The organism is Casimicrobium huifangae (assembly GCF_009746125.1).
In the GTDB taxonomy this organism is placed as follows: Bacteria; Pseudomonadota; Gammaproteobacteria; order Burkholderiales; family Casimicrobiaceae; genus Casimicrobium; species Casimicrobium huifangae.
Genome location: NZ_CP041352.1, coordinates 973,056 through 1,029,041, shown reverse-complemented (window position 1 = coordinate 1,029,041; position 55,986 = coordinate 973,056). Strand labels below are relative to the sequence as shown.

The 55,986-nt window shown below is 60.6% G+C and carries 60 protein-coding genes and 5 tRNA genes (2 of these 65 running past the window's edge); 9 read left to right on the top strand and 56 right to left on the bottom strand.

Going from position 1 to position 55,986, the window contains the following annotated elements:
- The 40 genes from secY to FKL89_RS04575 all read right to left on the bottom strand — a co-directional run.
- On the bottom strand, positions 1 to 1,182 hold the 5' portion of the coding sequence (gene secY, locus FKL89_RS04770; protein WP_156861686.1) for a preprotein translocase subunit SecY. Its footprint begins 135 nt before the window's first position; only the first 1,182 of its 1,317 coding nucleotides appear in the window; the start codon lies at positions 1,180 to 1,182; its stop codon lies beyond the left edge, outside the window.
- 33 nt (positions 1,183 to 1,215) lie between these two features.
- Positions 1,216 to 1,704, bottom strand: coding sequence for a 50S ribosomal protein L15 (gene rplO, locus FKL89_RS04765; RefSeq protein WP_156861685.1), 489 nt, complete (start codon positions 1,702 to 1,704; stop codon positions 1,216 to 1,218).
- 16 nt (positions 1,705 to 1,720) lie between these two features.
- Positions 1,721 to 1,903, bottom strand: coding sequence for a 50S ribosomal protein L30 (rpmD, locus tag FKL89_RS04760; RefSeq protein ID WP_156861684.1), 183 nt, complete (start codon positions 1,901 to 1,903; stop codon positions 1,721 to 1,723).
- A 2-nt stretch (positions 1,904 to 1,905) separates the two neighbouring features.
- Positions 1,906 to 2,424, bottom strand: coding sequence for a 30S ribosomal protein S5 (rpsE, locus tag FKL89_RS04755; RefSeq protein WP_156861683.1), 519 nt, complete (start codon positions 2,422 to 2,424; stop codon positions 1,906 to 1,908).
- Between the two features lie 12 nt (positions 2,425 to 2,436).
- Positions 2,437 to 2,796, bottom strand: a complete 360-nt coding sequence (gene rplR, locus FKL89_RS04750) for a 50S ribosomal protein L18 (protein WP_156861682.1) — start codon at positions 2,794 to 2,796, stop codon at positions 2,437 to 2,439.
- Between the two features lie 14 nt (positions 2,797 to 2,810).
- On the bottom strand, positions 2,811 to 3,344 hold the full coding sequence (gene rplF, locus FKL89_RS04745; RefSeq protein WP_156861681.1) for a 50S ribosomal protein L6: 534 nt from the start codon (positions 3,342 to 3,344) through the stop codon (positions 2,811 to 2,813).
- 11 nt (positions 3,345 to 3,355) lie between these two features.
- Positions 3,356 to 3,754 carry a 30S ribosomal protein S8 gene (gene rpsH / locus FKL89_RS04740; protein ID WP_156861680.1) on the bottom strand — a complete coding sequence of 133 codons (399 nt, stop codon included), beginning with the start codon at positions 3,752 to 3,754 and terminating at the stop codon, positions 3,356 to 3,358.
- A gap of 12 nt (positions 3,755 to 3,766) precedes the next feature.
- Positions 3,767 to 4,072, bottom strand: a complete 306-nt coding sequence (gene rpsN / locus FKL89_RS04735; protein WP_156861679.1) for a 30S ribosomal protein S14 — start codon at positions 4,070 to 4,072, stop codon at positions 3,767 to 3,769.
- Between the two features lie 20 nt (positions 4,073 to 4,092).
- Positions 4,093 to 4,632 (bottom strand): 50S ribosomal protein L5, encoded by a 540-nt coding sequence (gene rplE / locus FKL89_RS04730; RefSeq protein ID WP_156861678.1) that lies wholly within the window; start codon positions 4,630 to 4,632, stop codon positions 4,093 to 4,095.
- Positions 4,633 to 4,646: 14 nt separating this feature from the next.
- Positions 4,647 to 4,952: a 50S ribosomal protein L24 gene (gene rplX / locus FKL89_RS04725; protein WP_156861677.1), complete on the bottom strand. Its 306-nt coding sequence runs from the start codon at positions 4,950 to 4,952 to the stop codon at positions 4,647 to 4,649.
- Between the two features lie 17 nt (positions 4,953 to 4,969).
- Complete coding sequence (rplN, locus tag FKL89_RS04720; protein WP_156861676.1) at positions 4,970 to 5,338, bottom strand: 50S ribosomal protein L14; 369 nt, start codon at positions 5,336 to 5,338, stop codon at positions 4,970 to 4,972.
- A 522-nt stretch (positions 5,339 to 5,860) separates the two neighbouring features.
- Positions 5,861 to 6,136: a 30S ribosomal protein S17 gene (gene rpsQ / locus FKL89_RS04715; protein ID WP_156861675.1), complete on the bottom strand. Its 276-nt coding sequence runs from the start codon at positions 6,134 to 6,136 to the stop codon at positions 5,861 to 5,863.
- A complete protein-coding gene (gene rpmC, locus FKL89_RS04710) occupies positions 6,133 to 6,327 on the bottom strand; it encodes a 50S ribosomal protein L29 (protein WP_156861674.1) in 195 nt (64 codons plus the stop codon). Before rpmC ends, rpsQ begins: the two co-directional genes overlap by 4 nt.
- A 2-nt stretch (positions 6,328 to 6,329) precedes the next feature.
- The gene (rplP, locus tag FKL89_RS04705) at positions 6,330 to 6,743 is read right to left on the bottom strand and encodes a 50S ribosomal protein L16 (protein ID WP_156861673.1); all 414 of its coding nucleotides are present in this window, start codon (positions 6,741 to 6,743) and stop codon (positions 6,330 to 6,332) included.
- A complete protein-coding gene (rpsC, locus tag FKL89_RS04700) occupies positions 6,727 to 7,455 on the bottom strand; it encodes a 30S ribosomal protein S3 (protein ID WP_156861672.1) in 729 nt (242 codons plus the stop codon). The genes rplP and rpsC overlap by 17 nt, the downstream gene beginning before the upstream one ends.
- A gap of 8 nt (positions 7,456 to 7,463) precedes the next feature.
- Positions 7,464 to 7,793 carry a 50S ribosomal protein L22 gene (gene rplV, locus FKL89_RS04695; protein WP_156861671.1) on the bottom strand — a complete coding sequence of 110 codons (330 nt, stop codon included), beginning with the start codon at positions 7,791 to 7,793 and terminating at the stop codon, positions 7,464 to 7,466.
- A 9-nt stretch (positions 7,794 to 7,802) separates the two neighbouring features.
- Positions 7,803 to 8,081, bottom strand: a complete 279-nt coding sequence (rpsS, locus tag FKL89_RS04690) for a 30S ribosomal protein S19 (protein ID WP_156861670.1) — start codon at positions 8,079 to 8,081, stop codon at positions 7,803 to 7,805.
- A gap of 5 nt (positions 8,082 to 8,086) precedes the next feature.
- Positions 8,087 to 8,923, bottom strand: a complete 837-nt coding sequence (gene rplB / locus FKL89_RS04685) for a 50S ribosomal protein L2 (protein ID WP_156861669.1) — start codon at positions 8,921 to 8,923, stop codon at positions 8,087 to 8,089.
- Positions 8,924 to 8,929: 6 nt separating this feature from the next.
- Positions 8,930 to 9,226: a 50S ribosomal protein L23 gene (gene rplW / locus FKL89_RS04680; RefSeq protein WP_156861668.1), complete on the bottom strand. Its 297-nt coding sequence runs from the start codon at positions 9,224 to 9,226 to the stop codon at positions 8,930 to 8,932.
- Complete coding sequence (gene rplD, locus FKL89_RS04675; protein WP_156861667.1) at positions 9,223 to 9,843, bottom strand: 50S ribosomal protein L4; 621 nt, start codon at positions 9,841 to 9,843, stop codon at positions 9,223 to 9,225. Before rplD ends, rplW begins: the two co-directional genes overlap by 4 nt.
- 2 nt (positions 9,844 to 9,845) lie before the next feature.
- Positions 9,846 to 10,475, bottom strand: coding sequence for a 50S ribosomal protein L3 (gene rplC, locus FKL89_RS04670; RefSeq protein WP_156861666.1), 630 nt, complete (start codon positions 10,473 to 10,475; stop codon positions 9,846 to 9,848).
- 99 nt (positions 10,476 to 10,574) lie between these two features.
- Positions 10,575 to 10,886 carry a 30S ribosomal protein S10 gene (gene rpsJ / locus FKL89_RS04665; protein WP_156861665.1) on the bottom strand — a complete coding sequence of 104 codons (312 nt, stop codon included), beginning with the start codon at positions 10,884 to 10,886 and terminating at the stop codon, positions 10,575 to 10,577.
- Between the two features lie 18 nt (positions 10,887 to 10,904).
- Complete coding sequence (tuf, locus tag FKL89_RS04660; protein WP_156861654.1) at positions 10,905 to 12,095, bottom strand: elongation factor Tu; 1,191 nt, start codon at positions 12,093 to 12,095, stop codon at positions 10,905 to 10,907.
- Between the two features lie 65 nt (positions 12,096 to 12,160).
- Positions 12,161 to 14,257 (bottom strand): elongation factor G, encoded by a 2,097-nt coding sequence (gene fusA, locus FKL89_RS04655; protein ID WP_156861664.1) that lies wholly within the window; start codon positions 14,255 to 14,257, stop codon positions 12,161 to 12,163.
- Positions 14,258 to 14,308: 51 nt separating this feature from the next.
- Positions 14,309 to 14,779, bottom strand: a complete 471-nt coding sequence (rpsG, locus tag FKL89_RS04650) for a 30S ribosomal protein S7 (protein WP_156861663.1) — start codon at positions 14,777 to 14,779, stop codon at positions 14,309 to 14,311.
- Between the two features lie 70 nt (positions 14,780 to 14,849).
- Positions 14,850 to 15,227 (bottom strand): 30S ribosomal protein S12, encoded by a 378-nt coding sequence (gene rpsL, locus FKL89_RS04645; protein WP_156864546.1) that lies wholly within the window; start codon positions 15,225 to 15,227, stop codon positions 14,850 to 14,852.
- A gap of 168 nt (positions 15,228 to 15,395) precedes the next feature.
- A complete protein-coding gene (gene rpoC, locus FKL89_RS04640; RefSeq protein WP_156861662.1) occupies positions 15,396 to 19,592 on the bottom strand; it encodes a DNA-directed RNA polymerase subunit beta' in 4,197 nt (1,398 codons plus the stop codon).
- Positions 19,593 to 19,614: 22 nt separating this feature from the next.
- Entirely contained in the window at positions 19,615 to 23,688 is a 4,074-nt protein-coding gene (gene rpoB, locus FKL89_RS04635) for a DNA-directed RNA polymerase subunit beta (RefSeq protein WP_156861661.1), read from the bottom strand.
- Positions 23,689 to 23,885: 197 nt separating this feature from the next.
- Complete coding sequence (gene rplL, locus FKL89_RS04630) at positions 23,886 to 24,263, bottom strand: 50S ribosomal protein L7/L12 (protein WP_156861660.1); 378 nt, start codon at positions 24,261 to 24,263, stop codon at positions 23,886 to 23,888.
- A 36-nt stretch (positions 24,264 to 24,299) separates the two neighbouring features.
- The gene (gene rplJ, locus FKL89_RS04625) at positions 24,300 to 24,812 is read right to left on the bottom strand and encodes a 50S ribosomal protein L10 (RefSeq protein ID WP_156861659.1); all 513 of its coding nucleotides are present in this window, start codon (positions 24,810 to 24,812) and stop codon (positions 24,300 to 24,302) included.
- 271 nt (positions 24,813 to 25,083) lie between these two features.
- A complete protein-coding gene (gene rplA, locus FKL89_RS04620; RefSeq protein WP_156861658.1) occupies positions 25,084 to 25,797 on the bottom strand; it encodes a 50S ribosomal protein L1 in 714 nt (237 codons plus the stop codon).
- A 2-nt stretch (positions 25,798 to 25,799) separates the two neighbouring features.
- On the bottom strand, positions 25,800 to 26,234 hold the full coding sequence (gene rplK / locus FKL89_RS04615) for a 50S ribosomal protein L11 (protein WP_156861657.1): 435 nt from the start codon (positions 26,232 to 26,234) through the stop codon (positions 25,800 to 25,802).
- A gap of 96 nt (positions 26,235 to 26,330) precedes the next feature.
- Positions 26,331 to 26,900: a transcription termination/antitermination protein NusG gene (gene nusG, locus FKL89_RS04610; protein WP_156861656.1), complete on the bottom strand. Its 570-nt coding sequence runs from the start codon at positions 26,898 to 26,900 to the stop codon at positions 26,331 to 26,333.
- Positions 26,901 to 26,940: 40 nt separating this feature from the next.
- Positions 26,941 to 27,297 (bottom strand): preprotein translocase subunit SecE, encoded by a 357-nt coding sequence (gene secE, locus FKL89_RS04605; RefSeq protein ID WP_156861655.1) that lies wholly within the window; start codon positions 27,295 to 27,297, stop codon positions 26,941 to 26,943.
- A 43-nt stretch (positions 27,298 to 27,340) separates the two neighbouring features.
- Positions 27,341 to 27,414, bottom strand: a tRNA-Trp gene (locus FKL89_RS04600).
- 36 nt (positions 27,415 to 27,450) lie between these two features.
- The gene (gene tuf, locus FKL89_RS04595; protein ID WP_156861654.1) at positions 27,451 to 28,641 is read right to left on the bottom strand and encodes an elongation factor Tu; all 1,191 of its coding nucleotides are present in this window, start codon (positions 28,639 to 28,641) and stop codon (positions 27,451 to 27,453) included.
- A 34-nt stretch (positions 28,642 to 28,675) separates the two neighbouring features.
- Positions 28,676 to 28,750, bottom strand: a tRNA-Thr gene (locus FKL89_RS04590).
- A 56-nt stretch (positions 28,751 to 28,806) separates the two neighbouring features.
- A tRNA-Gly gene (locus FKL89_RS04585) sits at positions 28,807 to 28,880 on the bottom strand.
- A 116-nt stretch (positions 28,881 to 28,996) separates the two neighbouring features.
- Positions 28,997 to 29,081: transfer RNA gene (locus FKL89_RS04580), tRNA-Tyr, on the bottom strand.
- A gap of 215 nt (positions 29,082 to 29,296) precedes the next feature.
- Positions 29,297 to 29,386, bottom strand: a tRNA-Ser gene (locus FKL89_RS04575).
- A gap of 76 nt (positions 29,387 to 29,462) precedes the next feature.
- Here FKL89_RS04575 and edd point away from each other — a divergent pair.
- Both edd and FKL89_RS04565 read left to right on the top strand, forming a co-directional pair.
- A complete protein-coding gene (edd, locus tag FKL89_RS04570; protein WP_156861653.1) occupies positions 29,463 to 31,340 on the top strand; it encodes a phosphogluconate dehydratase in 1,878 nt (625 codons plus the stop codon).
- A 35-nt stretch (positions 31,341 to 31,375) separates the two neighbouring features.
- The gene (locus FKL89_RS04565) at positions 31,376 to 32,014 is read left to right on the top strand and encodes a bifunctional 4-hydroxy-2-oxoglutarate aldolase/2-dehydro-3-deoxy-phosphogluconate aldolase (RefSeq protein ID WP_156861652.1); all 639 of its coding nucleotides are present in this window, start codon (positions 31,376 to 31,378) and stop codon (positions 32,012 to 32,014) included.
- A gap of 57 nt (positions 32,015 to 32,071) precedes the next feature.
- Here FKL89_RS04565 and FKL89_RS04560 read toward each other — a convergent pair whose 3' ends face one another.
- From FKL89_RS04560 to ffh, 4 genes are all read right to left on the bottom strand, one after another.
- Entirely contained in the window at positions 32,072 to 32,440 is a 369-nt protein-coding gene (locus FKL89_RS04560) for a sirohydrochlorin chelatase (RefSeq protein WP_238363485.1), read from the bottom strand.
- 118 nt (positions 32,441 to 32,558) lie between these two features.
- Positions 32,559 to 33,359 carry a uroporphyrinogen-III C-methyltransferase gene (cobA, locus tag FKL89_RS04555; protein ID WP_156861650.1) on the bottom strand — a complete coding sequence of 267 codons (801 nt, stop codon included), beginning with the start codon at positions 33,357 to 33,359 and terminating at the stop codon, positions 32,559 to 32,561.
- Entirely contained in the window at positions 33,334 to 34,260 is a 927-nt protein-coding gene (gene ybiB, locus FKL89_RS04550; RefSeq protein WP_156861649.1) for a DNA-binding protein YbiB, read from the bottom strand. The genes cobA and ybiB overlap by 26 nt, the downstream gene beginning before the upstream one ends.
- Before the next feature lie 197 nt (positions 34,261 to 34,457).
- Positions 34,458 to 35,843 (bottom strand): signal recognition particle protein, encoded by a 1,386-nt coding sequence (gene ffh / locus FKL89_RS04545; protein WP_156861648.1) that lies wholly within the window; start codon positions 35,841 to 35,843, stop codon positions 34,458 to 34,460.
- A gap of 164 nt (positions 35,844 to 36,007) precedes the next feature.
- On the opposite strand from ffh, the gene pilB reads away from it, so the two are divergent.
- The 6 genes from pilB to FKL89_RS04515 are packed head-to-tail and all read left to right on the top strand — an operon-like array spanning position 36,008 to position 41,539.
- Positions 36,008 to 37,723 carry a type IV-A pilus assembly ATPase PilB gene (pilB, locus tag FKL89_RS04540; RefSeq protein WP_156861647.1) on the top strand — a complete coding sequence of 572 codons (1,716 nt, stop codon included), beginning with the start codon at positions 36,008 to 36,010 and terminating at the stop codon, positions 37,721 to 37,723.
- Positions 37,724 to 37,765: 42 nt separating this feature from the next.
- Positions 37,766 to 39,013 carry a type II secretion system F family protein gene (locus FKL89_RS04535; RefSeq protein ID WP_156861646.1) on the top strand — a complete coding sequence of 416 codons (1,248 nt, stop codon included), beginning with the start codon at positions 37,766 to 37,768 and terminating at the stop codon, positions 39,011 to 39,013.
- A gap of 8 nt (positions 39,014 to 39,021) precedes the next feature.
- Positions 39,022 to 39,864 (top strand): prepilin peptidase, encoded by an 843-nt coding sequence (locus FKL89_RS04530; protein WP_156861645.1) that lies wholly within the window; start codon positions 39,022 to 39,024, stop codon positions 39,862 to 39,864.
- A gap of 14 nt (positions 39,865 to 39,878) precedes the next feature.
- Complete coding sequence (gene coaE, locus FKL89_RS04525) at positions 39,879 to 40,538, top strand: dephospho-CoA kinase (RefSeq protein ID WP_156861644.1); 660 nt, start codon at positions 39,879 to 39,881, stop codon at positions 40,536 to 40,538.
- Positions 40,535 to 41,329, top strand: a complete 795-nt coding sequence (gene zapD, locus FKL89_RS04520) for a cell division protein ZapD (protein WP_156861643.1) — start codon at positions 40,535 to 40,537, stop codon at positions 41,327 to 41,329. Before coaE ends, zapD begins: the two co-directional genes overlap by 4 nt.
- A 24-nt stretch (positions 41,330 to 41,353) precedes the next feature.
- Complete coding sequence (locus tag FKL89_RS04515; protein WP_156861642.1) at positions 41,354 to 41,539, top strand: DNA gyrase inhibitor YacG; 186 nt, start codon at positions 41,354 to 41,356, stop codon at positions 41,537 to 41,539.
- Positions 41,540 to 41,702: 163 nt separating this feature from the next.
- On the opposite strand, the gene FKL89_RS04510 is transcribed toward FKL89_RS04515, so the two are convergent.
- The 5 genes from FKL89_RS04510 to FKL89_RS04490 form a co-directional block, all read right to left on the bottom strand.
- Positions 41,703 to 42,110 carry an NUDIX domain-containing protein gene (locus FKL89_RS04510; RefSeq protein ID WP_272953732.1) on the bottom strand — a complete coding sequence of 136 codons (408 nt, stop codon included), beginning with the start codon at positions 42,108 to 42,110 and terminating at the stop codon, positions 41,703 to 41,705.
- Between the two features lie 35 nt (positions 42,111 to 42,145).
- Positions 42,146 to 43,024, bottom strand: a complete 879-nt coding sequence (locus FKL89_RS04505; RefSeq protein WP_156861640.1) for an ATP-binding protein — start codon at positions 43,022 to 43,024, stop codon at positions 42,146 to 42,148.
- 38 nt (positions 43,025 to 43,062) lie between these two features.
- Positions 43,063 to 44,301, bottom strand: a complete 1,239-nt coding sequence (gene argJ / locus FKL89_RS04500) for a bifunctional glutamate N-acetyltransferase/amino-acid acetyltransferase ArgJ (RefSeq protein ID WP_156861639.1) — start codon at positions 44,299 to 44,301, stop codon at positions 43,063 to 43,065.
- Between the two features lie 84 nt (positions 44,302 to 44,385).
- Entirely contained in the window at positions 44,386 to 47,109 is a 2,724-nt protein-coding gene (gene secA, locus FKL89_RS04495) for a preprotein translocase subunit SecA (RefSeq protein ID WP_156861638.1), read from the bottom strand.
- A gap of 150 nt (positions 47,110 to 47,259) precedes the next feature.
- On the bottom strand, positions 47,260 to 48,171 hold the full coding sequence (locus FKL89_RS04490; RefSeq protein ID WP_156861637.1) for a M23 family metallopeptidase: 912 nt from the start codon (positions 48,169 to 48,171) through the stop codon (positions 47,260 to 47,262).
- On the opposite strand from FKL89_RS04490, the gene FKL89_RS04485 reads away from it, so the two are divergent.
- Complete coding sequence (locus tag FKL89_RS04485; protein WP_156861636.1) at positions 48,172 to 48,639, top strand: hypothetical protein; 468 nt, start codon at positions 48,172 to 48,174, stop codon at positions 48,637 to 48,639. It abuts the gene before it with no gap.
- Positions 48,640 to 48,842: 203 nt separating this feature from the next.
- Here the strand turns inward: FKL89_RS04485 and lpxC are convergent, their stop codons facing one another.
- From lpxC to ftsW, 7 genes are all read right to left on the bottom strand, one after another.
- Positions 48,843 to 49,700: a UDP-3-O-acyl-N-acetylglucosamine deacetylase gene (gene lpxC / locus FKL89_RS04480; RefSeq protein ID WP_156861635.1), complete on the bottom strand. Its 858-nt coding sequence runs from the start codon at positions 49,698 to 49,700 to the stop codon at positions 48,843 to 48,845.
- A gap of 159 nt (positions 49,701 to 49,859) precedes the next feature.
- Complete coding sequence (gene ftsZ, locus FKL89_RS04475; protein WP_156861634.1) at positions 49,860 to 51,038, bottom strand: cell division protein FtsZ; 1,179 nt, start codon at positions 51,036 to 51,038, stop codon at positions 49,860 to 49,862.
- A gap of 83 nt (positions 51,039 to 51,121) precedes the next feature.
- Positions 51,122 to 52,336 (bottom strand): cell division protein FtsA, encoded by a 1,215-nt coding sequence (ftsA, locus tag FKL89_RS04470; protein ID WP_238363484.1) that lies wholly within the window; start codon positions 52,334 to 52,336, stop codon positions 51,122 to 51,124.
- Positions 52,333 to 53,064: a cell division protein FtsQ/DivIB gene (locus FKL89_RS04465; RefSeq protein ID WP_162527394.1), complete on the bottom strand. Its 732-nt coding sequence runs from the start codon at positions 53,062 to 53,064 to the stop codon at positions 52,333 to 52,335. Before FKL89_RS04465 ends, ftsA begins: the two co-directional genes overlap by 4 nt.
- Positions 53,054 to 54,457: a UDP-N-acetylmuramate--L-alanine ligase gene (murC, locus tag FKL89_RS04460; RefSeq protein WP_156861631.1), complete on the bottom strand. Its 1,404-nt coding sequence runs from the start codon at positions 54,455 to 54,457 to the stop codon at positions 53,054 to 53,056. Before murC ends, FKL89_RS04465 begins: the two co-directional genes overlap by 11 nt.
- On the bottom strand, positions 54,454 to 55,584 hold the full coding sequence (gene murG, locus FKL89_RS04455) for an undecaprenyldiphospho-muramoylpentapeptide beta-N-acetylglucosaminyltransferase (protein ID WP_156861630.1): 1,131 nt from the start codon (positions 55,582 to 55,584) through the stop codon (positions 54,454 to 54,456). Before murG ends, murC begins: the two co-directional genes overlap by 4 nt.
- A protein-coding gene (gene ftsW / locus FKL89_RS04450) for a putative lipid II flippase FtsW (RefSeq protein WP_156861629.1) crosses the window boundary here: on the bottom strand, positions 55,581 to 55,986 show its 3' end. The gene runs 857 nt beyond the window's last position; the window shows 406 of its 1,263 coding nt (coding positions 858–1,263); its start codon lies off the right edge, out of view — the gene reads right to left on this strand; the stop codon is at positions 55,581 to 55,583. The genes murG and ftsW overlap by 4 nt, the downstream gene beginning before the upstream one ends.

Here is a 55,986-nt window from a genome sequence, read left to right as displayed (position 1 = left end):
GTAGAACTGGACGTTCCACGCGCTGATCAGGAATTCCGGAATCAGACACACGACCGTGATGTAGATCGCTCCAATGAGCGTCAGTCGCGTGGTGATCTTTTCGATATATTTCGCCGTCTGGTCGCCCGGACGATACCCGGGGATGAACGCGCCGCCCTTCTTCAGGTTCTCTGCTGTTTCCTTCGGGTTGTACTGAATCGCCGTGTAGAAGAAGCAGAAAAAGATGATCAGCGCCGCATAGACAATCATGTGCACCGGCTGCCCGGGACCGAGTGCATTGGCCACATCACGCAGCCAGTTCGGACCGGCGCCTGGCCCCATGAAGCCGAGGATGGTCGGCACGAACAGGATAAGGCTCGATGCGAAGATCGGCGGGATGACACCGGCCATGTTCAGTTTCAAGGGCAGATGTGAGCTTTGGCCACCGTACACCTTGTTGCCAACCTGCCGCTTGGCATAGTTCACCAGGACCTTGCGCAGTGCACGCTCGAAGAACACTACCGCAGCAGTAACTACGATCACCAGGGCGATCAGGAACAGGAGTTTCAGAATACTCAGATTGCCCGACGACTGCAGTTCAAGCGTGTTCTTCAACGCAGCTGGCAACCCTGCGGCGATACCGGCAAAGATCAACAGCGAAATACCATTACCAAGACCACGTTCGGTAATCTGCTCGCCAAGCCACATCAGGAACATCGTGCCCGTCACCAGCGTAATCGCCGTGATGAGACGGAATGCGATGCCTGGATCCATGACCAAACCCGGCTGACTTTCCAATGCAATGGCGATACCCATAGCCTGGAAAAACGCCAGTACCAGTGTGCCGTACCGCGTGTACTGGGTGATCTTGCGACGACCGGCTTCGCCCTCCTTCTTCAATGCCTCCAGCGACGGTACGACGACCGATGCCAACTGCATGATGATGGATGCCGAGATGTACGGCATGATGCCCAGCGCGAGGATTGAGAAGCGCTGTAGCGCGCCGCCCGAGAACACGTTGAACAAACCAAGAATGCCGCCCTGCTGCGACTTGAAAATCTCTTCAAGTACGGATGCATTGATGCCTGGCACCGGCACATGGGTGCCGATGCGGTAAACGATCAATGCGCCCAACAAGAAGAAAAGGCGACGCTTGAGGTCGCCATACTTGTCGCCGGTTTTCTGTGCTGGATTCAGCGCCACGCGTACTTCCTGAAAGGGTCAGTCAAGCGGTCGTTACTTGGCCTTGGCCGGGGTCTTCGGCTTCAGCTTGCCCTTGGGGGCTTCCGGCGCCTCAACCACTTTGCCGCCAGCGGTCTCAATAGCCTTGCGGGCCATCGCGGTTGCACCAACGCCATTCAGCGTGACAGCCGATTTGATCTCGCCGCCGCCGATGATCTTCACCGTCTTGGCGTCATTTGCGATCGCTTTGGCTGCTTTCAACGCCAGCAGGTCAACTTCGACAAGACCGAGCTTGGCCAGAGTGCCAACGGTGATTTCGGCGCGGAAGTCGCGCATCAGCGAGGTGAAGCCACGCTTCGGCAAACGACGTTGCAGCGGCATTTGGCCGCCTTCGAAGCCAACCTTCTGGGCATACCCCGAACGCGACTTCTGGCCATTCATGCCACGGCCGCCGGTCTTGCCGAGGCCGCTGCCGATGCCGCGACCGACGCGACGGCGATTTTTTTTGGAGCCCTCAGCGGGCTTGATCGTATTGAGTTGCATATCGATAAACCTTTGATCAGGCAACTGCAACGACGAGGTGGCGAACGGCATTCACCATGCCACGCGTCGACGGCGTGTCGACGAGCTCGCGGATTTGCCCCATACGTTTCAGGCCGAGACCCTTGACGGTTGCGACGTGTTCAGCCTTGGCGCCAATCGGCGACTTGACCAGTTTTACTTTGAACATCTTGGCTGCCATGATCAGGCCTCCGACAGCTGCTCGACGCTGAGTCCGCGCTTCGCGGCAATTTCAGCAGGTGTCGATACACGCTCAAGCGCATTGAGCGTAGCGCGGACGACGTTGTACGGGTTGGTCGGGCCGAAGCACTTGGCGAGCACATTGGTCACGCCAACGACTTCAAACACAGCGCGCATCGCGCCACCGGCGATCACGCCGGTACCTTCCGACGCGGGCTGGATCAGCACCGTCGTCGCGCCGTGTTTGCCGGTAACGGCGTGGTGCACCGTGCCCGACTTGAGGCTGACCTTGATCATTTGACGACGAGCTTGCTCCATCGCTTTCTGGACACCAACCGGCACCTCTTTCGATTTGCCTTTGCCCATGCCGACGCGGCCATCGCCGTCGCCAACAACGGTCAGCGCCGCGAACGCCATGATGCGACCGCCCTTCACCACTTTGGTGACGCGGTTCACGCTGATCATCTTTTCGCGAAGGCCGTCACCCGGCTCTTCGGTCTTTTGTACTTGGGGGCGTGCCATCCGAGTACTCCTTTAGAACTTGAGACCGCCGGCGCGGGCTGCTTCTGCAAGCGCCTTCACACGGCCGTGATATTGGTAACCCGAACGGTCGAACGCAACGACGTCGATGCCGGCGGCTTTCGCCTTCTCCGCGATGCGTGCGCCAACAGCTTCTGCGGCAGCCTTGTTGCCGCCATTCTTCAACTGCGCGCGCACTTCCTTCTCGGCGGTAGAGGCGCTGGCAAGCACCTTGCTGCCGTCGCCAGAAATGACCTGCGCGTAGATGTGCAAGTTGGTGCGGAACACCGCCAGGCGCGTCGCGCCAAGTGCGGTCAGACGCAGACGCGTCTGCCGAGCGCGGCGGGTACGGGAGGCTTCTTTGCTTTTGTTCATCGCTGAGCCCTGCCTTATTTCTTCTTGGTTTCTTTGAGGGTGACCACCTCGTCGGCGTAGCGCACACCCTTGCCCTTGTAGGGCTCCGGCGGACGGTAAGCGCGGACTTCTGCAGCCACCTGACCAACCTGCTGGCGATCAGCACCGGAAATCAGGATTTCCGTTTGCGTCGGCGTCACCACTTTCACTCCAGCCGGCATCTTGTGTGCGACTGGATGCGAAAAACCGAGTGACAGGTTCAGCGTGTCACCGGCTGCCTGCGCGCGGAAACCCACGCCAACCAGCGTCAGCTTCTTGGAGAAGCCTTCGGACACACCGCGAACCATGTTGTTGACCAGAGCGCGGCAAGTACCAGACATTGCGCGGCTGTGCTGGTCGCCATTGGCGGCGCTGAACAGAATCTGATTGTCTTTGCGCTCGATCTTGACTGAACCACCAAAATCGCGCGAGAGGGAGCCGAGCGGGCCCTTGACTTCGATCAGGCCACCCTTGAGGGCAACCTCGACCTTGGCCGGAATATCAACGGGGTATTTAGCAATACGTGACATCTTGCTTCCCCTTACGCGACGGTGCAAAGCACTTCGCCGCCCATACCCAGGCTGCGCGCTTTGCGATCGGTCATGACACCCTTCGGCGTCGAAACGATAGCTACGCCAAGACCGTTCATCACGCTGGGCAGCTCATCCTTGCCGCGATAGATGCGCAGGCCAGGCTTGCTGACGCGGGCGATCGACTCGATCACTGGACGGCCAGCATAGTACTTGAGGCCGATTTCGAGCTCCGCGACCTTGGTGACGTCACCAGCGATCTTGAAGTCTTCGATATAGCCTTCGTCTTTCAACACGCGCGCAATAGCGGTCTTGACCTTGGAAGCCGGCATCGTCACCGACGTCTTCTCCATGGCCTGCGCATTGCGAATGCGGGTCAACATATCTGCGATGGGATCGGACATGCTCATTGCCGAATCTCCTTACCAGCTTGCTTTGGTGAGACCAGGGATCTCACCGCGGAATGCGAGCTCGCGCACCTTGTGGCGGGCGAGACCGAATTTGCTGAACACACCGCGCGGACGACCGGTCAGTTCGCAACGATTGCGCAGACGGGTCGGGTTCGAGTTGCGGGGCAGCGCCTGGAGCTTGGCGCGTGCATCTGCATGCGCTTCTTCACCGGCCTTGCTGTCAGCGATGATGGCCTCGAGGGCGGCACGCTTCTTGGCGTACTTGGCGACGAGGTCACGACGTTTTTGTTCGCGATTGATAGTGGCGAGTTTTGCCATTTTTGTTCTCGCAGTCCCTGTTAAGCGCGGAAGGGGAAACGGAACGCGGCCAGCAGGGCCTTCGCTTCGTCATCGGTCTTCGCGGTGGTCGTGAACGTGATGTTCATGCCGCGCAGCGCGTCAATCTTGTCGTACTCGATCTCGGGAAAAATAATCTGCTCTTTCACACCGAGATTGAAGTTGCCGCGACCGTCAAAACCACGCGGCGAAATGCCACGGAAATCACGCACGCGCGGCAGCGCGACGTTGACGAAACGGTCGAGGAATTCGTACATCTGCTTGTTGCGCAGCGTTACCATCGTGCCAACCGGGTAGCCTTCACGAATCTTGTAGTTCGCGATAGCTTTCTTGGCCTTGGTGATGACCGGCTTCTGGCCGACGATAGCGGTCAGATCCTTGGTGGCGTGCTCAAGAATTTTCTTGTCACCGACCGCCTCGCCAACACCCATGTTGACCACAATTTTGGTCAGGCGCGGCACCTGCATGACGGACTTGTAACCGAACTGTTTGACCAGCGCGGGAACGATTTCCTTTTGATATTGCTCTTTTAGACGAGCCATGTGTTCTCTCCCGCCTAGACCGCTTGACCGGTCGACTTGAACACGCGCTGCTTGCGACCGTCGACGACCTTGATCGCCACGGCATCGGCCTTTTGCGTGCTTGCGTTGTAGATTGCAACGTTGGCCGCCGAGATGGCCGCTTCCTTCGTCACGATGCCACCCACTTCGTTCTTCATGGGGTTCGGACGCACATTGCGTTTGACCTGATTGATGCCGGCGACGAGCACGGAGCCCTCAAGGACGCGAACCACTTCACCGCGCTTGCCCTTGTCGCGACCAGTCGTCACAATGACCGTATCGCCTTTGCGAATCTTCTGCATGATTGCCTCGACCTCGCCTAGAGCACTTCGGGCGCAAGCGACACGATCTTCATGAACTTTTCGGTACGCAATTCACGCGTGACCGGTCCGAAGATGCGCGTGCCGATCGGCTCGAGCTTTGCATTGAGAATGACAACGGCGTTGTTGTCGAACTTGACCAGCGAGCCGTCATTGCGACGAATACCCTTTGCTGTCCGCACGACCACGGCGTTGTAGACCTCGCCTTTTTTAACGCGACCACGCGGCTGCGCATCCTTGATGCTTACCTTGATCACGTCACCGATACTGGCGTAACGGCGCTTCGACCCGCCGAGCACCTTGAAACACATGACGCGGCGAGCGCCCGTGTTGTCGGCGACGTCGAGCATCGACTGCATTTGAATCATTTTTCTCTTTCTCCAACTTGCCTCGAAACCTGATTCATTTAGGTCCCGAGAAGTCTTGGGGCCCCGCCAAGTACAACGTTCAGCGGCAAAAGGCGTTTGGGCACTTCGTATTTAGCATTGCTTTCGAATGACCGAACACAATGCGAAGCCAATTATTATTACACCACTTTTTGTGTGTGTCAACTACCTGAGAACATCTTTTGGCATGTGCTCCGTGGAAAACCGTCTTCTGCCTCACCTGCGCAGCCACTGCGCTGGAAGCCAAAAACGACTACCAGCATGCCAGCGGCTCTTAACTTTTTGCGGAAAATCCCTGTGCATGCGGCTTGGGAAAGAGAAAGTTTGAAAGGCGACATTCGTAATTTTACGGCGCGAGCCCCTAGTAGATGGGCTTTTCGGCGAAAAGTTATTGCCCATATTGCGCGTCGCAAGCGTCGCTTCGCCTGCGCTGTCTCTGGGTTCCGCTGCGTCGAAACAAAAAAGGGCAGCCAAAGCCGCCCCTTTTTGTTCGATAGGCCGCAATCAGGCTTTCTCGATCACTTTCGATACAGCCCAAGACTTTGTCTTGGAAAGGGGACGACAGGCCTTGATTTCGACCAGATCGCCCATCTTTGCGGTGCTGCTTTCGTCGTGAGCATGGTACTTCTGCGACTTGGTAACCACCTTGCCATAAAGCGGGTGCTTGACGCGACGCTCAACCAGGACGGTTACCGTCTTGATCATCTTGTCGCTGACGACACGACCGGTTTCGGTGGCGATCAGCGGTTGCTTTGCTGCGGTTGCTGCTGCATCACTCATTTGCTTGCTGCCTTCTGTGCGAGCACAGTCTTCACGCGCGCGATGTCGCGGCGGACGTTGCCGAGCTGGCTCGTGTTGGTGAGCTGCTGGGTCGCCTTCTGCATGCGCAGGCTGAAGTGTGTCTTGTAGAGTTCACCGAGCTCTTTATTGAGGTCGGCTTCCGACTTCGCGGAGAGTTCTTTTGCTTTCATGATTAGCCCACCAGACGTTGTACGAACGTGGTTGCGATGGGGAGCTTGGCTGCCGCGAGCAGGAATGCCTCACGCGCCAAAGTCTCTTCAACGCCGTCCATTTCGTAGAGCACCTTGCCAGGCTGGATCTCAGCGACGTAGTACTCCGGGTTGCCCTTGCCGTTGCCCATGCGGACTTCGGCCGGCTTCTTGGAAATCGGCTTGTCCGGGAAGATGCGGATCCAGATGCGGCCACCGCGTTTGATGTGACGGCTGATCGCTCGACGAGCCGCCTCGATCTGGCGCGCGGTCAAGCGACCGCGGCTGGTCGCTTTGAGGCCAAATTCGCCAAAGCTCACCTTGTTGCCGCGGGTCGCCAGGCCCTTGTTGCGGCCTTTTTGTTCCTTGCGGTACTTTCTTCTAGCCGGCTGTAGCATTTTTCACTCCTGCGGGGCGACGCGGACGGCGCGGTTGCGACGGCTCTTCGGCCGGCGCACCTGCTGCATTGTCAGCAGCAGCCAAGCCGAGGTTCTCACCCTTGAATACCCAAACTTTGATTCCGATAATGCCGTAGCTCGTCTTGGCTTCCGAGAAGCCATAGTCGATATCAGCACGCAGCGTGTGAAGTGGCACGCGGCCTTCGCGATACCACTCGGTGCGCGCGATTTCGGCACCGTTCAGACGGCCCGAGCTCATGATCTTGATGCCCTGCGCACCGAGACGCATGGCGTTCTGCATCGCACGCTTCATGGCACGGCGGAACATGATGCGCTTTTCGAGCTGTTGGGCGATCGAGTCGCCAATCAACTGCGCGTCGATTTCCGGCTTGCGCACTTCCTCGATGTTGAGTGCGATTTCGCAGTTCATCATCTTGCGAAGTTGCGCGCGCAGTGCTTCGATATCTTCACCCTTCTTGCCGATCACGACACCTGGACGGGCGCTGTGAATGGTGATACGGGCATTCTTCGCCGGACGCTCGATGGTGACCTTGCTGACGTTCGCGTTCTTCAGCTTCTTCAGAAGGAAGGTGCGAACCTTGTAGTCTTCGTTCAGCTTGTCCGCGAAGTTCTTGCTGTTGGCGTACCACTTCGAGGTCCAGGCGCGGGACACCGCAAGGCGGAATCCGGTCGGATTGATTTTTTGACCCATACGAACCTCTAGTTCCCGACGGTCACGTGAATGTGACAGGTTTGCTTGAGCAGGCGTGCACCGCGGCCCTTGGCGCGTGCAGCGAAACGACGCATGACGACGGCTTTGTCGACGTAAATCGACTTGACCTTCAGTTCGTCGATGTCGGCGCCGTCGTTGTGCTCGGCGTTGGCGATAGCCGACTCAAGCACTTTCTTGATCAGCACCGCAGATTTCTTCGGGCTGAACGCGAGCAGGTTAAGCGCCTTGCCGACTGGCAGGCCGCGGACCTGGTCTGCAACCAGACGGGCCTTTTGATCGGATACTGGCGCGGCTTTCATGATGGCAACAGTTTGCATGACAGCCCCTTACTTCTTCGCGACTTTTTTGTCGGCCGGATGCCCTTTGAACACGCGGGTCAGCGCGAATTCGCCAAGCTTGTGACCGACCATCTGGTCCGACACGTAGACCGGAACATGCGCCTTGCCGTTGTGAACGGCGATCGTAAGCCCGACGAAGTCAGGCGTAACGGTAGACCGGCGCGACCAGGTCTTGATCGGCTTCTTGTCATTTTTTGCGAGGGCCACTTCGACCTTTTTCGCCAGATGCCCGTCGACGAACGGGCCTTTCTTAACGGAACGTGCCATTGTGATTAACCCTTCTTGGCCGCATGACGGGTGCGGACAATCATGCTGTCAGTGCGCTTGTTGGTGCGCGTCTTGAGACCCTTGGCCTTCTGACCCCACGGCGATACCGGGTGATGACGTCCGCCACCGCCGTTGGTACGACCACCCATCGGGTGGTCCACCGGGTTCATCGAGATGGCGCGCACCGTCGGGCGAATACCACGCCAGCGATTGGCACCAGCCTTGCCGATGACACGGAGCGAGTGCTCACCGTTGCCGACTTCACCGATCGTGGCTCGGCAGTCAACGTGCACCTTGCGAACTTCACCTGAGCGCAAACGGATCTGCGCATAGATACCTTCACGAGCCATCAGCTGCACCGAAGCACCAGCCGATCGGGCAATTTGGGCTCCCTTGCCAGGTTGCAGTTCGATCGCATGAATCGTCGTGCCCACCGGGATATTGCGGATCGGCAGGGCATTACCTACCTTAATCGCTGCCTCGGCGCCGCTCTGGATCGAATCGCCTGCAGTCAGGCCTTTCGGGGCCAGCACATAACGACGTTCGCCATCAGCGTAAAGAACCAAGGCGATGAACGCGCTGCGGTTTGGATCATATTCCAGACGCTCCACCTTGGCCGGGATGCCGTCCTTGTTGCGACGGAAGTCGACGATGCGGTAGTGATGCTTGTGACCGCCGCCCTTGTGACGGGTAGTGATGTGGCCGTTGTTGTTGCGGCCAGAACCACGTTTCTGTGGAACCAGCAAAGGCGCATAGGGCTCGCCCTTGTGCAGGTCCGGATTGACAACCTTGATCAGCGAGCGACGGCCCGGAGAGGTCGGTTTGACTTTAATGAGTGCCATGATGGATTACGCCTCCCCGCCGAAGTTGATCTCTTGACCGGGTTTGAGCGACACATAGGCGCGACGGCTATCGCTGCGACGCCCCATGGTGCGGCCGAAGCGCTTCACCTTACCAGGGCGGTTGAGCATCTGCACGCTCTCGACCTGAACCTTGAAGAGCAGTTCGACGGCTGCCTTGACTTCGGGTTTTGTTGCATCTTGCAACACTTCGAAAACGACTTGTTCGTTCTTTTCGGCGACAAAGGTGCTCTTCTCGGAGATCACCGGGGCGCGGAGAACGGTCATCAAACGATTTTGATTCATTTGTATGACTCCTCAATCTTGGCGATAGCGGCCTTGGTGAGCAGCACGCGGTTGAACGCGAGCAAGCTGACCGGGTCGACATTGTGTGCCGCGACAACAGCGAGATGCGGCAGATTGCGTGCCGCCAGGAACAGGTTGTTGTCCACGGAATCGGTCACGATCAGCGCGTCGCTGACGCCCATGCCCTTGAGAGCGCCGGCAACCAGTTTGGTCTTTGGAGCATCAACTGCGAACGACTCGACGACATGCAGACGGTCTTCGCGAACCAGTTGCGAGAAGATCGCAGCAATACCGGCGCGATACATCTTGCGATTGACCTTGTGCGAGAAATTCTCGTCCGGCTTGTTCGGGAACGCACGACCGCCGCCACGCCAGATCGGACTGGACGTCATACCGGCACGAGCATTACCTGTACCCTTTTGCTTCCAGGGCTTCTTGGTCGAGTGGCGAACTTCGGCACGCGTCTTCTGCGCACGGTTGGCGCTACGGCCATTGGCCTGATACGCGACCACAACCTGATGAACGAGCGCCTCGTTGTATTCGCGACCGAAGACGTCGTCCGACGCCGATACGGTCGACGCCGATTTGCCCTGCGCGTCAATAACTTGCAATTCCATTATCAGCTCCTCACCGTCGGTTTGACGATGACGTGACCGCCAGCCGTACCGGGTACCGCGCCTTTGATCATCAGCAGACCGCGAGCAGCATCGACGCGAACAACGGTCAGTGCCTGCACGGTACGCTGTGCGTTACCGTATTGGCCAGCCATACGCTTGCCCGGGAAAACGCGACCCGGATCCTGCGCCATACCGATCGAACCCGGTGCGCGGGTGGTCACCGAGTTACCGTGCGACGCGCGATTCGAGCTGAAGTTGTGACGACGGATGACACCAGTGAAGCCGCGGCCCTTGGTGGTACCAGTGACGTCCACTTCCTGGCCGACGGTGAAGGTTTCGGCGCCGACAACGGCTCCTGCCTTCAACTCGCCCGCTTCGGTGCGGAACTCACGTGTGATCGCACCGGCCTGTACACCAGCCTTCGCGAAATGCCCCGCTTGTGACTTGTTGACGCGGCTTGCGCGCTTGTCGCCGAAGGTTACCTGCACACCCGCATAACCATCGTTATCGGCAGATTTGACCTGCGATACGCGATTATTGCTGACGTCGATAACCGTGACAGCAGTCGCGGATCCGTCATCATTGAAGACGCGTGTCATGCCGACTTTGCGTCCGATGAGTCCCAGACTCATGGTTTACCTCTTCTTTCTTTCCGTGCTACCCGTGCTTGCACACTGGAGGGCTCGGTGCCGGTTTCAATTGACCGGCATCGCTTGGGTTTGGCTCAGTTGTTACTGAACCTTGATTTCGACATCGACACCGGCCGGCAAATCCAGCTTCATCAGTTGATCGACAGTCTTGTCATTCGGCTCCACGATATCCATCAGGCGCTGATGGGTGCGGATTTCAAATTGGTCGCGCGACGTTTTGTTGACGTGCGGTGAACGCAGCACGTCGAATCGTTCTATACGGGTCGGCAGCGGCACTGGGCCACGAACGATTGCACCGGAGCGCTTGGCGGTCTCAACGATTTCCGACGCCGATTGATCGATCAGCTTGTAGTCGAAAGCTTTGAGACGAATACGGATTTTCTGGTTTTGCACGGTGGAGTCCTAAACCAGTTACTTAATAATTTTGGATACGACGCCGGCGCCGACGGTGCGACCACCTTCACGGATCGCAAAGCGCAGCTTCTCTTCCATCGCGATCGGCGCAATCAGCGCCACCGTCATCTTCACGTTGTCGCCTGGCATCACCATTTCGGTGCCCGCCGGCAACGTCACCGAGCCAGTCACGTCCGTCGTGCGGAAGTAGAACTGCGGACGGTAGTTGTTGAAGAACGGGGTGTGACGACCACCTTCGTCCTTGGAGAGAACGTAGACTTCGCATTCGAAGTCGGTGTGCGGGGTGATCGAACCCGGCTTGGCCAGCACTTGACCACGCTCGACTTCTTCACGCTTGGTGCCGCGCAGCAGGATGCCGACGTTGTCACCGGCTTGACCCTGATCCAGCAGCTTGCGGAACATTTCCACGCCCGTGCAGGTGGTCTTCAAGGTGGGCTTGATGCCGACGATTTCGATTTCTTCGCCGACCTTGACGATGCCGCGCTCAACTCGACCGGTCACCACGGTGCCACGACCGGAGATCGAGAACACGTCTTCCACCGGCATCAGGAAGGCGCCGTCAACTGCGCGCTCCGGCGTCGGGATGTAGGTGTCGAGCGCTTCGGCCAGACGGTCGATGCAGGGCTCGCCCAGATCGGACTTGTCGCCTTCGAGAGCAAGCTTGGCGCTGCCCTTGACGATTGGGATGTCGTCGCCCGGGAAGTCGTATTTGCTCAGGAGCTCACGAACTTCCATTTCGACCAGTTCGAGCAGCTCGGCGTCGTCCACCATGTCACACTTGTTCAGGAAGACGATGATGTACGGTACACCGACCTGACGCGACAGCAGGATGTGTTCGCGCGTTTGCGGCATCGGGCCGTCAGCTGCAGAGACCACGAGGATGGCGCCGTCCATCTGGGCGGCACCGGTGATCATGTTCTTGACGTAGTCGGCGTGCCCCGGGCAGTCCACGTGGGCGTAGTGGCGGTTGGCCGTTTCGTATTCGACGTGCGCGGTGTTGATGGTGATGCCGCGTGCCTTTTCTTCCGGCGCCGCGTCAATCTGGTCGTAGGCCTTCGCCTCGCCGCCAAACTTGCGCGACAACACCGTGGTGATCGCTGCCGTCAACGTCGTCTTGCCGTGATCCACGTGCCCAATCGTGCCTACGTTCACGTGCGGCTTCGTACGCTCAAACTTGCCTTTTGCCATGATCTTGTTTCCTTAATTTACTGTTCAAAACGGCCACTACGATCGGTGGCCATCGGGGTTACAAATTAGCCAGCCTTTGCCTTGGTAACGGCTTCGGCAACGTTCTTCGGTGCTTCCGAGTAGTGCTTGAACTCCATCGAATACGTTGCGCGGCCTTGCGTAGCTGAACGCAGCGTCGTGGAATAGCCGAACATTTCGGACAGCGGAACCTCTGCCTTGATGATCTTGCCGCCCAGCACGTCGTCCATGCCCTGCACCATGCCGCGACGGGACGACAGGTCGCCCATCACTGTACCAGCGTAGTCTTCCGGGGTTTCGACTTCGACAGCCATCATCGGCTCAAGCAGAACCGGGTTGGCCTTGCGCATACCGTCCTTGAACGCGATTGAAGCGGCCATCTTGAAGGCGTTTTCGTTCGAGTCCACTTCATGGTACGAACCGTCGAACAGCGTGACCTTGACATCAACGACCGGGAAACCAGCGACCACACCGCTCGTCAGCGTTTCGACGACGCCCTTGTTGACGGCCGGGATGTATTCACGCGGAACCACGCCGCCCTTGATGGCATCGACAAATTCGAAGCCCTTGCCGGCTTCGTTCGGCTCCAGCTTGAGCCAGACGTGACCGTACTGACCACGACCACCCGATTGCTTGACGAACTTGCCTTCGATTTCCGAGCCCTTGCGGATCGTTTCACGATAAGCCACCTGTGGCTTGCCGACGCTTGCTTCGACACCGAATTCGCGCTTCATACGATCGACGATGATTTCGAGGTGCAACTCGCCCATACCGGCGATGATGGTCTGACCGGACTCTTCGTCCGTGCGAACGCGGAATGACGGATCTTCCTGGGCCAGACGGCTCAGAGCGATACCCATCTTTTCCTGGTCTGCCTTGGTCTTCGGCTCGACAGCCTGCGAGATCACCGGCTCCGGGAACACCATGCGCTCGAGCGTGATGATCGAAGCGGGGTCGCACAGCGTGTCGCCCGTCGTGGCTTCCTTCAGGCCGACCGCGGCGGCGATGTCGCCAGCGCGGACTTCCTTGATTTCTTCACGCTCATTGGCGTGCATCTGCAGCAGGCGACCGATGCGCTCGCGCTTGCCCTTGACCGGGTTGTAGATCGTGTCGCCCGATTGCACGACGCCCGAATACACACGGAAGAAGATCAGCTGGCCGACGTAGGGGTCGGTCATGATCTTGAACGCGAGTGCCGAGAATTTTTCTTCGTCGGATGCCTTGCGCTCGACGGGTTTGTCGTCGTCATCCATACCCGAGACCGGGGGGATGTCCGTCGGAGCCGGCATGTATTCGATAACGGCGTCGAGCATGGCTTGCACGCCCTTGTTCTTGAACGCGGAGCCGCAGAACATCGGGACGATTTCGCTGGCGATCGTGCGCAGGCGAATGCCCTGCTTGATGTCAGCAGCGTCCAGATCCCCGTTTTCGAGGTACTTGTTCATGAGCTCTTCGTTGGCTTCAGCAGCGCTTTCAACCATCTTCGAGCGCCACTCTTCGGCCTTGGCCTTGAGGTCGTCCGGAATATCACGGGCTTCGTACTTCATGCCCTGCGAAGCCTCGTCCCAGAAGATCGCCTTCATGCGGACGAGATCGATCACGCCCAGGAAGTTTTCTTCAGCGCCGATTGGCACCTGCATCGGCACCGGGTTCGCCTTGAGGCGAGCCTTCATCTGGTCATAGACCTTGAAGAAATCGGCGCCCGTGCGGTCCATCTTGTTGACGAACGCGAGACGCGGCACCTTGTATTTGTTGGCCTGGCGCCACACGGTCTCGGACTGCGGCTGAACGCCACCCACGGCGCAATAGACCATGCAGGCACCGTCAAGCACGCGCATGGAACGCTCGACTTCGATCGTAAAGTCGACGTGCCCCGGGGTGTCGATGATGTTGATGCGATGCTCGGGAAAGTTTTTGTCCATCCCCTTCCAGAAGCAGGTCGTCGCGGCAGACGTAATGGTGATGCCGCGCTCACGCTCCTGTTCCATCCAGTCCATCGTCGCGGCGCCGTCATGCACCTCGCCGATCTTGTGCGAAACGCCCGTGTAGAACAGGATGCGCTCGGTGGTCGTGGTCTTGCCCGCGTCAATGTGCGCGGAAATGCCAATGTTGCGATAGCGTTCGATGGGAGTAGTACGGGGCATAACGGTCACCAATACTCGGACATCGCTTGTGACGACGCCGAAGGGTAAAAACTAAAAACGGAAGTGGGAGAACGCCTTGTTGGCTTCGGCCATGCGATGCACTTCTTCACGCTTTTTCACGGCGCCACCACGACCTTCGGAAGCCTCGAGCAGCTCGTTTGCGAGACGCGCGCCCATCGACTTTTCACCACGCTTGCGAGCAGCGTCACGGATCCAGCGCATCGAGAGCGCCGAACGGCGCGACGGACGCACCTCAACAGGCACCTGGAAGTTGGCGCCGCCAACACGGCGGCTCTTCACTTCAACCATCGGCTTGGCGTTGCCGAGCGCGGTGGAGAATACTTCCAGCGGGTCCTTGCCGCCTTTTTTGCTGATGATGTCCAGCGCGCCATACACGATGCGTTCCGCAACAGCCTTCTTGCCGGCGGTCATGATGACGTTCATGAATTTGGAGATTTCGACATTGCCAAACTTCGGATCCGGCAGGATGTCGCGTTTGGGTACTTCACGACGGCGAGGCATTTAAACCATCCTAAAAATGAGTGAAGCGCCTCGACAATCGGGCGCTTGAACCGGGACACCCGGGCTGAACTTAAGCTTTTTTCGGTGCTTTGGCGCCGTACTTCGAGCGCGACTGCTTGCGGTCTTTGACGCCAGCAGTATCCAGCGAACCACGAACCATGTGATAGCGCACACCTGGCAAGTCTTTGACACGACCGCCGCGGATCAGGACCACCGAGTGCTCCTGCAGATTGTGCCCTTCGCCACCGATGTACGAGATGACCTCGAAACCATTGGTCAATCGCACTTTAGCCACTTTTCGCAGCGCCGAGTTCGGTTTTTTCGGGGTCGTCGTGTACACGCGAGTACACACGCCGCGTTTTTGCGGGCCTTTTTCAAGCGCCGGACTCTTGCTCTTGGCAACGACCGGTGTACGCCCTTGGCGTACGAGCTGATTGATGGTTGGCATATTTAGCCTTCGTTTTTGTTGAACTTGGCCGCTACTGTTGGCAACCAAGCTTGGAAAAGACCGCGATTATAGCCTGCAGTCTCGATTTTCGTCAATAGGGTGGCCGCTCAAGCGTCAAGCGGCTCCTGATCTCGTGCTCCGACCAATCGGCAGGGCACGAGGAGTTCATCAAGCAGCGCTTTCGCTCGTCTCTGCCGCTTCATCGCTCGCTTCAGCCAAAGCCGACGTGTCGATGAGATCAGCTGCAAGATTTGCCTTGCGCAGGCGGTGATATGCCAGACCAGTACCAGCGGGAATCAATCGGCCCACGATGACGTTCTCTTTCAGGCCTCGCAAGTCATCCTTTTTGCCCATGATCGCTGCTTCGGTCAGCACCCGTGTCGTTTCCTGGAACGAGGCTGCTGAGATGAACGAATCGGTAGACAACGACGCCTTGGTAATACCCAGGAGCATGTGATCGAACTGGGCGGGCGCCTTGCCATCGGCCTTGACACGGTCGTTCTCGGCCAGCAGTTCTGCGCGCTCCACTTGTTCGCCGGTAATGAACTTGCTGTCACCGGGATGAGAGATAGTTACACGGCGCAACATCTGACGAACAATCACTTCAATATGTTTGTCGTTGATCTTCACGCCCTGCAGTCGATAGACTTCCTGGACCTCGTCGATGATGTACTTGGTAAGTGCTTCCACACCAAGCAAGCGAAGAATATCGTGGGGGTCGGCTGGGCCGTCGACGATCGGTTCGCCCTTGTTCACGACCTGACCGTCGATGGCCATCACGGCCTTTTCCTTCGGGATCAGATACTCATGCGAGACGCCGTCCATGTCCTTGATGACCAGACGCTGCTTGCCTTTTGTGTCCTTGCCGAACGACACGGTACCGGTGACCTCTGCGAGCATGCCGGCGTCCTTGGGCGAACGCGCTTCGAACAGTTCGGCAACCCGCGGCAGACCGCCGGTGATGTCGCGCGTCTTCGAGGTTTCCATCGGCATACGCGCCAGCATGTCGCCCGGCGCTACTTCCTGACCATCCTTCACCAGGATGATGGAGCCGATCTGGAAGGTGATCGTCAATGGCGTGTCTGAACCGGCGGGCTTGATTTCGTTGCCCTTGGCGTCTACCAGCTTCAACTGCGGACGGACGCCCTTGGACTGCGAGCCGGCGCGGCGCTTGGCGTCGATCACGACGAGCGTGGAAATGCCGGTCACGTCGTCGGTCTGCTTGGCGACGGTGACGCCTTCCTGCACGTTCTCGAACTTCACTCGGCCCTGGAACTCGGTGAGAATCGGACGCGAAGTCGCATCCCATTCGGCGAGCACCTGGCCAGCCTTGACCGTCTTGCCGTCTTCGACGAGCAGTTTGGCGCCGTACGGAACCTTGTGGCGCTCGCGCTCACGGTTGCCGTCCGAGATGACCACTTCTGCCGAACGCGCGATCACGATCTTGTCGCCCGCCGCGTTTTTCACGTAGCGCATGGCGCCAGCGAAATTCGCCGTACCCGCCGACTTCGTCTCAACAGTGCTTGCCGCCGCGGTACGGGATGCTGCGCCACCGATGTGGAACGTACGCATCGTGAGCTGGGTGCCCGGCTCACCAATTGACTGTGCTGCGATGACACCGACGGCCTCACCCGCGTTGACCAGTTGGCCACGACCGAGGTCGCGTCCGTAGCACTTCGCGCACAGGCCGTGGCGAGTCGCGCAGGTCAACGGCGAGCGCGTGCGCACTTCGTCGATGCCGAGGCTGTCGATCAAGTCGACTTCGTCTTCGGTCAACAAAGTGCCGTTGCTGACGACCAGCTTGCCGGTCTCCGGATGCACGACATCGGCCGCGGCCGTACGGCCGAGGATGCGGTCGCGCAGCGATTCAATGACTTCGCCACCAGACACGACGGCCTTCATCACCAAGCCTTCCAGCGTGCCGCAATCGTCTTCGGTCACCACCAGATCTTGGGTCACGTCGACCAGGCGACGCGTCAGGTAACCCGAGTTCGCGGTCTTCAGCGCCGTGTCGGCCAGCCCCTTACGGGCGCCGTGCGTCGAGATGAAGTACTGCAGAACATTGAGACCTTCGCGGAAGTTCGCGGTAATCGGCGTCTCGATGATCGAGCCGTCCGGCTTCGCCATCAGGCCGCGCATGCCCGCCAGCTGGCGAATCTGCGCTGCGGAACCGCGGGCGCCCGAGTCGGCCATCATGAAGATCGAGTTGAACGAATCCTGGCGCACCTGCTTGCCTTCGCGGTCGGTGACCATTTGCGAGCCAAGCTGCGTCATCATGGCGCGAGCGATCTCGTCGCCGGCGGCGCCCCAGATGTCCACGACCTTGTTGTAGCGTTCGCCCGAGGTGACGAGACCCGAGGCGTACTGCTGCTGGATCTCTTTCACCTGCGCTTCCGCGTTGGCGATGATGCCGTGCTTTTCTTTCGGCACCAGCATATCGTCGGCTGCGAACGAGAAGCCAGCGCGAGTCGCCAGACGGAAGCCCGATTGCATCAGCTTGTCGGCGAACACGACCGTCGCGCGGAGGCCGCAGCGGCGGAAGCTCGCGTTGATGAGCTTCGAGATTTCCTTCTTTTTGAGCGGCTTGTTGATGACCGAGAACGGCAAGCCCTCGGGCAGGATGTCAGATAGCAGCGCGCGACCAACTGTCGTCTCTTCACGCTTGACCTGATCAATCTTCTCGCCGTTCGGACCGAAAGTCACCTGCCGAATACGGACTTTGACCTTGGCGTGCAGGTCGACCATGCGCGTCTCGTAGGCGCGCGACACTTCGAGCACGTCGGCGAAGACCATGCCTTCGCCGCGCGCGTTGATACGCTCACGGGTAGCGTAGTACAGGCCCAGCACGATGTCTTGCGACGGGACGATACAGGGATCGCCGTTCGACGGCAGAAGCACGTTGTTCGAGGCCAGCATCAATGTGCGGGCTTCTGCTTGCGCTTCGAGAGACAGCGGCACGTGAACGGCCATCTGGTCGCCGTCAAAGTCAGCGTTGAACGCCGTACAGACGAGCGGATGCAGCTGGATCGCCTTGCCTTCGATCAGTACCGGCTCGAACGCCTGGATGCCCAGACGGTGCAGCGTCGGAGCGCGGTTCAGCAGCACCGGGTGCTCGCGAATCACTTCTTCGAGCAGATCCCAGACTAGCGGCTCTTCGCTCTCGACGCGGCGCTTGGCTTCCTTGATGGTCTTTGCTTCGCCCAGTTGTTCGAGGCGATTGAAGATGAACGGTTTGAACAGTTCGAGCGCCATCTTTTTTGGCAGACCACACTGATGCAGCTTGAGTTGCGGCCCCACCACGATGACCGAACGGCCCGAGTAGTCGACGCGCTTGCCGAGCAGGTTCTGACGGAAACGGCCCGACTTGCCCTTGATCATGTCGGCGAGCGACTTGAGCGGGCGCTTGTTGGCGCCCGTCATCGCCTTGCCGCGGCGGCCATTGTCGAGCAGTGAATCGACTGACTCCTGCAGCATGCGCTTCTCATTGCGCACGATGATGTCCGGCGCCTTCAGTTCGAGGAGACGCTTGAGACGGTTGTTGCGGTTGATGACGCGGCGGTACAGATCATTCAGATCCGACGTCGCGAACCGTCCGCCGTCCAGAGGAACCAGCGGGCGCAATTCGGGCGGCAGCACCGGCAACACTTCGAGCACCATCCAGTCGGGCTTGATGCCTGACTTCAGGAACGCTTCAAGCACTTTGAGGCGCTTTGAAATCTTCTTGATTTTTGCTTCTGACGAAGTTGCACCGAGTTCGCCGCGCAGCCGCTCAGCCTCCTCAGTGACATGGATCGACGACAGCAGCTCGCGAACGGCTTCTGCGCCCATCAGCGCCTTGAAGTCATCGCCATACTCTTCGGTTTTGGCGATGTAGTCGTCCTCGGTCAGCAGCTGGCCGCGTTGCAGCGGCGTGAGGCCCGGATCGACAACCACGAAGGCTTCGAAATACAGTACGCGCTCGATGTCGCGCAGCGTCATGTCGAGCACCATACCGAGACGGCTCGGCAGCGATTTGAGGAACCAGATGTGGGCGACGGGCGAGGCGAGCTCGATGTGGCCCATGCGCTCGCGGCGCACCTTGGTCAGCGTGACTTCGACGCCACACTTCTCGCAGATCACACCGCGATGCTTGAGGCGCTTGTACTTGCCACACAGGCATGCGTAGTCCTTGATCGGACCGAAGATCTTCGCACAGAACAAGCCGTCGCGTTCGGGCTTGAATGTGCGGTAGTTGATGGTCTCGGGCTTCTTCACTTCGCCAAACGACCACGAGCGGATGCGCTCGGGTGAGGCGAGGCCGATCTTGATCGCGTCGAACTCTTCGTTCGGAGTCGTCTGCTTGAACAGGTCCAGCAATGCGTTCATGGATATTCCTTTGACTTCCGAGTTACTTGCGCTCAAGGTCGACGTCGATGCCGAGCGACCTGATTTCCTTGACCAGCACATTGAACGATTCAGGCATGCCGGCCTCGATCTTGTGCTCGCCCTTCACGATGTTCTCGTACACCTTGGTGCGACCGGTCACGTCGTCGGACTTGACCGTCAGCATTTCTTGCAGCGTGTAAGCTGCGCCGTAGGCTTCGAGTGCCCACACTTCCATTTCACCGAAGCGCTGGCCACCGAACTGTGCCTTGCCGCCCAGCGGTTGCTGAGTCACCAGGCTGTACGGGCCGGTCGAACGGGCGTGCATCTTGTCGTCGACCAGGTGATGCAGCTTGAGCACATGCATGTAACCAACAGTCACCGGGCGATCAAATGCCTCACCAGTGCGTCCGTCGTACAGCGTGATCTGACCGGACTCCGGAAGGCTGGCCAGTCGGAGCATGTCCTTGATCTCGCCCTCGGTTGCGCCGTCGAACACCGGTGTCGCAAACGGGACCCCGTGCCGCAGGTTGCTCGCGAGTTCGCCAACCTCAGAGTCGTTGAGCGAATTGAGGTCCTGCTTCGCGCCAACATCCTGGTAAAGCGTTTCGACGAAGCTGCGGATCTCCTTCACGTTTGCCTGCTGCTTGAGCATGGCGTCAATCTTGTTGCCAATGCCGCGAGCAGCCCAACCGAGGTGAACCTCGAGAATCTGGCCCACGTTCATCCGTGACGGCACGCCCAGCGGATTCAGTACAACGTCAACCGTGGTGCCATCGGCCATGTGGGGCATGTCTTCAACCGGAACAATCTTGGAGACCACGCCCTTGTTACCGTGACGACCAGCCATCTTGTCGCCCGGCTGCAGCCGGCGCTTGACAGCCACATAGACCTTGACCATCTTCAGCACGCCCGCTGGAAGCTCGTCGCCTTGCGTCAGCTTGCGTTTTTTCTGCTCGAACGCTGCGTCAAAGTTGTGACGGGTCGCGGTCAGGCTGTCGCGGACGCCTTCAAGTTGCCGGGCAACGTCGTCGTCCGCCATGCGAAGGTCGAACCAGTCGTAACGCCCGATTGACGCGAGGTACTCCTTGTCGAGTTTGGTGCCTTTGGCAAGCTTCTTCGGGCCGCCGCTGGCGATCTTGCCGATCAGGAGACGTTCAAGGCGCTCAAACGTGTCGTTTTCGACGATGCGCAGTTGGTCCGCCAGATCCTTCTTGTAGCCGCGGAGCTCTTCGTCAATGATCAGTTGAGCGCGCTTGTCACGTTCGATACCTTCTCGGGTGAAAACCTTGACGTCGATCACCGTGCCAGCGATGCCCGATTGGACGCGCAGCGAGGTGTCCTTCACGTCACTGGCCTTTTCACCGAAGATCGCTCGCAGCAACTTTTCTTCCGGCGTAAGCGTGGTTTCGCCTTTGGGTGTCACCTTGCCCACGAGCACATCGCCCGCTTCGACTTCAGCGCCGATGTAGACAATGCCCGATTCATCGAGGCGCGTCAGCTGTGCCTCACCAAGGCTCGAGATATCGCGAGTGATTTCTTCCGGACCAAGCTTGGTGTCACGGGCGACTACGGTCAGCTCTTCGATATGAATCGACGTGTAACGGTCCTGTGCAACCACGCGCTCGGAGATCAGGATCGAGTCTTCGTAGTTGTAGCCGTTCCATGGCATGAATGCGACCAGCATGTTCTGGCCGAGAGCAAGTTCGCCTTTGTCTGTCGAGGCACCGTCAGCAATGACGTCACCCTTGGCGAGCTTGTCACCGATCTTCACCAGCGGCCGCTGATTGATATTGGTGTTCTGGTTGGAGCGCGTGTACTTGACCAAGTTATAGATATCGACACCAACGTCGCCAGCTGCCGCCTCGGCGTCGTTGACGCGAATCACGACACGCGACGCGTCAACGTAGTCCACCTTGCCACCGCGACGGGCAGTGACAACAGTGCCGGAGTCAATGGCGGCTGTGCGTTCCACACCGGTGCCAACAAACGGCTTTTCCGGACGCAGGCAAGGAACTGCCTGACGTTGCATGTTGGAGCCCATCAATGCGCGGTTCGCGTCATCGTGCTCGAGGAACGGGATCAGCGAGGCAGCCACCGAGACGATCTGCGACGGCGCCACGTCCATGTACGTCACTTCTGATGGCGGCATCAGGGTCGACTCGCCCTTGATACGGCAGGCGACAAATTCGCCAGTCAGGTGACCGCTCGCATCGAGCGGTGCGTTCGCCTGGGCGATCACGTAATTGCTTTCTTCGATGGCCGAGAGGTAAGCGATTTCGTCCGTCACCTTGCTGTCGACCACTTTGCGATACGGTGTTTCAATGAAGCCGTAGTCGTTAACACGTGCGAACAGGGCCAGTGAGTTGATCAGGCCGATGTTCGGACCTTCCGGCGTCTCGATCGGGCATACGCGACCATAGTGCGTTGGGTGTACGTCACGCACCTCAAAGCCAGCCCGCTCACGAGTCAAACCACCCGGACCCAGCGCCGAGACGCGACGTTTGTGCGTGATCTCGGACAACGGATTGGTCTGGTCCATGAACTGCGACAGCTGGCTGGAGCCAAAGAACTCCTTGATCGCGGCAGAGATAGGCTTCGCGTTGATCAGGTCGTGCGGCATCAGGTTTTCGCTTTCGGCCTGACCGAGGCGCTCTTTCACTGCACGCTCAACGCGGGCAAGACCGCTGCGGAACTGGTTCTCGGCCAGCTCGCCTACGCTGCGAACGCGACGGTTGCCGAGATGGTCGATGTCATCCACCTGACCGCGTCCGTTACGCAAATCACAGATGATCTTGACGGTATCGAGGATATCGTCGTGGGTGAGCACCATCGGGCCGTCAATCGTATCGCGGCCAACGCGACGATTGAACTTCATGCGCCCCACGCGCGACAGATCGTAGGTGTCCTCATTGAAGAACAGGCGCTGGAACAGCGCCTCCACCGCTTCTGCCGTCGGCGGCTCACCTGGGCGCATCATGCGGTAGATTGCGACACGAGCTGTCGTCTTGTCGGGGACATCATCCGTCTTGAGCGTCATCGAGATCCACGGACCTTCATCCAGCTCATTGATGTAAAGCGTGCGGATGTGGTCAACGCCGGCCTCGACCAGTTTCTTCAGAGACTCCTCGGTCAGCTCCTCGTTAGCCTTGACTAGAACCTCGCCGGTTTCCTTGTCGATAACATTGGCCGCGACGATACGACCAAGCACCTCTTCGGTCGGCAGACCCAAGCGTTCGACTTTCGAGTTTTGCAGGTCGCGCACGTGCTTGGCAGTGACGCGCTTGTCCTTAGCCACGACGATGGTGCCGTCAGGCGTAGTAATGTCGAAACGGGCGACTTCACCTTTCAAACGTTCCGGCACGAACGCGAGCTCGTTGCCCTTCGGCGTGAAGTAGATATCGTCGAACTTGAAGTAGCGCGCCAGGATTTCCTCGTCGGACAGACCAAGCGCCTTGAGCAAGATCGTTACCGGCATCTTGCGGCGGCGGTCGATACGGAAGTAGAGGTAATCCTTCGGATCGAACTCGAAGTCAAGCCACGAGCCGCGATACGGAATGACGCGCGCGGAGAACAGCAATTTGCCGGAACTGTGCGTTTTGCCCTTGTCATGCTCGAAGAACACGCCGGGCGAGCGGTGCAGCTGGGAAACAATCACGCGCTCGGTCCCGTTGATGACAAACGAGCCGTTTTCGGTCATGAGCGGGATTTCGCCCATGTAGACCTCGGATTCCTTAACTTCCTTGACCGTGTCTTTCGCCGCCTCGCGATCGTAAATGATCAGACGCACCTTGGCTCGAACTGGTGCGGCAAAGGTCAAACCACGCTGCTGGCACTCGACGACATCGAACGGCGGCGTGCCAAGCGTGTAGTGCACGTACTCCAGCTTCGCGAATCCGTTGTGACTCGCGATCGGGAAGATCGACGTGAATGCGGACTCCAGGCCGACGTTCTTGCGATCCTGCGTCTTGACGCCTACTTGCAAAAACTCGTTGTAGGAGACAAGCTGGGTTTGGAGCAGGTAGGGCACCGGCAGGACCGGGGCGCGCGAACCGAAGCTCTTGCGGATGCGTTTCTTTTCGGCAAAGGCGTACGTCATGTGTTCCTCAACTGTGGAAGCGGGAATCGCGACCAGGCAAAGCCTGACAGGGGCTAAGGGTGGCTGCGGGAGCTCGAGAGGGCTCTCGTATGAACGCTTGGTGTGTGTACAAGCAGGTCAGGCGACAGCAGTCTCTAGAAACGGCGAAGGGCCGGAGAGGCTTTGCAGCCCCACCAGCCCTTGGTACCGATCCGAAATTACTTGATTTCGGCCTTGGCACCAGCGTCTTCGAGTTTCTTCTTCGCTGCTTCGGCATCGGCCTTCGGCATCGCTTCCTTGACAGTCTTCGGTGCGCCGTCGACCAGGTCTTTCGCTTCCTTGAGGCCCAGACCGGTGATTTCGCGAACTGCCTTGATCACGCCGACCTTGTTGGCGCCGGTTTCCTTGAGCACGACGTCGAACTCGGTCTTCTCTTCAACGGCAGCAGCAGCGGCACCGCCACCACCAGCAGCCGGAGCAGCCATCGCCGCAGCGGAAACGCCGAATTTTTCTTCGATGGCCTTGACCAGGTCATTGAGATCCATCACCGACATCGTGTCGAGTGCGGCGAGGAAGTCGTCTTTGTTGAATGCCATGTTTGGCTCCTGATTGAGTAAATATTTGGGGATGAGTTATGCGGCGGCAGCTTCAGCTGCGGGCGCTTCTTTCTTTTCGGCCACGGCGGCGAGGACGCGTGCGAAGCGGGCAACCGGCGAGTTGAGGAGGCCAGCCAGCTGTGCCAGCAGGACTTCCTTGCTCGGGATCGATGCCAGGGACGCGACACCAGCCTTGTCGAGCAGCTTGCCATCAAACGCGCCCGCCTTGACCACGATCTTGTCGTTGGTCTTGGCGAAGTCGCTGATAACTCGCGCTGCGGCGACGGCGTCGACGGAAAGACCGTAAATCAGCGGGCCGGCCATTTCGCCAGCAGCCACCTCAAACGGCGTACCAACCACGGCGCGACGCGCGAGCGTGTTTTTCAACACGTGCAGGTAAACCCCCTGCTCGCGCGCAGACTTGCGCAGTTTGGTCATATCCGCGACCTTCGTGCCACGATACTCGGCGACGACGAGCGTCTGCGCATTAACTACCTGCGCTTTGACTTCGTCGATGACCGCGGCTTTTTCAGTGCGATTCAGACTCAAGTTAATCTCCTGTCTTCCCCGGAGAGCCGTCTGGGCTCGCCGGGAGGGTTTCAGCGACCTTACCGCACCGAATCCCTGTGATGCGTCGCAACTACGCGGGCATCACACAAATTGTGTACAGCGGGACCGCCATCTGCGTTGGCCAGGACGTTTCCGTAGATTCGTCCTGATTAAGTGGTGTTCTGCAAAACGCAGCACACCCCGCCAACGGTCTTGGATAGCTCGATGGCCTGCCGCAAGGCAACCATCGACCCACCAATCTTTGACCTCGCTACTGCGCGGCCTGCGCACCCACGGCGAAGGCGCCGGTGTCCACGCGGACACCTGAACCCATCGTGCTGGATACGCTAACTTTCTTCAGATACACGCCTTTTGATGATGCCGGCTTTGCTTTCTGCAGTGCCTCCATGAGCGCACGCAGGTTTGTTTCAAGCGCAGGTACTTCGAACGAGGCGCGACCGATCGTGGCGTGCACGATACCGGCCTTGTCGGTGCGGTACTGCACCTGACCGGCCTTGGCGTTCTTGACGGCGCCAGCGACATCGGCGCTGACCGTCCCGACCTTCGGGTTCGGCATCAGGCCTCGCGGACCGAGCACCTGACCGAGCGTACCGACCACACGCATGGCGTCCGGGGACGCGATGACGACGTCGAACTCCATGAATCCGCCTTTGACGCGCTCCGCCAGGTCGTCGAAGCCGACGACGTCCGCACCTGCTGCCTTGGCCTCGTCAGCTTTGGCACCTTGGGCAAACACTGCGACGCGAACGGTCTTGCCGGTACCGGCGGGCATCACGACGGAACCGCGGACGGTCTGGTCGGACTTCTTGGCATCGATGCCGAGGTTGACAGCGACGTCGATGGATTCATCGAACTTGGCAGTCGCCGTCGACTTGGCGAGCGTGAGCGCGTCAGCGACAGCGTAAAACTTGTTGCGGTCGACCTTGCCTTCGAGGGCCTTGGCGCGTTTCGAGAGCTTTGCCATGATTACTTCACTCCTTCGACGGTGATACCCATCGAGCGGGCGCTGCCCGCGATGGTGCGGACGGCGGCGTCCATGTCGGCCGCCGTGAGGTTCGGCATCTTGACCTTGGCAATCGCCTCAGCCTGGGCGCGCGTCAGCTTGCCGACCTTGTCGGTATGCGGGCGGGCCGAACCCTTTTGCACCTTCGATTCCTTCTTGATCAGATAGGTCGCAGGCGGCGTACCCATGATGAAGGTGAAGCTCTTGTCGGCGAACGCGGTGATGGTCACCGGGATCGGCATGCCGGGCTCCATGCCCTGGGTCTGCGCGTTGAACGCCTTGCAGAACTCCATGATGTTGAGACCGCGCTGACCGAGCGCCGGGCCGATCGGGGGCGACGGATTCGCCTTTCCCGCCGGAACTTGCAGCTTGATAAAGCCGACGATTTTCTTTGCCATGATGGCTCCTGGTTTTGGGTGATTGCGAACGCCGATTGATTACGACGCTCTCCCCGTTAAAAACGACCGGCAAACGCTTCGCCAGTCACTTCAAAACTATGCTTTTTCGACCTGTCCGAAGTCGAGCTCAACTGGCGTAGAGCGGCCAAAAATCATGACCGACACGTGTAGCTTCGATTTCTCGTAGTTCACGTCTTCGACGTTGCCCATGAAGTCGGTGAACGGACCGTCTTTGACTCGCACCGCCTCGCCAACCTCGAACAACACCTTGGGTTTCGGCTTTTCGCCGCCGGTCTGCACCTGATTGAGGATGTTGTCGACTTCTTTTTGCGAAATCGGCGCCGGACGTGTCGCGGTGCCGCCGATAAACCCGGTCACCTTGGGCGTGCTCTTGACCAAGTGCCAGGTCTCGTCTGTCATGTCCATTTCGACGAGCACATAGCCCGGGAAGAACTTGCGCTCGGAGGTTGACTTCTGGCCGTTGCGGATTTCGACTACTTCTTCGACCGGCACCAGCACCTGGCCGAATTGGTCAGCAACATCCGAGCGGGCGATGCGCTCGACCAGCGCTTTCTGCACGCTCTTCTCGAACCCGGAAAAGGCATGCACGACATACCAGCGCTTCGGCTTGGCGACAGCGGCGTCTGCAATCGTTGCGTTTTCCATGATGATTCCGTTATTTGTCGTTGCGGTGGACCGGGCAGCTTTAGCCGCGCTTGGTCAGCCACTGGATGATGTAGCCAATCGAGGTATCTACCGCAAACAGGAAGATGGCCATGATCACCGCAAATGCGAACACGATCAGCGTCATCTGCACGGTCTCCTTGCGCGTCGGCCAGGCGACCTTCTTGCCTTCGTCAACCGACTCACGCGCAAACTGGAGGAAGTCCTTGCCCGGCGCGGACGCATAGGCAACCCCGGCACCCGCGAGCAGACCGGCGAGCACCATCAGCATGCGCAACGCCATCGCCGATTCGGCGAAGTGATAGAAGCCATAGACACCCGCCGCAACGCATACGCCTGCCGCAAGAAAGATGGCCCAATTTTTAGTCGTTTCGCTCATGCCTGATGACCAGCCTGTTCAGGGAATGCCACTGTTTTGTAAGTGGCAGGGGCGGAGGGAATCGAACCCCCATCGACGGTTTTGGAAACCGTAGCTTTACCACTAAGCTACGCCCCTAAAAACAGTGACGCGGCATCGGGTGCCGCGTTGGTGTTACTTAATAATTTTGGATACGACGCCGGCGCCGACGGTGCGACCGCCTTCACGGATGGCAAAGCGCAGCTTCTCTTCCATCGCGATCGGCGCAATCAGCGCCACCGTCATCTTCACGTTGTCGCCTGGCATCACCATTTCGGTGCCCGCCGGCAACGTCACCGAGCCAGTCACGTCCGTCGTGCGGAAGTAGAACTGCGGACGGTAGTTGTTGAAGAACGGGGTGTGACGACCACCTTCGTCCTTGGAGAGAACGTAGACTTCGCATTCGAAGTCGGTGTGCGGGGTGATCGAACCCGGCTTGGCCAGCACTTGACCACGCTCGACTTCTTCACGCTTGGTGCCGCGCAGCAGGATGCCGACGTTGTCACCGGCTTGACCCTGATCCAGCAGCTTGCGGAACATTTCCACGCCCGTGCAGGTGGTCTTCAAGGTGGGCTTGATGCCGACGATTTCGATTTCTTCGCCGACCTTGACGATGCCGCGCTCAACTCGACCGGTCACCACGGTGCCACGACCGGAGATCGAGAACACGTCTTCCACCGGCATCAGGAAGGCGCCGTCAACTGCGCGCTCCGGCGTCGGGATGTAGGTGTCGAGCGCTTCGGCCAGACGGTCGATGCAGGGCTCGCCCAGATCGGACTTGTCGCCTTCGAGAGCAAGCTTGGCGCTGCCCTTGACGATTGGGATGTCGTCGCCCGGGAAGTCGTATTTGCTCAGGAGCTCACGAACTTCCATTTCGACCAGTTCGAGCAGCTCGGCGTCGTCCACCATGTCACACTTGTTCAGGAAGACGATGATGTACGGTACACCGACCTGACGCGACAGCAGGATGTGTTCGCGCGTTTGCGGCATCGGGCCGTCAGCTGCAGAGACCACGAGGATGGCGCCGTCCATCTGGGCGGCACCGGTGATCATGTTCTTGACGTAGTCGGCGTGCCCCGGGCAGTCCACGTGGGCGTAGTGGCGGTTGGCCGTTTCGTATTCGACGTGCGCGGTGTTGATGGTGATGCCGCGTGCCTTTTCTTCCGGCGCCGCGTCAATCTGGTCGTAGGCCTTCGCCTCGCCGCCAAACTTGCGCGACAACACCGTGGTGATCGCTGCCGTCAACGTCGTCTTGCCGTGATCCACGTGCCCAATCGTGCCTACGTTCACGTGCGGCTTCGTACGCTCAAACTTGCCTTTTGCCATGATCGCTACCCTCGTGAGGTGTTTTTCAAAGAACTGGTGCCCATGACGCGGATTGAACGCACGACCTCTCCCTTACCAAGGGAGTGCTCTACCACTGAGCTACATGGGCGGATGTTTGGGGTCTTCGCAAAGATCACAAACATCTGACCATCAACGGTGCTGCGCTGGAGCGGGTGAAGGGAATCGAACCCTCGTCATAAGCTTGGAAGGCTTCTGCTCTACCATTGAGCTACACCCGCGGGGATTCAGATTCAGTTCGACATCACCAACTTGCGAAAACCCGCACAGGCGCACTGGCGGAAAAGACGCGGTCCGCGCTTGTCAATTCGCACACCCGGATAGCGGGCATTCAAATTGGTGGAGAGGGCTGGATTCGAACCAGCGTACTCATAGAGGGCAGATTTACAGTCTGCTGCCATTAACCACTCGGCCACCTCTCCACGCGGAGGAGCCATAAATTATGCAGCATGTCGGACGTCCCGTCAAACCGGTTGTAACGGCAGATCGGCGGTGTGCGCACGCGATACAGCTTCGATCTGCATGCTCAGCCGCATGAGGCCTGACAAGCCGAAATCACTGAAGTCGACTTGGTACTGATTTCCACGCCATGCCGTTATCCAACGTGGCTTTCAGCAGAAAGGTGTTGGCGGGAAGTTGGCGGAGGTGGTGAGATTCGAACTCACGGATAACTTGCGCTATCGCCGGTTTTCAAGACCGGTGCCTTAAACCGCTCGGCCACGCCTCCGTCGTTAACGATTTTAGCTGCCTTGCTGACAAACCTCGTTGTTGATTGTAGTTTTTTCTTGTTATAAAACTACAAAATGCCTACTTCGCCAGCATCATCCCCTCCGTCGGCACCTCCAGTCAACGCCGCAGTCGCCCGCGTCACCGTCGCAATCGCCACGCGCAGTCAGGCGCGCCGGGCTGCATATCTGGCAACACTTGCGTCCCAGCGCCAGCATCGCGCCGAACGCCTTTCGCGCAAGCGCCTGAGTGCAGCTAACTTGGCGCACGGTTACGCGGCCCTGCCCAGTGGCGACAAATTGCGCGTGGTGAGCGAACCGGTGCCGATGATCGGCGTTGTCTCAGCCTACAACGACGTGCTCTCGGCGCATCAGCCGCTGGCCGACTACCCGGCGATGATCAAGGACGAAGTGCGCCGACACGCCGCCGTGGCGCAGTTCGCGGGCGGCGTGCCCGCGATGTGCGACGGTGTCACGCAGGGCCAGCCGGGCATGGAGCTTTCGCTCTTTTCGCGCGATGTGATCGCGATGTCCACCGCCGTGGCGCTGACTCATGATCTCTACGACGGTGCCATGCTGCTAGGCGTGTGCGACAAGATTGTGCCGGGCTTGCTGCTGGGCGCGCTCTCGTTCGGTCACCTGCCCGCGATCTTCGTGCCCGCGGGGCCGATGCCGAGCGGTTTGTCAAACAAGGAAAAAGCCAACGTCCGCAAGCTGCACGCGCAAGGCAAAGTGGCGCCGACCGCGCTGCTCGAAGCCGAGATGGCGGCGTATCACGGCGAAGGCACCTGCACCTTCTACGGCACCGCCAACAGCAATCAGTTATTGCTTGAAGCGATGGGTCTGATGATTCCCGGCGCCGCCTTCGTGCAGCCAAACGATCGACGCCGTGCGCTGCTCACCCGCGCTGCAGCGGCACGCATGGTGGCGCTGGCCAGGCGGGCGCAAGCGGGCCACGACACGGCTGGGCTCGGCCAATGGATCGACGAAAAGGTGCTGGTCAATGCCATCGTCGCGCTACTGGCGACGGGAGGCTCGACCAATCACACGATGCACTGGGTCGCCATCGCGCGCGCGGCCGGCTTTGAGCTGACATGGCAGGACATTGACGCGCTGTCGCGTGTGACGCCGCTATTGACGCGGCTTTACCCCAATGGCGAAGCAGACGTGAACGACTTTGATCGCGCCGGTGGCACAGCCTTCCTGTTCCGTGAGCTGCTCGCTGTCGGGCTGATGCACGACGATGTCGAGACGGTGATGGGGCGCGGCATGGGACATTACACACGCGCGCTCTCCGGGATGAAGGACGAGGAATCCGGTTCGCTCGCCTACGAGCCGGCAAGCGCGGTATCGGGCGATCTCACCGTACTACGCCCGGCAGGCGAGCCGTTCAGCCGGGAAGGCGGCCTGCGTGTGCTCGCCGGCAATCTCGGTGAAGCGGTGGTCAAGGTGTCCGCCGTTGCGCTGGAACATCGCGTGATCACCGCACCGGCGCATGTGTTCGATACCCAAGCCGACGTGATCGCTGCGTTCAAGGCAAACCGCTTCGAACGCGACGCAGTGGTCGTCGTTCGCTTTCAGGGGCCGCGCGCCAGTGGCATGCCGGAATTACATCAACTCACGCCCGCACTGTCGGTGTTGCTCGATCGCGGCATCAAGGTGGCACTGGTGACCGACGGCCGCATGTCCGGCGCCTCGGGTCGGGTGCCTGCGGCGATTCACGTCACGCCCGAAGCGGCCGCTGGTGGCGCGCTTGCGCGCGTGCAAGACGGCGACGTCGTGACGGTCGATTGCGAAAACGGCTCGCTCGCGGTGCATGTCGGCAGTGACGCTCTCGCCGCTAGAACTCCCGCAGGGGCGCCTCCCCCAGCAGCGGGCTGGGGGCGCGAATTGTTCGGCGTGTTTCGCGACAATGTGAGCGATGCCAACCAGGGGGCATCGGTGCTGTTTCGCTGACCCCACTACCTCGTTGACCGCTTCTGGAAGCACTAATGGACTTGAATCACACCCTCCGTCGCCTGGGCTACGTGCCCGTCATCGAAATCGACCACGCCGATGACGCGGTGCCGCTCGCCGAGGCGCTGCTGGCGGGCGGTGTCGGCTGCATCGAAGTGACACTGCGCACCCCAGCCGGCCTGCCGTCAATTGCCGAAATCGTGAACTCGGGTCTGCCCATGATGGTGGGCGTTGGCACGGTGACGCACGCTGATCAGGTGCACGCCTGCGTCGATGCAGGTGCGCAGTTCGCGGTGTCGCCTGGCTACACGCACGCGATTGGCCGCGCCTGCCATGACGCGCATCTACCCCTGTTGCCCGGCACGGTGACGCCATCGGAAGTGCTCACCGCGCTCGACGACGGCTGGCACACACTCAAGTTTTTCCCCGCCTCGTTATACGGCGGCGCAGCTTGGTTGAAGGCGATTCACGGGCCGATCCCGCAGGCCAATTTCTGCCCGACCGGCGGTATTCGCGACGAAGACATTCCGGCCTATCTCGCCTGTCCGAATCTTGCGGCTTTCGGCAGCTCGGCCGTGGCGCCGCGCTCTATGATTGCGGAGCGGAAGTGGCACGAAATCACTGAGCGGGCGAAGAAGCTGATGGCCGTCGTGCGCGCACACCGGCCGTTGTAGGAGCGGCTCCGCCGCGACACGACTTCAGTGTTTCAGAAGACCGCGGCAAAGCCGCTCCTACAGCTGTGTCGCGACCCAGCTAGAAATCGCCGAGCGGATCGAATCCACCTCGCCAATCGCCGGAGATACCGTGAACAGTACGGCCGGATGCGTCGTCTGCGCCGTCTCGATCAACGCCGCAAGATCGCGCCGCGTATGCGCTCCTTCAGCGAGAAACAGCGGGATCACCCGGATCTGCGCGGCGCCCTGCTCGACCAGTGAATTCACGCTGGCGGCAAAGTCTGGCTGCATGAACTCGAGAAATGCCAGCTCGGCCAGCTTGGTGGCATGCATGCCACGAAAGTCAGCCAGGATAGCGTCGAACGGACGACGCCAGTTGGTGTCGCGCGAGCCGTGGGCGAAAAAGAGAATGGCTGAGTTGGACACGCGCTCCCCCTGAGATGGCAGCCCGATTGGCTGCAAGCACAGATTAGCGCAGATCACACGATCTGGTTCCCGCGTTCGTCGCGTGAGGCCGCGAATCGTCGCAGGTCGCAGGGCGCGGTCAAAGAACGCGCCGCATCCCTTCCACATCAAATCCGGTAGCAGCTGCGGATTGGGCCAGTTGTTCCGCCCGCGCGCGCATCGACTCGCCGACGACCAGCACTGCCGGGCTTCGCAGCGACTGCGTTGCGAAGTCTTCGACCATTGCACCCACCATCGAGCAGACGGTGCGGGAGTTGGCCCGCGAGGCGTTCTCCACGGCAAGCACCGGCGTATCTGCCGCCAGTCCGCCCTCCAGCAAACTCGCCTGCAGCGACGCCACGCGCGCGACGCCCATGTAGACGACCAGCGTCAGCGCGCTCTGCGCCAGTGCCTGCCAGGGGATTTCCGCGCCCTCGGCACCGTGGGCCGTGATGAAGGCGACGCCGTGTGCATGGTCACGGTGCGTCAGCGAGCTTTTCACCGTTGCCGCGGCGGCGAGGCCGGCAGTGACGCCAGGGACGATCTCGAACTCAATACCCGCCGCTTCCAGCACCGCAATTTCCTCGCTCGCCCGCCCGAACAGCGAAACGTCGCCGCCTTTCAGCCGCACCACCTGATGCCCGGCCTGCGCCTCGCGCACCAGCAGTTTCTCGATGAATGCCTGCGCTGTACTGGTACAGCCGCCGCGCTTGCCGACGTGCACCACACGCGCCTGCGGACACAGCGCGAGCACCTCGCTGCCGGCCAGATCGTCAATCAGCACCACATCGGCGGCAGCCAGCAGACGCGCGGCCTTGAGCGTCAAAAGCTCAACGTCGCCCGGCCCGGCGCCGACGAGAAAGACTTTGCCGGACTTACCCGGCGGGAGAGGTTTGTTCATGCGCTGCTGCGTGCACTTCCCGTGCCAGCCAGTCGATCCATGCCGGCAGCGCGCGCTGCCCCGAGATGACGGACCCGATATAGGCGACCGTGGTCGCGATATCGCAAGTTTCGGGCAGATCGTGTGCCGCCACACCGGGCCATTCGCGCATAAGCGTTTCACCATTGCGGAATATTTGCACCGGAACAGTGCGCCTGGGGTGTAACACCGGCTCGCCCTCGCAGCCGCGAAAGACCACGCCTCGCGCCCCGGACTGTGAGGCAAGATGCGCGGCCATGCGCTCGATATAGTCGCCGTGCGTCAGCGCGACGACACGGGTCTGCGGGCCGGTCACCGGTTGCAGCAGCTTTACGACGGTGTGGGGCGTGGACCGCACGCCAATGCGCCAGCGGTTGGCCAGCAACGCGGCGAGCTTTGGGTGCAGGACGTCGATTGGCGCAAATGCAAGACCGCGCGATGTGAGCGCATGCTCGGCTTCAAGCCCGCTTTCCGCAACAGGGAAGCCCAACGCCTGAAATAGCTCGAAGGTCGTCGTGCGGGTGGGATCCTGACGCACGCCATGCAGCAGCGTCCGCGTGCCGCGCTGCGCCAGCGCCCACGCCAGCAGCGGCGTTAGATTCGGCAACTGGCGCGCGCCGTTGTAGCAGGGCAAGACCGCGACGGGCGCGCCGCCAGCGTCAACACGAAACGCCAGACTGGCCTGCATCGCCGCCACAAACGCGGCCAGTTCGTCGGGCGTCTCGCCCTTGATGCGCATTGCCAGCCACCAGGCGCCAAGCTGGATGTCGCTGACGCCGCCGTCGAGCAATGCAGCGAACGCCTCGCTGGCCGTCGCCGCGTCCAGCCCGCGCGCGCCGCGGGCTCCGCGCCCCACTTCCTTGATGATCGGCGTGAAATTCATTGGTTTTCAGCTTTTCCCGAAGAAGCCCATCTGCTAAAGGCTAAATCGATGATTTGGCCGGTTTTCGAGATATCAACGAATGACCGGTTAAGCCCAATTTGAATGCGGTGCTTCATCAAAAGCTGTTCGCCAACACTCGGCGCTGAAAGGTTGTTCGACGCAGTTTTCGCGCCATCGCCTGCGCCGCTTCGGCCGTTTCAGCGCAATCCCGGGAACTTGCCCTTCATGCCCGGCAAGCCGCCCAGCCCGCGCATGAGTTTGCCCATGCCGCCCTGCGAGAACTTCTTCATCATGGTTTGCGTCTGCTCGAACTGATTGAGCAGGCGGTTCACCTCTTGCACATGTACGCCCGCGCCAGTGGCGATACGGCGTTTGCGCGAGGCTTTGATGAGATCGGGCTTGCGCCGCTCCAGCGGGGTCATCGAATTGATGATGCCTTCCATGCGGGCCACCTGCTTTTCGTCAACACCACCGGACTTGGCGGCAGCCTGTTGCAATTCGAGCGGCATCTTGTCGAGGAGACCTGAGAGGCCACCCATCTTTTTCATCTGACCAATCTGCTGCTTGAAGTCCTCAAGGTCGAAACCCTTGCCGCTCTTGACCTTTGCCGCGAGCTTTTGTGCGGCCTCCATGTCCACTGCCTTGGCGGTCGCCTCGACCAGCGAGACGACGTCGCCCATGCCGAGAATGCGGCCCGCCATCTGCTCGGCGCGGAAGGTCTCCAGTCCGTCAAGTTTCTCGCTGACGCCAGCGAACTTGATCGGCACACCCGTGATCTCGCGCACTGAGAGTGCGGCGCCGCCGCGCGAATCACCGTCGAGCTTGGTGAGAATCACACCGGTCAGCGTCAACCGCTCATTGAAGGCCTTGGCGGTGTTGACGGCGTCCTGACCGAGCATCGCGTCCACCACGAACAGCGTCTCGGCGGGTTTCACCGCCGCGCTGATGGCAGCGGCCTCGGCCATCATGGCCTCGTCAATCGCCAGACGACCAGCGGTGTCGACGATCACCACGTCGTAGTAGCGCGGTCGCGCCCAGTCGATCGCCTGTGTGGCGATCGCCACCGGATTGCTGCCAGCAGCGGCCTCCGGCGCGTAAAAATCGACTTCCACCTGTCCAGCCAGCGTTTTCAACTGCTCGGTAGCCGCCGGACGGTAAACGTCGCAGGGCACCAGCAGCACCTTCTTCTTCTGCTCGGTGCGCAGCTTGAGCGCAAGCTTGCCGGCGGTGGTGGTTTTGCCCGCGCCCTGCAGACCAGCAAGCAGGATGACCGCCGGCGGAGTGACGGCGAGGTTGAGCGCGCCCGCCTTGCCCTCGGGCGGACTCATCAGCGCAACCAGCTCCCGGTGCACGACACCCACGAACGCCTGACCCGGCGTCAGCGATGTGGCAACCTCGGCGCCCAGCGCCGCCGCCTTCACCCGCTCAATGAAGGCCTTGACCACCGGCAGCGCGACGTCTGCCTCGATCAGCGCCAGGCGCACCTCGCGCAGGGCATCCTGCAGGTTGGACTCGGTCAGGCGCGCTTCGCCTCGTACCGTTTTGACGAGACGATTGAAGCGTTCGGTGAGTTGATTGGCCATGCTTGCGGCGAGAAACTTGCTCGTGCGGAGGAAACCCATTGATTTTAGGCGGTCGCAGCAAGGTGCCCGAATGCGACAAAGCACGGCCAATCGGGCAAAATCCGCTTTACAACCAAGTGCTTACGCGGCACACTGACGAACTTACCTGAAATACCCTTCGATTCGTGGCCACCTCGTCCGCCTCTGTATTGCTGTCCGGTCTTGGCCGTGCGCTCGTCCAGCATGACATTCTTCGTCAGGTGGATGCCGAGCAGGTACAGACGCAAGCCAATGCAACCTCGGTGACTTTTGTCGAAGAGCTGGTCACCTCCAAACGCATCACGGCCGGCAAACTGGCCGAGTTCGCCGCCAGCACTTTTGGCGTGCCGCTGTTCGATCTGTCGGCTTTCGACACGACAACGATCAATCAGGAATGGATCGACGTCAAACTGATCACTGCGCGCCGTGCGCTGCCACTGCACAAGCGCGGTAACCGCCTGTTCGTCGCGCTGTCGGACCCGACCAATCTGCAGGCGCTGGAAGAATTTCGCTTCAAGACCAGTCTGATCGCCGAGCCCATCGTTGTCGAAGACGACAAACTCGGTCGTGCGATCGCTGCTGTTGCTGAGCGCAATGACAAGACGCTCGCTTCGCTCGATGTCGGCGATGATATCGACCTCGATATCAAGGTTGAGGACGGGCCGGCAGCGGAAGAAGATACGGGTGACGTTGACGATGCACCGGTCGTCCGCTATATCCAGAAAATCCTGCTTGATGCGATCAATTCAAGCGTTTCCGACATCCACTTCGAGCCGTACGAAAAGTTCTATCGCATCCGCTACCGCCTCGATGGCGTGCTCGTCGAAGTCGCGAAGCCGCCACTGGTCATCAAGGACAAGATCGCCTCGCGCATCAAGGTGATCTCGAAACTGGACATTTCGGAAAAGCGCGTGCCGCAAGACGGCCGCATGAAGCTGCAGCTTACCAAGAACCGCTCGATCGACTTCCGCGTCAGCACACTGCCGACGCTCTACGGCGAAAAGATCGTGATGCGTATTCTCGACTCGTCGAATGCGATGCTCGGTATCGATGCGCTGGGCTACGACGCGGATCAGAAAGCTGCACTGCTGGAGGCCATTTCACGTCCCTACGGCATGATCCTGGTCACCGGGCCAACAGGCTCCGGCAAGACCATATCGCTCTACACCTGCCTGGGCCTGCTGAACAAGCCGGGCATCAACATCTCGACAGCAGAAGATCCGGCTGAAATCAATCTGCCAGGCGTCAATCAGGTTAACGTCAATGACAAAGCTGGACTGACCTTCGCTGCGGCGCTGAAATCCTTCCTGCGCCAGGACCCCGACATCATCATGGTCGGCGAAATTCGCGACCTGGAAACGGCTGAAATCGCCATCAAGGCAGCACAAACCGGTCACCTGGTGCTGTCGACGTTACACACCAACGACGCGCCAGCGACACTGGTGCGGCTCTCCAACATGGGCGTGGCCGCCTTCAATATCGCCTCGAGCGTGCTGCTAATCACCGCCCAGCGCCTTGCGCGCCGTCTGTGCGCCAGCTGCAAGCAACCATCCGACATTCCGGTGGATGTGCTACTCACCGCCGGGTTCAAGGAGTCAGACATCGATGGCACCTGGGCGCCCTACCGTCCGGTGGGATGCGATGTCTGCAAAGGCACTGGCTACAAGGGCCGCGTCGGTATCTATGAGGTGATGCCGATCACCGAAGACATGCAACGGATCATCATGAGCAATGGCAACACCCTCGACATTGCGGCGCAGGCGAAACGCGAAGGGGTACGCAACCTGCGAGAATCCGGTCTGCTCAAAGTCAAACAGGGTGTCACGTCGCTGGAGGAGATCGAGGCAGTGACAAATGCCTGATCCAGCCTCCTGCAACGGAAACATTTGAAGAGGAACTAGCCCATGGCAACCGCCGCGCAAACCCCGGCACGAGCTGCTCGTCCCACACGCCCCGAAGTCAAGGCGAGTATGTACTCGTGGGAAGGCATTGATCGCGCTGGCAAGAAGGTGCGCGGCGAAATGCGTGCTGCGTCGGAAACCGTCGTCGCCAACGCCTTGCGACGCCAGGGTATCAAGGTCGGCAAGATCAAAAAGCAGACCTTCAAGGGCGGCGGCAAGATCAGCGAAAAGGAAATCGCGCTCTTTACCCGCCAACTCGCGACAATGACCCGGGCAGGGGTGCCGTTGCTACAGGCCTTTGACATTGCAGCGCGGAGTACGGGCAACAATCGCCTGTCGCGCCTCCTCCTTGAGGTGAAAGGCGACATCGAGACCGGCAACAGCCTTGCGGCTTCGTTCAAGCGGCACCCGATGCAGTTTGACGAGTTGTACTGCAACCTCGTAGGTGCCGGCGAGCAGGCCGGTATTCTCGACTCCATTCTTGATCGCCTCGCGATGTACAAGGAGAAAATCCTTGCGCTGAAAGGCAAGATCAAAAGCGCGTTGTTCTACCCCGCGATCGTTATTGTCATCGCGACTGTCGTTGTCGCGATCATCATGTGGTTTGTGATTCCCAGCTTCAAGCAGGTGTTCACCAGCTTCGGTGCCGACTTGCCGTGGTTGACCAACGTCGTCGTGGCAATGTCTGACTGGTTTGTGAAATTTTGGTACGTCGTGGTGGTCATTCCGGTCGCGGCGTTCATGATCCTCGCTTATCTCTGGAAGCGCGTACCTGCGATCAAGCACACGGTCGATCGCATGTCTCTCAAGCTGCCAGTGCTGGGCGAAATTCTCGAAAAGGCGGCCGTGGCCCGCTGGACGCGAACCTTGGCGACGATGTTTGCGGCCGGCGTGCCCTTGGTTGATGCACTAACGGCAGTAGGCGGCGCGTCCGGCAACCAGGTGTTTCTCGACGCCACCAAGCGGATCCAGAACAACGTATCTACTGGCACCGCGCTGACGGTTGCGATGGAAGATACCGGCGTGTTCCCCAACATGGCGCTGCAGATGACCCGTATCGGCGAAGAAACGGGTGCACTGGACAGCATGCTGTCGAAAGTCGCAGACTTTTATGAGCGTGAAGTAGACGATGCCGTCAGTGCATTGTCATCACTGATAGAGCCGATCATGATCGTGTTTCTGGGTGTGGTTATCGGTACGATTGTTGTCGCAATGTATCTGCCCATCTTCAAGCTCGGTCAGGTGGTATAGGAGCGAACTTGCAGGCACTTTTCGCACAGGAGCCTTGGCTGTTCCTGATTTGTGCCGGCGTGTTCGGCGCGCTCATCGGCAGTTTTTTGAACGTCGTCATTTACCGCTTGCCGGTGATGATGGAACACGCCTGGCAAGATGAACTTGCCGATGCCCAGGGAAATGAGCCCGCCCCGCGCGAGCGATTCAATCTGGTCGTCCCGCGTTCACGTTGTGGCCAGTGCGGCCACGCCGTCACCGCCCTGGAAAATGTCCCAATCATTTCCTGGCTTGCCTTGCGCGGCCGCTGCAGCGCTTGCGGGACCCGCATCAGCGCCCGCTACCCGCTGGTTGAAGCGGCGACAGCCGCCTTGTTCGTTGCATGCGCCTGGCACTTCGGGTTTACCTTTCAGGCGCTCGCCGCGATGACGTTCTGTGCAGCGCTGGTCACCTTGACTGGCATCGATCTCGATACCCAGCTACTGCCAGACCAGCTGACATTGCCGCTCTTGTGGCTTGGCCTGCTGGTCAACCTGTTCGCGATGTTCGCGCACTTGCCGGATGCCGTGATCGGTGCTGCGGCAGGTTATCTGGTGCTATGGTCGGTCTACTGGCTGTTCAAGCTGGTTACCGGACGTGAAGGCATGGGTTATGGTGACTTCAAGCTGCTCGGAGCGCTCGGCGCCTGGTTTGGCTGGCAAGCGCTTCCCATGCTGCTGCTAGTGTCATCGGTGGTTGGCGCGGTAATTGGTATCGCCATCCTGCTGGTGCAGAAGAAGGGACGGCACACGGCGATCGCCTTTGGTCCGTACCTCGCGATCGCCGGCATCATCACGCTGTTCTTTGGTCCGCTGCTGCGGCAACTCTTCTGATCGCGCCAGTAGCGATGCCTGGTAGCGGCCCGTTTGTCGTTGGTCTCACCGGTGGCGTCGGCTCCGGCAAGTCGACCGCAGCCGCAATGTTTGCCGCGCACGGCGTATATGTCGTTGACGCTGATGCCATCTCGCATCATTTGACCGCGACTGGAGGAGATGCGCTACCCGCGATTGCCGACGCATTTCCGGGCGTCGCACACAATGGTGTCCTTGATCGACAGGCACTTCGTGAACGCGTCTTCGCTCAACCTGCAGAACGGCGCCGCCTTGAAGCGATAGTGCACCCTCTGGTGCGTACGGCAACCGACGACGCAATGCGTTCTACCTATGCACGGCAAGCCCCCTACGTGATTCACATGGTGCCACTGCTGTTTGAATCGAAGGACTATGCGGAGCGCATCGACTGCGCCATGCTGGTCGATGTCGATGAGGAGCTTCAGGTCCGGCGCGTCAGCGCCACGCGCGGGGTGCCAGAGGTGACCGTGCGCAACATCATCGCAGCCCAGATGCCCCGACGTGAGCGAATGCTGCGAACGCAGTTCATCATTGACAACCAGCATGATCGCGAGGCACTGGCGAGGCAGGTCGATGCCCTGCATCGAGTCCTGATGGCCAATGCCGGGCGTCGCTTCGCAGTGACAGGCGCCCCGGTCGGCGCGTTGTCGCCATGAGCGGATCGGCAACCGCTGCTGTGCTTGCCTTTGAGTGTCCGCTCAGCGAACGGGCGCGCACCTGGTTGCGCCTGGAAGAACTGTTTGCGCGGACCCGCGTGTTCGCCGCGCGCCGCGACAGTATTGACCATCGCAGCGCGCTCTTGAGTCTGTTTGATATCGTCGACACCGCCGGTCGCAGCGATCTCAAGACCGATCTGCTGCAGGAGCTGGACCGCCAGCGCAGTGTGTGGGGCACCCAGCTCGACAATCCCGAGGTGGCACGCGAAGCGCTTGCCGAGTTTCTGGCCGACATGGATGCCGTGATTCATGACTTGCACGGCCAGATTGGCAAGATCGGCCAGCACCTGCGCGAGAGCGAATGGCTGCAAGCAGTGCGCCAGCGCGCGACCAGCCCCGGTGGCGCCTGCTCGTTTGAGTTGCCGATGCTTCATAGCTGGCTGCAGCGCAGTGAATATGAGCGGCGCGATGCGCTTAAGTTCTGGCTGGATCCGTTAGCTCCGCTCGAAGAGGCGGTGGTACTGGTACTTCGACTGCTGCGTGAATCCGGTCAGATGTCCGCCGAAACGGCGCACCATGGCAATTTCCACCGCGCACTGACCAGTCCGCGGCCGCCCCTGCTGGCGCGCGTAGAGGTGGATACCGGCCATGCCGTCGTGCCCGAAGTCAGCGCCAACAAATACACCGTGAACGTGCGCTTCCTGGAACACGCTGGACACTTCCAGAGCAGCGGTCGCGCGGTCGTTACCGCACGCAGCATTCCATTCCGCATGGCGCTTTGTGCGCTCTGAGCAAGTCGTCATCGCCCATTCGCCGTGAAAACCGTCGCCTGCCCCCGTTGCCAGAAAGCCGTGCCTTGGTCTGCCGAAAACAGGTTCCGTCCATTCTGCTCAGAGCGCTGCAAACACATGGACTTGGGCGCCTGGGCCAATGACGAATACCGCATCGCCCACGCCGAGCCGCCAGACTACGAGCCAGCGGTTTCGCCCAAGCCCGACTGAGCGAAGCAGACAACGTCCGCCGCCGCAGTTGACAACGTTCGATCAGCTTTTTTTCAGGATGACGACGGCAACGGGCTGAGAACGATTTTTCTCCGGAAGTCGACTTTTTGTCAATTGCGCATGTAAGCCCTGATTGAATGCGGCTTCGCGCAAAAAGCCAATACTATCGATGGTGCTGCAAACCTACCAGCACGCCGCTCTCCGGCGCGTGCAACGCCGGCAACAGCGGCGTGACAGCAATCGCGGCCGGAGATTGCCAGGCAAACGCCTGCCCTTCGCGGCTGTGCGGCTCGCCGGCCCAGTCCATCGTCCGGCAGAAGTTCAATTCGACGTGAGCGTGTTCGTAGCTGAAGCGTTCGCTGCGCCACTGCGTCGCCGAGCGAATGTGAATGCCGAGCTCCTCGTCAATCTCGCGGATCAGCGCATCGATCACAGTTTCGCCCGCCTCGATCTTGCCGCCGGGGAATTCCCAGTAGCCGGCGTAAGCCTTTCCAGTGGGACGCTGCGCGAACAGCACCTGATACTCGCCATTGACCACGCGCTCGATGATCGCCACGGCGACTCGGGTCAACGGCCGACTGTCTGACGGATCAAAGCGTGGCGCACTCACTTGCCGCCGCGCCCGGCAAAGTCGCGCGCAAACTGATACGCCACACGCCCGGAGCGAGAGCCACGTTGCAGCGCCCAGTTGAGGGCGTCACGCTCGAACGCCTCATGCTTCTTGCCGTCCACCGGCACCGTAGCACCCAGTTGCCCGACCCATGAACCCACTGCTGCGAGGTAGTCTTCCTGCGAGAACGGATAGAACGAAATCCAGAGCCCGAAGCGCTCGGAGAGCGACACCTTCTCCTCAATGCTTTCGCCGAAATGCACTTCCTCCCCAACGTACTTCGTCTCTTCGTTCTCGTGAAAGTATTCGGGGAGCAAATGGCGGCGATTCGAGGTCGCGTAGAGCAGCACGTTCGGCGTTGCCGCCGCGATGGACCCATCGAGGATAGCCTTCAGCGCCTTGTAGCTGCCATCGCCTTGATCGAATGACAAATCGTCGCAAAACAGGACGAAGCGATACTGCTCGTCAGCAATCTGGTCGACGATGTCGGGCATGTCATTGAGATGCTCCTTCTCGACTTCGATCAGGCGCAGACCACGCTTCGCGTAACGCGACAGCATCGCCTTGACCAGCGAGCTCTTGCCAGTACCACGCGAGCCCGTCAGCAGCACATTATTGGCCGGTTTGCCGGCAACGAACTGCTTCGTGTTGCGATCAATCTGTGCGTGCTGCGCCTCGACGCCAACCAGCCAGTCGGCATCCATGTGATGCACGTGCTGCACCGCTTCGAGATACTTCAGCGCCCCGGAGACGCGCCAGCGCGCCGCCACATGTCGCTTGAAGTCGGGCTTCTCGCGTGGCGGCGGTGCGATGCGTTCGAGGGCGGACGCGATGCGGCCGAGCAGCGCCAACGACGACGGCTCTGTTGTATTCACCCCGTCAGTCTCCGCAGCATTTGTCCGCACGCCCACGTCTAGCTCCGATACTCCGCATTGATCTTCACATAGTCGTACGAGAAGTCGCAGGTGTAGACGGTTTGCGATGCGTTGCCCCGACCGAGGTCAATGGCAACCGTGATGTCGTGATTCTTCATCGTCAGGGCACCGTCTTCTTCCCGGTAGCTCGCAGCGCGACCACCACGCTCGGCGACCAGTACGTCATTCAGATGAACCGTCACTTTTGATGGATCCAGGTCTGCCGGCGCGCCATAGCCCACAGCCGCGAGAATGCGGCCCAGGTTCGGATCGCTGGCGAAGAATGCAGTCTTCACCAGCGGCGAATGGGCGACAGCGCGTGCGATGCGGTCGCATTCAGCCGGATCACGACCGCCACTGACCGCTATCGTCATGAACTTGGTCGCACCCTCGCCATCGCGCACGATAGCTTGCGCCAGCGTGAGACTCACCTTTTCCAGCGCAGCGATCAGCGCAGCAGCGTCCGTTGAATCCAGTGAGGTGATGGTTGCGTTGCCTGCCTTACCGGTCGCGGCAATGATGTAGCTGTCGTTAGTGGACGTGTCACCGTCCACAGTGACGCGGTTGAAACTGCGGTCCGCGACACGCCGTGCAAGCGGTTGCAGCAACGCGCCGTCGATCGCCACATCGGTGAAGATGAATGACAGCATGGTGGCCATATTGGGCTGGATCATGCCTGCCCCTTTGGCGATGCCGGTTACGTTGACTGTCTTGCCCCCCACAGTGGCCTGCGCGCTCGCGAGCTTGTAGACAGTGTCGGTGGTCATGATGGTCTGAGCCACGCGATCCCAGGCCGCGAGCTTGCCAGCCTTGATCTCGGCCGCCGCCGCATTGATGCCCGCGCTGATGCGATCCATCGGCAGATGTTCGAGAATCACCCCCGTGGAGAACGGCAGCACCTGATTGGCAGCGACGCCGAGCACCGTGGCCACACTCGCGCAGCTCGCCCGTGCGTTGGTCAGCCCGAGTTCGCCGGTGGCCGCGTTGGCAATCCCGGTGTTCACCACCAGCGCGCGAATGGCGCTTCCCACCAGCAAGTGCTCGCGGCAAACCTGCACCGGCGCAGCAGCAAACCGGCTTTGGGTGAACACCCCGCCCACCGCTGTGCCTTCGTCGAACTGGGCGAGCAGCAAGTCATAACGGTTGGCCTTGCGCACGCCCGCCTGCACGGCGGCGAAGCGCACCCCGGCAACCGGGTGAGCAAGAGCGGGATCAAGCGCGGCGTAGGCAACAGGCATGGTGATGAAAACGTATGGTTCAGAAAAAAGGCCCGTTCAGTCACGCTGAACGAGCCTTGAATTATGCGATGTTGGTCTCAGCGACTAGTCGAGTCGCCCGTGACAATGCTTGTATTTCTTGCCCGAGCCACACCAGCAGGGATCGTTGCGACCGACCTTCGGCCCCTGATTGACCACCGGCTGATTGCCGCTACCGCCAACGGATGCTGCGGACGACTCTTCGCCTGTCAGTCCATCGACGCCGGCATGCTGGTAGGCCACGTTTTGCGATGCTGCATGCGGCTCAACCGCCTGCGCGTCAGCCTCGGTGCGAACCTGTACAGTCAGCAGAATACGTACGACGTCGCCACGGAAGCGGTCCAGCATCTGGCCGAACATCTCGAACGACTCGCGCTTGTACTCCTGCTTCGGATTCTTCTGCGCATAGCCGCGGAGGTGGATGCCCTGGCGCAGCAGGTCGAGATTCGAAAGATGCTCGCGCCACTGCGTATCCATGATCTGCAGCAGGATGTTGCGCTCAAACTGGCTGAACACATCCTCGCCCGCGACCTTGCGCTTGCTGTCATAGGCTTCCAGCGCCGCGGTCTTGCAGCGCTCGCGGATGTCAGCGTCGTCAAGATCGGGCGACGCTTTCTGCCACTCGGCGATGCTGACCGGCACGTGCACGTCATGCAGCGCCGCTTCCAGGCCGGCAATGTCCCATTGTTCCTCGGTGCTTTCCGGCGCCACGTGCATATTGACGGTGTCTTCGACCCAGCCACCGATCATGTCACGCACGGTGTCGCTGACGTTGGCATGCTCCAGCAGGTGGTTACGCTGCTCGTAGATCGCCTTGCGCTGGTCGTTGGCAACGTCGTCGTATTCAAGCAGCTGCTTGCGGATGTCAAAGTTGCGCGACTCGACCTTCAACTGCGCTTTTTCGATCTGGCGCGTCATGATGCCCGCCTCGATCGGCTCCCCATCAGGGATGCGCAGGCGGGTCATGATGTTCTTCATGCGGTCGCCGCCGAAGATGCGGATCAGCGGATCCTCGGCCGACAGATAGAAGCGGCTGGAGCCTGCATCGCCCTGACGGCCAGCACGGCCACGCAACTGGTTGTCGATGCGACGCGATTCGTGGCGTTCGGTACCGACAATGCGCAAGCCGCCGGAGGCAAGAACCTCTTCATGACGCTTCTTCCACTCAGCCTCGACGGAGTCCATCTTCGCCTTGCGCGCTTCCGGTGTCAGCGATTCGTCTTCACGGATGGCGCGCAACTCGGGTTCGAGCGCGCCACCGAGCACGATGTCGGTGCCTCGACCGGCCATGTTGGTGGCGATGGTGATCATCTTCGGCTGACCGGCCTGCGCCACGATATGCGCCTCGCGCTCGTGCTGCTTGGCGTTGAGCACCTGGTGCGGCAACTTCTCCTTGGTCAGCATCGCCGAGATCAACTCGGAGTTCTCGATCGAAGTGGTACCGACCAACACCGGCTGGCCACGCTCGTAGCAGTCACGAATGTCGTGCACGGCAGCTGCGTACTTCTCCGCCGTCGTCTTGAAGAAGAGATCATTCTCATCGCGACGCACCATGTCGCGGTGCGTCGGGATGATCACTGTTTCCAGGTTGTAAATCTGCTGGAATTCGTAGGCTTCAGTGTCTGCTGTACCGGTCATGCCGGCCAGCTTGCCGTACATGCGGAAGTAGTTCTGGAAGGTGATCGAGGCCAGCGTCTGGTTCTCGCGCTGGATGGGCACGCCTTCCTTGGCTTCCACTGCCTGATGCAGACCATCACTCCAGCGGCGCCCCGACATCAGGCGGCCGGTGAATTCGTCAACGATGACCACTTCGCCGTCCTGCACAACATAGTGTTCGTCGCGGTTGTACAGCGCATGGGCGCGTAGCGCGGCGTACACATGGTGCATCAGCGAAATGTTGGCAGCGTCGTAGAGGCTGGATCCGGAGGGCAACATGCCCATCTGTTCGAGCAGCTTCTCGGCATGCTCATGGCCTTCTTCCGACAGATAGACCTGACGGCCCTTTTCATCAACGTGGTAGTCGCCGGCAGACTTTTCGTCGGCCTGACGCGTCAGTTTCGGCGCCAGCTCGTTGATCTTGTAGTAAATCTCGATGTTGTCGTCGGCCTGACCCGAGATGATCAGCGGCGTGCGTGCCTCATCGATCAGGATGGAATCAACCTCGTCAACGATGGCGTAGTTGAGCCCGCGCTGACGGCGGTCCGCCACCGCGTATTCCATGTTGTCACGCAGGTAGTCGAAACCGTACTCGTTGTTGGTGCCGTAGGTGATGTCGGCTGCGTAGGCAGCGATCTTTGACGCATTGTCCTGTTGCGACAGAATGGTGCCGACGCTCATGCCCAGGAAGCGGTAGATGCGCCCCATCCAGTCGGCATCGCGTTTGGCCAGGTAGTCGTTGACGGTGACCACATGCACGCCCTTGCCGGCCAACGCGTTGAGGTACACCGGCAGCGTTGCCATCAGCGTCTTGCCCTCACCGGTGCGCATTTCGGCAATCTTGCCCTGATGCAGCGCCATGCCACCGATCAATTGCACGTCAAAGTGGCGCATCGCCAGCACCCGTGTGCTCGCCTCGCGCACAACGGCAAACGCCTCAGGCAGCAGCGCGTCAAGCGGCTCGCCATTGGCAACGCGCTGTTTGAACTCCGCTGTCTTGCCTTTCAGCTCGTCGTCGGACAAGGATTTCAGGCCGTCTTCAAGGGCGTTGATCTTGTGGACCTGGCCGCGATACTGTTTGAGCAGCCGGTCGTTGCGGCTGCCGAAAATCGTTTTTAGAAATTTGTCGATCATGATGTGAAGACGCGCCCGGCGTACGGACGGCAGATGTGACGATGCCCGCTAGACGGCATCGGGCACAACCGTGCCGACACCGCCGCAGCGGGCGAAACCAATGATTTTAAGCCGACGCCCGCATCCGGGCGAAGCCAGCGGGATGCAGCTTTAGCGGACGGCGAGGAAGCGGGCTGGATTCTGCGGCACGCCATTGAGCCGCACTTCGAAGTGCAAATGCGGCCCGGTGGAGCGGCCGGTGGAGCCGACCCGCGAGATGCGCTGGCCGCGGACGACCAGATCGCCCTCCTTGACCAGCAGTTCAGAGCCGTGGGCATAGCGGGTGACGAGACCATTGCCATGGTCGATCTCGACGCTCTTGCCGTAAGCGGGATGGAAATCTGCATAAATCACTTTGCCGCTGGCGGCTGCATTGATCGTGGTTCCCGTCTCGGCGGCGAAATCCACGCCCTCGTGGAAGGTCTGATGGCCGTTGAACGGATCGATCCGATAACCAAAGTTCGAGGTGTAATTGATGTTTTCAATCGGCGGCAGGGTCGGCAGGAACTTGCGCTGCGCGCTACCTTCGACCAGCAGGGCCTCGAGCACCGACAGCTGGTCGGCCTTGACGTCAACGCCCTTGCTGAGTTCGCCGAGCTGTTTGGTGAAATCGTCGATCGACAGCGGCGCACCCGCTGTGGCCGCGCCGCCGCGCCCGGCATTGGCGGTGGCGCTGGGCAGCTCCTGCGGCTTCAGGCCCGCCACCTTGGCGAGCTTTTCACCGAGACCATCCAGCCGCAGCATGTGTGCCTGCATCTCGCCCAGCTTGACGGCGAGACTGTTGATGTTGTCCTGAATCTGCTGCTGGCGCTGCTTGGCCTCGGCGTGCTGGTCAGCCAGCAGGATGCCGCGAATCAGCGGATGGTTGCTGGTGGCGGCGTATTTGAGCGACAGGTAATTGGCAAGGGTGGCGGTCAGCGCCAGCGCCACCAACCCGGCAAAACCGAGGCCGATGACCTGCGGAATGCCGACCGAAAGCGTTCGCTTGCTCCGGAAGTCGCTTGAAACAACGATAATCTGCACGTGAAATTCCTCAACTCACCGCGCTCTGCGTCGGCGCTCTATCCGCGACCTCTGGGCCTCGCCCAATTTCTGGATCGCATGCCCGCACTGGGCGCTGCTTTGCGACACGCCCGCGAGGGTGGCCGTCAAAACGACGTGCTGATGGAAGCGGTGCCGGAGCGTCTGAAGCGCTTTGTGGTGGCGATTACTGCCTCGGGCTCAACACTGAGTCTCACGGTCGATTCCCCTGAAGCCGCACATCTGGCGCGCTTGCTGAACGCCGAAATGCTGACCAATCTGAGCCGTAAGGGCTTGAAATTTAGCGAAATTTCGCTGAGGGCGCAATCAACTGCGGTAATTCGGCGCACCGTTCGCGTGCGTCCGAGCCCCAACGCCGGCCGCAAACTCAATTCAGCAGCGGACCAAATGTCGAGTGAGCGCTTGCAAACAAGCATGCGAAAACTGGCGAGAACGCTGGACCGCGGCTAGGTTGCAAGCTAGCGAGGCCGCACCAACAATCGCCACGGACCTCATCGAGCTGACTTTCGACCATCAACTTTTTTCGCTAAGCGCCGTCTGTAAAGGGCTTGGACGCCGAAACCGCCAGGAATCGACTCGGGCACTTTCAACGCGCCACGCCTTAGCTGGAAGCCGTTTTGGCGAAAAGCTGTAAGTGCTGATGTCTGCTGCAACTAGGTCGCGTAACGCCAGGCGGCAGGCTTCGCCAGCAGCGCCAGGCAAAGTTTGTTGTTCAGCTCGTGGCCGGACTTGAACGCGTGGTACTTGCCACGTACCCGGTGCCCCAACAAAAACAGGTCGCCCACTGCGTCGAGCACCTTGTGCCGCGCCAGCTCGTCGGCAAAGCGCAACCCTTCGCGGTTAAGCACCTTGTATTCGTCCAGCACTACGGCGTTTTCCATGCTGCCGCCCTGCGCCAGCCCCATTGAGCGCAGGGTTTCCACCTCGTAGGCAAAGCCAAACGTGCGCGCCCGGCTAATGTGCGAGAGAAAGTCCTCGTCCTCCAGCTTCATGCGCACCCGGCACTGGTCGTCGGGAATTGCCGGGTGCGAAAAGTCGATGGTGAAATCCACCTCAAAGTGCGGATTCGGCAACAGCTCGGCGAACTTGTCGCCCATCTCGACGCGTACCGGTTCGAGGATTTCGATGTAGCGACGGGCTACCTCCTGTTCAGCTACACCAGCCTGCTCGATCAGATAGACGAACGGCGCCGACGAGCCATCCATGATCGGCACTTCGAGGTTGTCGAGTTCGATGATCGCGTTGTCAACGCCACAACCAACGCAGGCCGCGAGCAGGTGCTCGACGGTGGCGACCTTGGCCTGACCATGCACCAGCGTCGTGGCTAGCCGGGTTTCCTTGACCAGCTCGGCACGGGCCGGGATGTCCTCGGGCGGATTGAGATCAGTGCGACGGAAGATGATGCCCGTATCGGGCGGCGCGCTCTTGAGGGTGATCTGGACGCGAACACCGGAGTGCAGCGCGACTCCTGTGGCAGTGACGTCGCTCGCGACCGTATGTTGCTTCGGCATGGCCGCAAGTATAGGGGGCCGTACGGCGGCTCACCCGACCGGCACAGGGAGCGAATCTGCGCCGGCAGGACTGCGGCACCCGCACGATGGGGGGACACGTGCGAGTGCCGCAGAGAGGCGCGCCCCCGTTTCCGGGCGCGCTGCCGCAGGGCCGCGGGCCTAGTCGGCCTGCTTGCGCAGGAAGGTCGGAATTTCCAGCGAACGCGCGGTGTTGCGACCCGGATTGCGTACGAAGGTCGGCTCGTCGTAAGAAACCTCGATACCCGCCGTGACCGGCGCCGCCTCGGTGGCTACACCCAGGTTGTCGGTGCCGGTACGCAACGTCGGGATCTCCAGCCGTGGCGCGGCGGCTGCGCCACCCTGCACTGCCTGCATCTTGCGCTTGGCACCGAGACCGGTAGCCACCATGGTGACGCGCATCTCGTCGCCCATTTCGTCGTCGATGACGTGCCCCCAGAGCACCGTCGCGTCCGCCGAGACAAATTCGGCGACAGTGTCGGTGACGTCATAAAGCTCGCCCAGTTCGACATTGCTCGACGTCGTGATGTTGAGCAGCACGCCGCGCGCACCCTGCAAGTCCACATCTTCGAGCAACGGACTCTTGATCGCAGCCATCGCCGCCGCCTTGCCGCGCTCTTCGCCGCTGGCTGTTGCGGTGCCCATCATCGCCATGCCAAGCTCGGACATGATGGTGCGCACGTCGGCGAAGTCGCGGTTGACCAGGCCGCGCTTGTTGATGATCTCCGAGATGCCCGCGACGGCGCCGTGCAACACATCGTTCGATGCTGCGAAGGCAGCGGGCAGTGAGACATTGCGGCCGAGCACCTGGATGAGCTTCTCGTTAGGCACCACGATCAGCGAATCGACGTGCTTCTGCAGCTCATCGACACCCGCCTGCGCCGCGCGTTCGCGCTTCTGCATCTCAAAGCGGAACGGCTTGGTCACCACGGCGACCACCAGAATGCCCATCTCCTTGGCAAGCTGCGCCACAACGGGAGCAGCACCGGTGCCGGTGCCGCCGCCCATGCCTGCGGTGATGAACAGCATGTCGGCGCCGCGGATCGATTCCTGCAGGGCCATCTTTGATTCCATCGCGGCATCGCGGCCGACTTCCGGCTTGGCGCCCGCACCCAGGCCCTGCGTCAGCTCGGCACCGAGCGGAATGCGCTTCGGCGCCGGGTTGCGGTCGAGCACCTGGGCATCGGTGTTGGCGGCGATGAACTCGACGCCGGCGACCCCCTTGTTGATCATGTGCTCCACAGCGTTGCCGCCGCAGCCGCCAACGCCGATCACTTTGATGACCGCGCCATCCCTTTTTTCATCAACGATCTCAAACATGCTTTCGCTCCTTCAAGGCAAACAAAACCAAAACTCAACGCTTACGTAACTTTCCGACTCGTCCAACCGTCATCACACTCAAGCTACAAACCAAACGCATCCCGCAACTTCGCAAACATCCCGGCCGCGGCGGACTCGCGGCGACGCAGCACCGCCTGCTTGGCCAGCTGGTCGCGACCATGCATCAACAAGCCGATCGCGGTGGCGTACTTCGGCGCCGCCAGTACGTCTTTCAGCGGCCCGCGATAGTCCGGCACTGCCACCCGCACCGGCATGTGGAATACCTCTTCGCCGAGCTCCACCATGCCGGGCAGCATTGCGCTGCCGCCGGTGAGAGCGATGCCAGAGCGCAGCAGCGGTTCAAACCCCGATCGCTTGATCTGCTCGTGCACCAACTGGAACAGCTCCTCGACGCGCGGCTCCACCACCTCCGCCAGCATGTGCCGCGGCATTGACTTCGCCGGCCGATCGGCAACGCTGGGCACCTCAATCAACTCCTCGGGCTCAACCAGTTTGGTCAGAGCGCAGGCATAGCGATGTTTGATGTCTGCCGCTTCCTTGCTCGGTGTGCGCAGAGCCATCGCAATGTCGTTGGTGATCTGGTCGCCGGCCACCGGGATCACACCCGTGTGGCGGATGGCGCCACCCGTGAACAGCGCGAAATCGGTCGTACCGCCACCGATGTCGACCAGGCCGACGCCAATCTCCATCTCGTCGCGGGTGAGGCACGCGGCGGCTGACGCCAGCGGTTGCAACACCAGCTCCTGCACGTTGAGGCCACAGCGGCGGACGCACTTCTCGATGTTCTCGGCAGCCGAGACCGCACCAGTCACGATGTGGACTTTCACTTCCAGGCGGCGGCCACTCATGCCCAGTGGGCGGCGCACACCCTCCTGACCATCGATGATGTATTCCTGCGGCAGCGTGTGCAGCACCACCTGATCGTTCGGGATCGCGATCGCCTTCGCCGTCTCGATCACCCGCTCCATGTCAGCCTCGGTGACCTCGCTGTCCTTCATCGCCACCATGCCGCTTGAATTCAGGCTGCGGATGTGGGCACCAGCGATGCCGACATAGACATTGCTGATCTTGCAATTGGCCATCGCGGCCGCCTCGCGCACCGCTGCGGCAACGGTGTTGGTGGTCGCGTCAATGTCCACCACCATGCCTTTACGCAGGCCGAGCGAAGGCTGCTCGCCAAAACCGATGACATTGATCTTCTGCTCGGCGTCCAGCTCGGCAACCAGGGCCACGACCTTGGAGGTGCCGATGTCCAGCGCTGCGATCAGCTCGCTCACGATTGACCTTTCTGTGATTCCACGTTGAGCGCGGCACCATTGCGCGCCACCGCAACCGCCGCCTTGTAGCGCAGATCGATACGGGCGAGACCGGAGCGGAAACTTGCCGGCCAGGCGCCGTATAACGCGACGAAACGAGCCAGTCGATCCTGGTAGTGCTCGCGACCAAATTCGATCTGCATGTCGTTCCCCGTGGTCAGCGTGATGGCGCCACGGGGTGACATCGCAAAGGCCTTGATATCAAGACCATGCGCGGCCAGCGCAGAGCGCGCCTCGCGATAACGGGAAAGCACTTCGGTCGCGCTGCCCGGCGGTCCATCAAAGCGCGGCATCGGCGCCTTGGAGCCGGCACGAAACACCTCGCCGCGTTCAGACAGCAAATCGTTGTCACCCCAATAGCCGACCGCCCGATGCTCCTCGATGTCGAGGTCGAGCGCAAACGGCCAGCGGCGGCGCACGGTCAGGTCGCGCACCCAAGGGAGTTTACGCAGCGTGGTGCGTACACGCTGCGGCGAAACAGAGAAGAAGGTGCCGCGCAGGTCGGTACGAATGGCCGACTCCAGTACCCCAGTGTCCACTTCGGCCAGTGGTGCCACCACTCGTACCTGCCGCAGCGCAAACATGCCGCGTGAACCCGCCCAGGTGACCGCGCACCACAGCAGTGCCAGCGACGCCAGCGCGCCCATCGCCAGCGCGAAGCGATTGATGGATTGCGGGTCAGACCACATGGGCGCCTCCGCTACTGGCCTGCACCACCTTTTGCGCGACATTGCCGATGGAGCCGGCACCCATCGTCATCACCACGTCGCCGTCCTGCACTGTCTGCAGGATCAACGATGGCATTTCTGCGATGTCCGGCACGAACAGCGGTTCTACGCGACCACGCAGCCGGATCGCGCGCGCCAGTGCTCGCCCGTCGGCCGCGACGATCGGCGCTTCACCCGCGGCATACACCTCAGCCAGCAGCAGCACATCGACCTCCGAGAGCACCGATGCAAAATCCTCGAAGAGGTCGCGGGTGCGGGTGAATCGATGCGGCTGGAAGGCCAGCACCAGTCGGCGCCCCGGGAAAGCAGCCCGGGCAGCGGCGAGCGTCGTGCGCAGCTCCACCGGATGATGCCCGTAGTCGTCGATCAGTTCAAATTTCGCGCTCTGGTGCGTGACCACGCCAAAACGCTGGAAGCGACGTCCAACGCCGCCAAAGTTAGCCAGTGCCCGGACGATGGCGTCGTCGCTGACACCCAGATCCTGCGCGATGGCCACTGCGGCCAGCGTGTTGCGCACATTGTGCAACCCGGCCACGCGAACGGCGACCTTAAGCGGCGGACGACCCGCACGGTGGACGGCGAAGCGCATGCTGACGCCATCAGCCGTGACGTCGGTCGCGCGAATGTCAGCTTCTGCCGTGAGCCCATAGGTCACAATCGGCTTGGCAATCTTCGGCAACACCGACGCGACGCCGGGATCGTCAATACAGGCGTAGAGCGAGCCATAAAACGGCAATCGGTGGGCGAAATCGACAAATGCCTGCTGCAGACGCTCCAGGCTGTGACCGTAGGTCTCCATGTGATCAGCGTCGATATTGGTAATCACCGCCAGCGTCGGCGACAAATGCAGGAAGGACGCGTCGGACTCATCGGCCTCCGCCACCAGAAACTCACCGGTGCCGAGCCGTGCGTTCGAACCGGCCGCCAGCAGGCGGCCACCAATGACGAAGGTGGGATCGAGGCCACCCTCGGCGAGTACGCTCGCCACCAGCGAGGTGGTGGTCGTCTTGCCGTGAGTGCCCGCGATGGCGATGCCACGCTTCATGCGCATCAGCTCGGCGAGCATCAGGGCACGCGGCACCACCGGCAACTTGGCTGCGCGCGCGGCAACCACCTCGGGATTCGTTTCCGGAATGGCGGATGAAATTACCACCGCCTGGGCGTCCTGCAGATTTTCGGCGCGATGACCGACAGCTGTGCGAATACCCAGCGAGGCAAGGCGCTCAAGCACCGCTGAATTTGCCGCGTCACTGCCGCTGACGAGATAGCCCTGGTTGTGCAGCACTTCGGCAATACCGCTCATGCCAATGCCACCGATGCCGATGAAGTGCAGCTTCTGCATGCGGAACTTCATGCGGCACTCCCTTGCGTTGCAGCTTCGCGCATCGCTGCGGGCAGCAATGAGTCGATCACGTTGCAGATGGCGGCAGTGGCGTCCGGCTTGGCAACGGTCAAGGCCGCGCAGGCCATTTGCAGGCAACGATCACGGGTTAACGAGGAGATGGCAGCGGCCAGCTTTTCGGCGGTCAATGCAGGTTGTTCGAGAATCTGCGCCGCCCCTGCGCTCGCCAGCACTTCGGCGTTATGCAGTTGCTGCTGGTCCTTGTGATGAGGGTACGGAATCAGCAACGATGCAACACCCAGTGCGGCGAGCTCCGACACTGTGCTGGCGCCGCTGCGTCCGATGAATATGTCGCAAGTGGCCAGCGCCGTGGCCGGGTCATCGATGAACTCGATCACACTCGCGTCCACGCCCACCCGCGCATATTTCGCCTCAGTCGATGTTCTCGCCCCCCGACCGGCCTGGTGCACCACGCGAGGTCGGGCATCAGCGGCAAGCAATTCAAGCGCACTGGGCAGCATCGCGTTGATTGCCTCGGAGCCACGGCTGCCACCCATCAGCAGGATTGCCAGCGGGCCGGAGCGGCCGGCAAAGCGGGTCGCTGGATCGGCAAAGTGAGTGAACTCGCTGCGAATCGGGTTACCTGTCACCACGCGCTTGTCGCCGACATTGGCAAAGACGGACGCAAAGCCCGTGAGCACCCGATCGGCAAAGCGTGCCAGCATGCGATTGGCGAGACCGGCCACTGCGTCACTCTGGTGAATCAACAGGGGAATGCCCATACGGGCCGCCGCCAGACCACCTGGCACGGTCGGGTATCCGCCCATGCCAATGACCACATCCGGCTTGATCTCACGCAGCAGGCGCCTGGCTTCGCGATAGGCACGCAGCATGCGGAATGGCAATAGCAGCTTCGGTTTGAGGCCGCGGCCAACGATCCCTTCAAAGGCAATGGAGTGCAGCCGGAAGATGTCCTGCGGCACCAGCGTTTGCTCCATGCCGGTGGGCGTACCCAGCCAGGACACGCGCCAGCCACGCTCGCGCATGGCCCTCGCCACGGCAAGGCCGGGGAAGATGTGGCCGCCGGTGCCGCCGGCCATCATCAGCAGGTGCGGCGGTTGCGCGGTAGTGGCGTTCATACCTTGAACCCCCGCTCCAGGCGACGGTTTTCCCAGTCAATGCGCAGCAACACGGACAGTGTGACGAGGCTCGCAATCATGCCGCTGCCGCCGTACGACATCAGCGGCAGCGTCAGCCCTTTGGTTGGAGCGAAGCCCATGTTCACCGCAATATTGATCAGCGACTGGATGCCGAACAGGGTGCCAATCCCCTGCGCCACCAATGCGGCGAAGGGCTGATCGAGACGGCGTGCTTCGCGACCGATGGCAAACGCCCGCCACGTCAACCAGGCGTAGGCGCCAATCACCACGGCGACACCGAGCAGGCCTAGCTCCTCTGCCGTCACCGCCAGAATGAAGTCGGTATGGGCTTCCGGCAAGTAATAGTGCTTCGAAACACCGGCGCCAAGGCCAAGACCGAAC

Bases quoted from the DNA above. Each gene is read 5' to 3' on its own strand.
- rpsS (WP_156861670.1), bottom strand. From the start codon at position 8,081: ATGGCACGTTCCGTTAAGAAAGGCCCGTTCGTCGACGGGCATCTGGCG.
- rplD (WP_156861667.1), bottom strand. From the start codon at position 9,843: ATGGAATTGCAAGTTATTGACGCGCAGGGCAAATCGGCGTCGACCGTA.
- ybiB (WP_156861649.1), bottom strand. From the start codon at position 34,260: ATGAATTTCACGCCGATCATCAAGGAAGTGGGGCGCGGAGCCCGCGGC.
- rpsQ (WP_156861675.1), bottom strand. From the start codon at position 6,136: ATGAGTGATGCAGCAGCAACCGCAGCAAAGCAACCGCTGATCGCCACC.
- coaE (WP_156861644.1), top strand. From the start codon at position 39,879: ATGCCTGGTAGCGGCCCGTTTGTCGTTGGTCTCACCGGTGGCGTCGGC.
- rplB (WP_156861669.1), bottom strand. From the start codon at position 8,923: ATGGCACTCATTAAAGTCAAACCGACCTCTCCGGGCCGTCGCTCGCTG.
- rpsL (WP_156864546.1), bottom strand. From the start codon at position 15,227: ATGCCAACCATCAATCAGCTCGTACGCCAAGGGCGTACACCGGTCGTT.
- rpsG (WP_156861663.1), bottom strand. From the start codon at position 14,779: ATGCCTCGCCGTCGTGAAGTACCCAAACGCGACATCCTGCCGGATCCG.
- rplN (WP_156861676.1), bottom strand. From the start codon at position 5,338: ATGATTCAAATGCAGTCGATGCTCGACGTCGCCGACAACACGGGCGCT.
- nusG (WP_156861656.1), bottom strand. From the start codon at position 26,900: ATGGAAAACGCAACGATTGCAGACGCCGCTGTCGCCAAGCCGAAGCGC.
- rpsE (WP_156861683.1), bottom strand. From the start codon at position 2,424: ATGGCACGCCCCCAAGTACAAAAGACCGAAGAGCCGGGTGACGGCCTT.
- rpoB (WP_156861661.1), bottom strand. From the start codon at position 23,688: ATGACGTACGCCTTTGCCGAAAAGAAACGCATCCGCAAGAGCTTCGGT.
- rplA (WP_156861658.1), bottom strand. From the start codon at position 25,797: ATGGCAAAGCTCTCGAAACGCGCCAAGGCCCTCGAAGGCAAGGTCGAC.
- FKL89_RS04465 (WP_162527394.1), bottom strand. From the start codon at position 53,064: ATGTGGTCTGACCCGCAATCCATCAATCGCTTCGCGCTGGCGATGGGC.
- rpsN (WP_156861679.1), bottom strand. From the start codon at position 4,072: ATGGCAAAACTCGCCACTATCAATCGCGAACAAAAACGTCGTGACCTC.
- zapD (WP_156861643.1), top strand. From the start codon at position 40,535: ATGAGCGGATCGGCAACCGCTGCTGTGCTTGCCTTTGAGTGTCCGCTC.
- murG (WP_156861630.1), bottom strand. From the start codon at position 55,584: ATGAACGCCACTACCGCGCAACCGCCGCACCTGCTGATGATGGCCGGC.
- rpoC (WP_156861662.1), bottom strand. From the start codon at position 19,592: ATGAACGCATTGCTGGACCTGTTCAAGCAGACGACTCCGAACGAAGAG.
- ffh (WP_156861648.1), bottom strand. From the start codon at position 35,843: ATGGCCAATCAACTCACCGAACGCTTCAATCGTCTCGTCAAAACGGTA.
- rpmC (WP_156861674.1), bottom strand. From the start codon at position 6,327: ATGAAAGCAAAAGAACTCTCCGCGAAGTCGGAAGCCGACCTCAATAAA.
- secE (WP_156861655.1), bottom strand. From the start codon at position 27,297: ATGAGCGAAACGACTAAAAATTGGGCCATCTTTCTTGCGGCAGGCGTA.
- FKL89_RS04565 (WP_156861652.1), top strand. From the start codon at position 31,376: ATGGACTTGAATCACACCCTCCGTCGCCTGGGCTACGTGCCCGTCATC.
- rplF (WP_156861681.1), bottom strand. From the start codon at position 3,344: ATGTCACGTATTGCTAAATACCCCGTTGATATTCCGGCCAAGGTCGAG.
- rpsC (WP_156861672.1), bottom strand. From the start codon at position 7,455: ATGGGTCAAAAAATCAATCCGACCGGATTCCGCCTTGCGGTGTCCCGC.
- rplL (WP_156861660.1), bottom strand. From the start codon at position 24,263: ATGGCATTCAACAAAGACGACTTCCTCGCCGCACTCGACACGATGTCG.
- FKL89_RS04535 (WP_156861646.1), top strand. From the start codon at position 37,766: ATGGCAACCGCCGCGCAAACCCCGGCACGAGCTGCTCGTCCCACACGC.
- argJ (WP_156861639.1), bottom strand. From the start codon at position 44,301: ATGCCTGTTGCCTACGCCGCGCTTGATCCCGCTCTTGCTCACCCGGTT.
- rpmD (WP_156861684.1), bottom strand. From the start codon at position 1,903: ATGGCAGCCAAGATGTTCAAAGTAAAACTGGTCAAGTCGCCGATTGGC.
- rplX (WP_156861677.1), bottom strand. From the start codon at position 4,952: ATGCAGAAGATTCGCAAAGGCGATACGGTCATTGTGACGACTGGTCGC.
- cobA (WP_156861650.1), bottom strand. From the start codon at position 33,359: ATGAACAAACCTCTCCCGCCGGGTAAGTCCGGCAAAGTCTTTCTCGTC.
- edd (WP_156861653.1), top strand. From the start codon at position 29,463: ATGCCTACTTCGCCAGCATCATCCCCTCCGTCGGCACCTCCAGTCAAC.
- rplV (WP_156861671.1), bottom strand. From the start codon at position 7,793: ATGCAAACTGTTGCCATCATGAAAGCCGCGCCAGTATCCGATCAAAAG.
- fusA (WP_156861664.1), bottom strand. From the start codon at position 14,257: ATGCCCCGTACTACTCCCATCGAACGCTATCGCAACATTGGCATTTCC.
- secA (WP_156861638.1), bottom strand. From the start codon at position 47,109: ATGATCGACAAATTTCTAAAAACGATTTTCGGCAGCCGCAACGACCGG.
- lpxC (WP_156861635.1), bottom strand. From the start codon at position 49,700: ATGCCGAAGCAACATACGGTCGCGAGCGACGTCACTGCCACAGGAGTC.
- murC (WP_156861631.1), bottom strand. From the start codon at position 54,457: ATGAAGTTCCGCATGCAGAAGCTGCACTTCATCGGCATCGGTGGCATT.
- rplC (WP_156861666.1), bottom strand. From the start codon at position 10,475: ATGAGTCTGGGACTCATCGGACGCAAAGTCGGCATGACACGCGTCTTC.
- rplK (WP_156861657.1), bottom strand. From the start codon at position 26,234: ATGGCAAAGAAAATCGTCGGCTTTATCAAGCTGCAAGTTCCGGCGGGA.
- ftsZ (WP_156861634.1), bottom strand. From the start codon at position 51,038: ATGTTTGAGATCGTTGATGAAAAAAGGGATGGCGCGGTCATCAAAGTG.
- rplP (WP_156861673.1), bottom strand. From the start codon at position 6,743: ATGCTACAGCCGGCTAGAAGAAAGTACCGCAAGGAACAAAAAGGCCGC.
- rplW (WP_156861668.1), bottom strand. From the start codon at position 9,226: ATGAATCAAAATCGTTTGATGACCGTTCTCCGCGCCCCGGTGATCTCC.
- rplE (WP_156861678.1), bottom strand. From the start codon at position 4,632: ATGGCTCGTCTAAAAGAGCAATATCAAAAGGAAATCGTTCCCGCGCTG.
- tuf (WP_156861654.1), bottom strand. From the start codon at position 28,641: ATGGCAAAAGGCAAGTTTGAGCGTACGAAGCCGCACGTGAACGTAGGC.
- tuf (WP_156861654.1), bottom strand. From the start codon at position 12,095: ATGGCAAAAGGCAAGTTTGAGCGTACGAAGCCGCACGTGAACGTAGGC.
- rplO (WP_156861685.1), bottom strand. From the start codon at position 1,704: ATGCAACTCAATACGATCAAGCCCGCTGAGGGCTCCAAAAAAAATCGC.
- rpsH (WP_156861680.1), bottom strand. From the start codon at position 3,754: ATGAGCATGTCCGATCCCATCGCAGATATGTTGACCCGCATTCGCAAT.
- rplR (WP_156861682.1), bottom strand. From the start codon at position 2,796: ATGAACAAAAGCAAAGAAGCCTCCCGTACCCGCCGCGCTCGGCAGACG.